This is a genomic window from Proteus genomosp. 6, from assembly GCF_040139785.1.
Taxonomy (GTDB): domain Bacteria; phylum Pseudomonadota; class Gammaproteobacteria; order Enterobacterales; family Enterobacteriaceae; genus Proteus.
In genome coordinates, this window is record NZ_JBEEVJ010000016.1 from 1 (window position 1) to 57,671 (window position 57,671).

Annotated in this window: 49 protein-coding genes and 5 tRNA genes (1 of these 54 running past the window's edge); 41 read left to right on the plus strand and 13 right to left on the minus strand. The window is 39.8% G+C overall.

Features of this window, described 5'->3' with window-relative positions:
- Nucleotides 1-82: 82 nt before the first annotated feature.
- Nucleotides 83-158: transfer RNA gene (locus ABN212_RS16740), tRNA-Trp, on the plus strand.
- 248 nt (nt 159-406) lie between these two features.
- On the opposite strand, the gene hdfR is transcribed toward ABN212_RS16740, so the two are convergent.
- Entirely contained in the window at nt 407-1,228 is an 822-nt protein-coding gene (gene hdfR, locus ABN212_RS16745; RefSeq protein WP_198626380.1) for an HTH-type transcriptional regulator HdfR, read from the minus strand.
- A 115-nt stretch (nt 1,229-1,343) separates the two neighbouring features.
- Here hdfR and ABN212_RS16750 point away from each other — a divergent pair, with 115 nt between their 5' ends.
- Nucleotides 1,344-1,682 carry a DUF413 domain-containing protein gene (locus ABN212_RS16750; RefSeq protein WP_036939631.1) on the plus strand — a complete coding sequence of 113 codons (339 nt, stop codon included), beginning with the start codon at nt 1,344-1,346 and terminating at the stop codon, nt 1,680-1,682.
- A gap of 45 nt (nt 1,683-1,727) precedes the next feature.
- Here ABN212_RS16750 and ABN212_RS16755 read toward each other — a convergent pair whose 3' ends face one another.
- On the minus strand, nt 1,728-3,260 hold the full coding sequence (locus tag ABN212_RS16755) for a YifB family Mg chelatase-like AAA ATPase (RefSeq protein ID WP_198632445.1): 1,533 nt from the start codon (nt 3,258-3,260) through the stop codon (nt 1,728-1,730).
- Nucleotides 3,261-3,711: 451 nt separating this feature from the next.
- Here ABN212_RS16755 and ilvL point away from each other — a divergent pair, with 451 nt between their 5' ends.
- The 6 genes from ilvL to ilvA all read left to right on the plus strand — a co-directional run bounded on the left by ilvL (nt 3,712) and on the right by ilvA (nt 10,303).
- Complete coding sequence (gene ilvL / locus ABN212_RS16760; RefSeq protein WP_071788577.1) at nt 3,712-3,813, plus strand: ilv operon leader peptide; 102 nt, start codon at nt 3,712-3,714, stop codon at nt 3,811-3,813.
- A 130-nt stretch (nt 3,814-3,943) separates the two neighbouring features.
- The gene (ilvG, locus tag ABN212_RS16765) at nt 3,944-5,593 is read left to right on the plus strand and encodes an acetolactate synthase 2 catalytic subunit (protein WP_198626379.1); all 1,650 of its coding nucleotides are present in this window, start codon (nt 3,944-3,946) and stop codon (nt 5,591-5,593) included.
- On the plus strand, nt 5,590-5,865 hold the full coding sequence (ilvM, locus tag ABN212_RS16770; RefSeq protein WP_023583660.1) for an acetolactate synthase 2 small subunit: 276 nt from the start codon (nt 5,590-5,592) through the stop codon (nt 5,863-5,865). The genes ilvG and ilvM overlap by 4 nt, the downstream gene beginning before the upstream one ends.
- Before the next feature lie 10 nt (nt 5,866-5,875).
- Nucleotides 5,876-6,802, plus strand: coding sequence for a branched-chain-amino-acid transaminase (ilvE, locus tag ABN212_RS16775; RefSeq protein WP_069369927.1), 927 nt, complete (start codon nt 5,876-5,878; stop codon nt 6,800-6,802).
- A gap of 72 nt (nt 6,803-6,874) precedes the next feature.
- Nucleotides 6,875-8,725, plus strand: a complete 1,851-nt coding sequence (gene ilvD / locus ABN212_RS16780) for a dihydroxy-acid dehydratase (RefSeq protein ID WP_109372751.1) — start codon at nt 6,875-6,877, stop codon at nt 8,723-8,725.
- 3 nt (nt 8,726-8,728) lie between these two features.
- Complete coding sequence (gene ilvA / locus ABN212_RS16785) at nt 8,729-10,303, plus strand: threonine ammonia-lyase, biosynthetic (protein ID WP_198620256.1); 1,575 nt, start codon at nt 8,729-8,731, stop codon at nt 10,301-10,303.
- Here the strand turns inward: ilvA and ilvY are convergent.
- Nucleotides 10,289-11,176 carry an HTH-type transcriptional activator IlvY gene (gene ilvY, locus ABN212_RS16790; RefSeq protein WP_198626377.1) on the minus strand — a complete coding sequence of 296 codons (888 nt, stop codon included), beginning with the start codon at nt 11,174-11,176 and terminating at the stop codon, nt 10,289-10,291. The two genes, ilvA and ilvY, sit on opposite strands and share 15 nt — an antisense overlap.
- A gap of 170 nt (nt 11,177-11,346) precedes the next feature.
- On the opposite strand from ilvY, the gene ilvC reads away from it, so the two are divergent.
- Together ilvC and rep are read left to right on the plus strand one after the other, a co-directional pair.
- Complete coding sequence (gene ilvC / locus ABN212_RS16795) at nt 11,347-12,822, plus strand: ketol-acid reductoisomerase (protein ID WP_109372748.1); 1,476 nt, start codon at nt 11,347-11,349, stop codon at nt 12,820-12,822.
- 614 nt (nt 12,823-13,436) lie between these two features.
- Complete coding sequence (gene rep, locus ABN212_RS16800; protein ID WP_196534380.1) at nt 13,437-15,461, plus strand: DNA helicase Rep; 2,025 nt, start codon at nt 13,437-13,439, stop codon at nt 15,459-15,461.
- Between the two features lie 77 nt (nt 15,462-15,538).
- Here the strand turns inward: rep and gppA are convergent, their stop codons facing one another.
- Both gppA and rhlB read right to left on the minus strand, forming a co-directional pair.
- Complete coding sequence (gene gppA / locus ABN212_RS16805; RefSeq protein ID WP_349443459.1) at nt 15,539-17,047, minus strand: guanosine-5'-triphosphate,3'-diphosphate diphosphatase; 1,509 nt, start codon at nt 17,045-17,047, stop codon at nt 15,539-15,541.
- A 3-nt stretch (nt 17,048-17,050) separates the two neighbouring features.
- A complete protein-coding gene (gene rhlB / locus ABN212_RS16810) occupies nt 17,051-18,355 on the minus strand; it encodes an ATP-dependent RNA helicase RhlB (RefSeq protein ID WP_160229885.1) in 1,305 nt (434 codons plus the stop codon).
- 119 nt (nt 18,356-18,474) lie between these two features.
- Here rhlB and trxA point away from each other — a divergent pair, with 119 nt between their 5' ends.
- The 19 genes from trxA (at nt 18,475) to ABN212_RS16905 (ending at nt 35,877) form a co-directional block, all read left to right on the plus strand.
- On the plus strand, nt 18,475-18,801 hold the full coding sequence (trxA, locus tag ABN212_RS16815; protein WP_006535838.1) for a thioredoxin TrxA: 327 nt from the start codon (nt 18,475-18,477) through the stop codon (nt 18,799-18,801).
- Nucleotides 18,802-19,368: 567 nt separating this feature from the next.
- Complete coding sequence (gene rho / locus ABN212_RS16820; protein WP_023583649.1) at nt 19,369-20,628, plus strand: transcription termination factor Rho; 1,260 nt, start codon at nt 19,369-19,371, stop codon at nt 20,626-20,628.
- A gap of 409 nt (nt 20,629-21,037) precedes the next feature.
- Nucleotides 21,038-22,126, plus strand: coding sequence for a UDP-N-acetylglucosamine--undecaprenyl-phosphate N-acetylglucosaminephosphotransferase (gene wecA / locus ABN212_RS16825; protein ID WP_198632446.1), 1,089 nt, complete (start codon nt 21,038-21,040; stop codon nt 22,124-22,126).
- A 24-nt stretch (nt 22,127-22,150) separates the two neighbouring features.
- Nucleotides 22,151-23,209: an ECA polysaccharide chain length modulation protein gene (gene wzzE, locus ABN212_RS16830; protein ID WP_109372741.1), complete on the plus strand. Its 1,059-nt coding sequence runs from the start codon at nt 22,151-22,153 to the stop codon at nt 23,207-23,209.
- 127 nt (nt 23,210-23,336) lie between these two features.
- Nucleotides 23,337-24,467: a non-hydrolyzing UDP-N-acetylglucosamine 2-epimerase gene (gene wecB, locus ABN212_RS16835; RefSeq protein WP_349443463.1), complete on the plus strand. Its 1,131-nt coding sequence runs from the start codon at nt 23,337-23,339 to the stop codon at nt 24,465-24,467.
- Nucleotides 24,464-25,726 carry a UDP-N-acetyl-D-mannosamine dehydrogenase gene (gene wecC, locus ABN212_RS16840; RefSeq protein WP_109372740.1) on the plus strand — a complete coding sequence of 421 codons (1,263 nt, stop codon included), beginning with the start codon at nt 24,464-24,466 and terminating at the stop codon, nt 25,724-25,726. Before wecB ends, wecC begins: the two co-directional genes overlap by 4 nt.
- Nucleotides 25,723-26,790, plus strand: coding sequence for a dTDP-glucose 4,6-dehydratase (gene rffG, locus ABN212_RS16845; protein WP_109372763.1), 1,068 nt, complete (start codon nt 25,723-25,725; stop codon nt 26,788-26,790). Before wecC ends, rffG begins: the two co-directional genes overlap by 4 nt.
- A gap of 21 nt (nt 26,791-26,811) precedes the next feature.
- Nucleotides 26,812-27,693, plus strand: a complete 882-nt coding sequence (gene rfbA / locus ABN212_RS16850) for a glucose-1-phosphate thymidylyltransferase RfbA (RefSeq protein WP_198620262.1) — start codon at nt 26,812-26,814, stop codon at nt 27,691-27,693.
- Nucleotides 27,671-28,384, plus strand: coding sequence for a dTDP-4-amino-4,6-dideoxy-D-galactose acyltransferase (gene rffC / locus ABN212_RS16855; protein ID WP_349443460.1), 714 nt, complete (start codon nt 27,671-27,673; stop codon nt 28,382-28,384). The genes rfbA and rffC overlap by 23 nt, the downstream gene beginning before the upstream one ends.
- Nucleotide 28,385: 1 nt before the next feature.
- Entirely contained in the window at nt 28,386-29,516 is a 1,131-nt protein-coding gene (gene rffA, locus ABN212_RS16860; RefSeq protein WP_311747443.1) for a dTDP-4-amino-4,6-dideoxygalactose transaminase, read from the plus strand.
- 2 nt (nt 29,517-29,518) lie between these two features.
- Entirely contained in the window at nt 29,519-30,775 is a 1,257-nt protein-coding gene (wzxE, locus tag ABN212_RS16865; RefSeq protein ID WP_198620251.1) for a lipid III flippase WzxE, read from the plus strand.
- Nucleotides 30,772-31,857, plus strand: a complete 1,086-nt coding sequence (locus ABN212_RS16870; RefSeq protein WP_198620250.1) for a TDP-N-acetylfucosamine:lipid II N-acetylfucosaminyltransferase — start codon at nt 30,772-30,774, stop codon at nt 31,855-31,857. Before wzxE ends, ABN212_RS16870 begins: the two co-directional genes overlap by 4 nt.
- The gene (gene wzyE, locus ABN212_RS16875) at nt 31,854-33,218 is read left to right on the plus strand and encodes an ECA oligosaccharide polymerase (RefSeq protein ID WP_198620249.1); all 1,365 of its coding nucleotides are present in this window, start codon (nt 31,854-31,856) and stop codon (nt 33,216-33,218) included. The genes ABN212_RS16870 and wzyE overlap by 4 nt, the downstream gene beginning before the upstream one ends.
- Nucleotides 33,218-33,955: a lipopolysaccharide N-acetylmannosaminouronosyltransferase gene (gene wecG / locus ABN212_RS16880; protein ID WP_099076342.1), complete on the plus strand. Its 738-nt coding sequence runs from the start codon at nt 33,218-33,220 to the stop codon at nt 33,953-33,955. The genes wzyE and wecG overlap by 1 nt, the downstream gene beginning before the upstream one ends.
- Before the next feature lie 226 nt (nt 33,956-34,181).
- Nucleotides 34,182-34,258 (plus strand) — tRNA-Arg (locus ABN212_RS16885).
- Nucleotides 34,259-34,322: 64 nt separating this feature from the next.
- A tRNA-His gene (locus tag ABN212_RS16890) sits at nt 34,323-34,398 on the plus strand.
- Nucleotides 34,399-34,420: 22 nt separating this feature from the next.
- A tRNA-Leu gene (locus tag ABN212_RS16895) sits at nt 34,421-34,507 on the plus strand.
- 28 nt (nt 34,508-34,535) lie between these two features.
- Nucleotides 34,536-34,612: transfer RNA gene (locus tag ABN212_RS16900), tRNA-Pro, on the plus strand.
- 947 nt (nt 34,613-35,559) lie between these two features.
- Nucleotides 35,560-35,877, plus strand: a complete 318-nt coding sequence (locus tag ABN212_RS16905) for a hypothetical protein (RefSeq protein WP_349443461.1) — start codon at nt 35,560-35,562, stop codon at nt 35,875-35,877.
- 89 nt (nt 35,878-35,966) lie between these two features.
- Here ABN212_RS16905 and hemY read toward each other — a convergent pair whose 3' ends face one another.
- The 4 genes from hemY to hemC are packed head-to-tail and all read right to left on the minus strand — an operon-like array spanning nt 35,967 to nt 40,156.
- Nucleotides 35,967-37,187, minus strand: coding sequence for a protoheme IX biogenesis protein HemY (gene hemY / locus ABN212_RS16910; protein ID WP_196534390.1), 1,221 nt, complete (start codon nt 37,185-37,187; stop codon nt 35,967-35,969).
- Nucleotides 37,188-37,191: 4 nt separating this feature from the next.
- Nucleotides 37,192-38,460: a uroporphyrinogen-III C-methyltransferase gene (gene hemX / locus ABN212_RS16915; RefSeq protein ID WP_198620247.1), complete on the minus strand. Its 1,269-nt coding sequence runs from the start codon at nt 38,458-38,460 to the stop codon at nt 37,192-37,194.
- Between the two features lie 20 nt (nt 38,461-38,480).
- Nucleotides 38,481-39,218, minus strand: a complete 738-nt coding sequence (hemD, locus tag ABN212_RS16920; protein ID WP_196534392.1) for a uroporphyrinogen-III synthase — start codon at nt 39,216-39,218, stop codon at nt 38,481-38,483.
- Nucleotides 39,215-40,156 carry a hydroxymethylbilane synthase gene (gene hemC / locus ABN212_RS16925; RefSeq protein WP_198620246.1) on the minus strand — a complete coding sequence of 314 codons (942 nt, stop codon included), beginning with the start codon at nt 40,154-40,156 and terminating at the stop codon, nt 39,215-39,217. Before hemC ends, hemD begins: the two co-directional genes overlap by 4 nt.
- A 996-nt stretch (nt 40,157-41,152) precedes the next feature.
- Here hemC and ABN212_RS16930 point away from each other — a divergent pair.
- The gene (locus tag ABN212_RS16930; RefSeq protein ID WP_198626372.1) at nt 41,153-43,747 is read left to right on the plus strand and encodes a class I adenylate cyclase; all 2,595 of its coding nucleotides are present in this window, start codon (nt 41,153-41,155) and stop codon (nt 43,745-43,747) included.
- A 68-nt stretch (nt 43,748-43,815) separates the two neighbouring features.
- On the opposite strand, the gene cyaY is transcribed toward ABN212_RS16930, so the two are convergent.
- On the minus strand, nt 43,816-44,133 hold the full coding sequence (gene cyaY, locus ABN212_RS16935; protein ID WP_088494024.1) for an iron donor protein CyaY: 318 nt from the start codon (nt 44,131-44,133) through the stop codon (nt 43,816-43,818).
- A 79-nt stretch (nt 44,134-44,212) separates the two neighbouring features.
- Here cyaY and lptM point away from each other — a divergent pair, with 79 nt between their 5' ends.
- The 7 genes from lptM to ABN212_RS16970 all read left to right on the plus strand — a co-directional run bounded on the left by lptM (nt 44,213) and on the right by ABN212_RS16970 (nt 50,464).
- Nucleotides 44,213-44,380: an LPS translocon maturation chaperone LptM gene (gene lptM, locus ABN212_RS16940; protein WP_151436666.1), complete on the plus strand. Its 168-nt coding sequence runs from the start codon at nt 44,213-44,215 to the stop codon at nt 44,378-44,380.
- 41 nt (nt 44,381-44,421) lie between these two features.
- Complete coding sequence (gene dapF, locus ABN212_RS16945; protein ID WP_099076350.1) at nt 44,422-45,246, plus strand: diaminopimelate epimerase; 825 nt, start codon at nt 44,422-44,424, stop codon at nt 45,244-45,246.
- A 25-nt stretch (nt 45,247-45,271) separates the two neighbouring features.
- Nucleotides 45,272-45,982: a DUF484 domain-containing protein gene (locus tag ABN212_RS16950; protein ID WP_198626371.1), complete on the plus strand. Its 711-nt coding sequence runs from the start codon at nt 45,272-45,274 to the stop codon at nt 45,980-45,982.
- Entirely contained in the window at nt 45,979-46,902 is a 924-nt protein-coding gene (gene xerC / locus ABN212_RS16955) for a tyrosine recombinase XerC (RefSeq protein WP_160229887.1), read from the plus strand. The genes ABN212_RS16950 and xerC overlap by 4 nt, the downstream gene beginning before the upstream one ends.
- Nucleotides 46,902-47,618 (plus strand): 5-amino-6-(5-phospho-D-ribitylamino)uracil phosphatase YigB, encoded by a 717-nt coding sequence (gene yigB, locus ABN212_RS16960; protein ID WP_198620242.1) that lies wholly within the window; start codon nt 46,902-46,904, stop codon nt 47,616-47,618. The genes xerC and yigB overlap by 1 nt, the downstream gene beginning before the upstream one ends.
- Before the next feature lie 145 nt (nt 47,619-47,763).
- Nucleotides 47,764-49,920, plus strand: a complete 2,157-nt coding sequence (gene uvrD, locus ABN212_RS16965) for a DNA helicase II (protein WP_198632452.1) — start codon at nt 47,764-47,766, stop codon at nt 49,918-49,920.
- A gap of 148 nt (nt 49,921-50,068) precedes the next feature.
- Entirely contained in the window at nt 50,069-50,464 is a 396-nt protein-coding gene (locus ABN212_RS16970) for a hypothetical protein (protein WP_198630246.1), read from the plus strand.
- A 7-nt stretch (nt 50,465-50,471) separates the two neighbouring features.
- On the opposite strand, the gene rarD is transcribed toward ABN212_RS16970, so the two are convergent.
- Nucleotides 50,472-51,365, minus strand: a complete 894-nt coding sequence (gene rarD / locus ABN212_RS16975; RefSeq protein ID WP_099076355.1) for an EamA family transporter RarD — start codon at nt 51,363-51,365, stop codon at nt 50,472-50,474.
- Between the two features lie 145 nt (nt 51,366-51,510).
- Complete coding sequence (locus ABN212_RS16980; RefSeq protein ID WP_109372720.1) at nt 51,511-51,978, minus strand: thioesterase family protein; 468 nt, start codon at nt 51,976-51,978, stop codon at nt 51,511-51,513.
- 233 nt (nt 51,979-52,211) lie between these two features.
- Here ABN212_RS16980 and pldA point away from each other — a divergent pair, with 233 nt between their 5' ends.
- From pldA to yigL, 4 genes are all read left to right on the plus strand, one after another.
- Nucleotides 52,212-53,087: a phospholipase A gene (gene pldA, locus ABN212_RS16985; RefSeq protein WP_109372719.1), complete on the plus strand. Its 876-nt coding sequence runs from the start codon at nt 52,212-52,214 to the stop codon at nt 53,085-53,087.
- A 114-nt stretch (nt 53,088-53,201) separates the two neighbouring features.
- On the plus strand, nt 53,202-55,031 hold the full coding sequence (gene recQ, locus ABN212_RS16990; RefSeq protein WP_198620239.1) for an ATP-dependent DNA helicase RecQ: 1,830 nt from the start codon (nt 53,202-53,204) through the stop codon (nt 55,029-55,031).
- An 18-nt stretch (nt 55,032-55,049) separates the two neighbouring features.
- On the plus strand, nt 55,050-56,054 hold the full coding sequence (pldB, locus tag ABN212_RS16995) for a lysophospholipase L2 (protein WP_196533576.1): 1,005 nt from the start codon (nt 55,050-55,052) through the stop codon (nt 56,052-56,054).
- Nucleotides 56,055-56,066: 12 nt separating this feature from the next.
- Nucleotides 56,067-56,867: a sugar/pyridoxal phosphate phosphatase YigL gene (yigL, locus tag ABN212_RS17000; protein ID WP_109372716.1), complete on the plus strand. Its 801-nt coding sequence runs from the start codon at nt 56,067-56,069 to the stop codon at nt 56,865-56,867.
- A gap of 69 nt (nt 56,868-56,936) precedes the next feature.
- Here the strand turns inward: yigL and mscM are convergent, their stop codons facing one another.
- On the minus strand, nt 56,937-57,671 hold the 3' end of the coding sequence (gene mscM / locus ABN212_RS17005; protein ID WP_198620237.1) for a miniconductance mechanosensitive channel MscM. 2,601 nt of this gene lie beyond the right edge of the window; the window shows 735 of its 3,336 coding nt (coding positions 2,602-3,336); its start codon lies off the right edge, out of view; its stop codon occupies nt 56,937-56,939.

The following is a 57,671-nucleotide window of genomic DNA, read 5'->3' on the forward strand; positions in this document are numbered from 1 at the left end:
AGCGGTAGTTCAGTTGGTTAGAATACCTGCCTGTCACGCAGGGGGTCGCGGGTTCGAGTCCCGTCCGTTCCGCCAACTATTTAGGGGCGTAGTTCAATTGGTAGAGCACCGGTCTCCAAAACCGGGTGTTGGGAGTTCGAGCCTCTCCGCCCCTGCCAGTTACCAATTAAGTAATAACAAAATTTATACTTCTTTGTAGCCCAGTTAATTAACTGGGCTTTTTGTTATCTATATATTCTCAATACTTACTGCACTAAATTCCCACCGACTAACCTGCCAATGAGCTTCTTTTACCAATATCTATTAGTAATATTCCCTGTTATATGTAATAAAAATTCTAGAGATGAAGCTTAAACCCAAGAGTGATTCGTTAATATCATGAATAACTATAGCGTGGATTTAAGCTTTATTGATGATTTATTGGCTGTTTTAATAGCTGTTGTATCAATACTTGTTGATCACTCGTATTTAGCCAAACCGCAAATAAAGGTTTTTGAATAATTTCTGTTGAGGCAGGGGCTAGATCTGAATAGAGATCTAGCCAATGCGTAGGTAAAAATGCAACTGCTTGTGTTGTTTTCATTAACTGATAAGCAATCATTGCGGAGTTAGTGGTTAAAATAGGATCAATTTTTTGCACTGCACCATTAGAAAGAAAAGACTGAAAATCAGCACTCCATTCAATTTTGATAAATTGTGCTATCTCTTCGGTTTTATTTGATGCGATTTTCATCAACTGAAAAGTAATATCACCAATAATTTTACTTTCTAATTCATCCATCTTTGGTGCTTCAGTCGTAAAAAGAAGATCGAGCTCTCTTGCATGAAGTTGTTTTACAAGAGATTGCCTTGTAGAGACTCTAGATTCGATTCTGAGCTCTTCTCTTTCTAGATAAGATTCCTGCAACCAAGATGTCAGATATGCTTCCCAGAGTGATGCTGTGGCGCCAATTGATAGCTCTGAATGTTGAGAAGCATGGCTAATCTCTTTTTTAGCGAGAAGCCATGTATTCATTAACGATTCAGCATAAGGGATCAGCCTTTCACCTGCGACAGTTAGACGAATATTATTACGATGGCGAGTAAATAGATTTGTGCCTAATTGTGTTTCCAGTTGTCGTATTCTAAAACTAACCGCAGACTGAGTTAAATAAAGAGATTCAGCGGCTCGCCCAAAGTGTCTAGTCTTACTGACTTCCAAAAAGGTTTTCAGTAATTCGGTATCCACATATATCTCCAAAAAAATTTGTCGTTACGATTTAAATATTTTGTTTTACAGAACCGCATGACTATCTAATACTCCGCGCCATAAGTATGATGATAGAGAATTAGGAGTGTGTCAGATGGCAGAAAGTTTTATCACGACTAATCGTTTTTTTGACAATAAACATTATCCGCGTGGTTTTTCTCGTCATGGCGATTTCACTATCAAGGAATCCCAGATATTGGAACGTCATGGTCAAGCCTTTAACGAGCTTGATTTAGGTAAACGAGAGCCTACAACTGAAGCGGAAAAATTATTTGTTGCCATGTGTCGTGGCGAACGAGAAGCAGCAACGGTTGAAGAAAAAATTTGGAAGAAATATACGAGTCGTATAAGTCGTCCAAAACGTTTTCATACATTATCGGGTGGAAAGCCGCAGCTCGATCCATCTGATGACTATACCGACTCTGATGATTAATATCATTAGTTTTAGTCAAAAGGAGCGTTTTTTCGCTCCTTTTTATTACCCATCTAGTTGTTTTTGTAAATAGATCATTAATCTATCCATTGCACGAAAGCTTAATGCTTCAATTAAATGATTTCTCTGTATTTTCTCTTCATTTGCAAGATCTGCAATAGTCCTCGATACTCTTAAAATTTTATGCCAAGCTCGTATCGATAATCCTAATTTATTAAGCGTATCTTCAAGAAAAGTTGCATCACTGGTATTCAATGAGCAATAGCATTCAATCTCTTTTCCAGTTAAATAAGTATTCACTTTTCCACATCGTGCAAATTGTCTTTCTCTTGCCTTTAGAACACGTTCTCTAATTGTCGTACTATTTTCTGTAGTAAATGTAGGATGAATAAGCGCGCCTTGGGGAAGAAGTGGCATTTCGACAGATAAATCAAACCTATCTAAAAAAGGTCCAGAAACCTTGCTTAAATAGCGTAGGATTTGCTTTATTGGTACTCGGTTGTGATTACCTTGATAATGTCCTGTTGGGCTTGGATTTAATGCACCGACCAATAATACATTGGCAGGGTAGCTTATTTTGGCTTTTGCGCGTGAAATAGTAATTTCCCTAGCATCTAGAGGTTCACGTAATGCATCGAGTACTCGGCGCTCGAATTCTGGTAATTCATCTAAAAATAAAATACCGTGATGTGCTAATGTAATTTCTCCAGGTTTAGGAAGAGAGCCTCCTCCCGTTAAAGCAACAGCAGAGGAAGTATGATGTGGAGCTCTAAATGGTCTTGTAGGCCACTTTCTTTCATCAAATGTCACTCCTCTTAAGCTACTAATGATTAATACATCAAGTGCTTCTTTAGCAGTTAAAGGCGGAAGAAGCGTACTTATTCTTTGCGCTAACATTGTTTTGCCTGTTCCTGGTGGCCCAAGAAATAAAATGTTGTGATTTCCTGCGGCTGTGATTTCTGCTGCCCTTTTTGCATTATTTTGACCAATTATATCGCTCATATCTTTATTATTTTGATTTTCAATTTCATCATTAATAATAAAACTTTCTGTTTCAATTAATGGCGTATTATTTTCTAGATGATGACAAATCTCTAAAAGATGAGAGGCTAATAAAGCCGATTTATTGGGTAATAATGAAACTTCAGTTTGATGTTCTATTGATACAATACATATTCGATGATCTTTTGATGCACTAAGAATTGATGGAATAACCGCATTAACTCGTTGTAATTTTCCAGAAAGTGCAAGTTCTCCAATAAACTCATAACACTCTAATTTATCTGATATTAATTGTTCTGATGCAATGAGTATTGCTAGTGCAATAGGTAAATCATAACGCGCACCTTCTTTGGGTAAATCGGCAGGTGAAAGATTAATCGTTATTCTTTTTGCAGGATAAGTATATCCGCTATTAATTAATGCACTCCTTACTCTATCTTTTGCTTCTTTTACGACAGTTTCAGGTAATCCAACTAATGTTAATCCAGGTAATCCCTGACTAATATGAGCCTCGATAGTAATAAGCGGAGCTGATATTCCTAAAGAGGCACGCGTATATATTATTGCTAATGCCATTTTTTATTCTCCATTATTTTTTTCTTTTTAAATTATTTTTTCTTTTGTGTTAAATGAAGAGTTAAATAAATGCGAGATATCTCGAAAATAATATAACACATTGAAATATAATGATTAATTTTTTAAATAATTAATTTAATAAATTAATATAAATATAATGAAAATTATCATTGTTTTTTAACTTGGAATAATAAAATGCAATAGCAGAAAAAACAAAATAACGCGTTCTTTCTTGGTATTAATAACTGAAAAATAAATATTTTATAGATGAATATTCTAATTGGTGTTTGTGCTATAAAAAAACATATAAAATTCATTATGTTATAATTATTTTTAAAATAAACATTGTCAATTCTAAAATATCATGATAACTCTAAAAGGACAGAGTGAAAGAAAACACAACACAACATTACAAACATACATTTTAAATAAGAAAAGAAGTTATAAAACTATGAATACTATCGTCCTAGTGATTAGCCTAATTATTGTCAGCGTGGTGGTGATTATTAACCCACCGTGCGGGGCTGCACTAGGACGAAGAAAGGCTAACTAAACTAGCCGGATCTCTTAAAAACCCCCGCACCGAAAGGCGCGGGGGTTTTTTTTGAGCCTGAGTTTGAAAAAAAGATTAAATAGAAAATAAATTCAAATTAAACAAGAAGTTAAGATGGCAGGGTGAAAGAATGAATGGAGCACAGTGGTTAGTACAGGCATTACGAAAACATCAAGTCGAAACAGTCTTTGGTTATCCTGGCGGTGCTATCATGCCTGTTTACGATGCCCTTTATGATGGTGGTGTTGAACATGTTTTATGTCGCCATGAACAAGGTGCTGCAATTGCTGCTATTGGTTTTGCTCGCTCTACGGGTACGACAGGTATTTGTATCGCGACATCAGGCCCAGGCGCTACTAATGTCATCACTGGACTTGCTGATGCATTGTTAGATTCTGTGCCTGTTGTTGCTATCACTGGGCAAGTTGCTTCCAATTTAATTGGTACTGATGCATTCCAAGAAATTGACGTTTTAGGTCTTTCATTGGCGTGTACGAAACATAGTTTTTTAGTTTCGACGGTTGATGAATTACCAAGAGTGTTATCAGAGGCATTCTCTATCGCATCTCAAGGTCGCCCTGGCCCTGTTTTAATTGATATTCCTAAAGATGTTCAATTGGCGGATGCTTCTCATTTATCAAGCTATGAATTACCAGAAGAGCAAGAATTTTCTTATCCAACACAAGAGTTAAATCAAGCTAAGCAGATGTTAGCGAAGGCACAAAAACCGATTTTGTATGTAGGTGGTGGTGTTGCCATGAGCAATGCAGTGGAAACGTTAAGAGCATTTGTGAAGCAAACAGAAATGCCCGTTGTTTCCACTTTAAAAGGGTTAGGCTGTGCCGATGCATTAGATGCTAACTATTTAGGCATGTTAGGTATGCATGGCACTAAAGCGGCAAATTATGCTGTTCAGCGTAGTGATTTATTAATCGCTGTTGGTGCTCGTTTTGATGATCGCGTTACTGGGCGATTAAATACTTTTGCACCTAATGCCAAGGTTATCCATATCGATATCGACCATGCAGAATTAAATAAATTGAAACAAGCGCATGTGGCGTTATTAGGTGATGCGAAAGTGTTGTTACCTGCTTTGTCTCAGCCATTATCTATCGCTGCTTGGCAACAAGAAATACAAGAATTAAAAGCCGAACACGCGTGGCGTTACGATCATCCAGGCTCCGCAATTTATGCCCCATTATTATTAAAACAATTATCAGATGCGAAACCTGAAAATACGATTGTGACAACAGATGTAGGCCAACATCAAATGTGGTCGGCACAACATATGACATTTGATGCACCTGAAAACTTTATCACCTCAAGTGGTTTAGGCACCATGGGATTTGGTATCCCAGCAGCAGTGGGCGCTCAAATTGCTAGACCTGATGCATGTGTTATCTGTGTGTCTGGTGATGGCTCTTTTATGATGAATGTACAGGAATTGGGCACAATTAAGCGTAAGCAATTACCTATCAAATTGGTGCTATTAGATAACCAACGTCTTGGTATGGTTCGTCAATGGCAAGAGTTGTTTTTTGAACAACGTTATAGCGAAACGATTTTAACAGATAATCCAGACTTTGTTGCCTTGGCAAAAGCTTTTGATATCCCTGGGCAACGCATCACAGAAAAAGCACAGGTTGCTGATGCAATAAAATGTTTATTAGAGAGCGATGGTCCTTACTTATTACAGGTATCTATCGATGACGCAGAAAATGTCTGGCCTTTAGTCCCGCCGGGCGCAAGTAATGATGAGATGATGGAGAAATCAAAATGAACCAACACAATATCACAATTGAAGCCCGTTTTTGTCCAGAGATCTTAGAACGTATCCTGAGAGTTATTCGTCATCGTGGTTTTCATATATGCTCAATGAATATGAATATCACTGAAAGTAATAATATCAATTTAAGCCTGACGGTGAGTAGTCAGCGGCCATTAGAACTTCTGTGCAGCCAGTTAACAAAATTAGCTGATGTTGCAGGTATTCAAGTATCACATCAACAGAAAGAAAAATTACGATTCATGAATGCACTAAGTGCCATGTAAGGATAAAAGAATGACAAAGCAAGCTGATTATATTTGGTTTAACGGTGAAATGGTTCCTTGGGCTGAGGCAAAGGTTCATGTTATGTCTCATGCATTACATTATGGAACCTCTGTGTTTGAAGGTGTGCGTTGTTATGATTCTCATAAAGGCCCTGTGGTCTTTCGCCATCGTGAACACATGCAACGTTTACATGATTCAGCAAAAATTTATCGTATGCCTGTTGAGCAAAGTGTTGATGAGTTAATGGAAGCCTGTCGTGAGACCTTACGTAAAAATAAATTAGTCAGTGCTTATATTCGCCCATTAGTTTTTATTGGTGATGTCGGTATGGGTGTTAATCCGCCAGCTGGTTATAAAACAGATGTGATCATTGCTGCATTTCCATGGGGAGCTTACCTCGGTGAAGAAGCGTTAGATAAAGGTATTGATGCAATGGTTTCTTCTTGGCATCGTGCTGCACCAAATACTATTCCAACAGCAGCAAAAGCGGGTGGTAACTATTTATCTTCACTATTAGTGGGAAGCGAAGCTCGCCGTCATGGTTATCAAGAAGGGATTGCATTAGATGTGCATGGCTATTTATCAGAAGGTGCAGGTGAAAACCTATTTGAAGTAAAAGACGGTGTTATTTTTACACCTCCATTTACTTCATCAGCACTGCCGGGGATCACGCGTGATGCCATTATCAAATTAGCAAAAGATCTCGGTTATGAAGTGCGTGAACAAGTCCTTTCTCGTGAATCACTTTATCTTGCAGATGAAGTCTTTATGTCAGGTACAGCCGCAGAGATAACCCCAGTACGTAGTGTTGATGGTATTCAAGTCGGTATTGGACGTTGTGGCCCTGTGACCAAAGCAATTCAAAAGGCGTTCTTTGGTCTGTTCACAGGTGAGACAGAAGATAAATACGGCTGGTTAGATCCAATCAATTCATAAACATAATCAAATAAATTTGTTTAGCGGGTAGCTCGTTCCCTACTCGCTTTCTTTATCGCAGGAGTGTGAAAAATGCCTAAATACCGTTCAGCGACAACGACACACGGTCGTAATATGGCGGGAGCCCGTGCCTTATGGCGCGCAACGGGAATGACTGATGCTGATTTTGGTAAACCCATTATCGCTGTTGTGAACTCATTTACGCAATTTGTACCGGGTCATGTGCATCTGCGGGATTTAGGAAAACTGGTTGCTGAGCAAATTGAAGCCGCTGGTGGTGTCGCTAAAGAATTTAATACTATTGCGGTTGATGACGGTATCGCAATGGGGCACGGTGGCATGCTTTATTCTTTGCCATCGCGTGAACTTATCGCAGACTCTGTTGAATATATGGTTAATGCGCACTGTGCTGATGCGATGGTGTGTATCTCAAACTGCGACAAGATCACCCCAGGAATGTTAATGGCGTCTTTACGCTTAAATATTCCTGTTATTTTTGTTTCGGGTGGTCCTATGGAAGCAGGTAAAACGAAGCTTTCAGATCAACTGATCAAATTGGATCTGGTTGATGCCATGATCCAAGGAGCAAATCCCAATGTTAGCGATGCGGATAGTGAGCAAATTGAACGATCTGCTTGTCCGACTTGCGGATCGTGTTCAGGTATGTTTACCGCAAACTCCATGAACTGTTTAACCGAAGCTCTGGGATTATCTCAACCCGGAAATGGCTCATTATTAGCAACACACGCAGATCGTGAAACGCTGTTTATCAACGCAGGTAAGCGAATTGTTGAATTAACCAAGCGTTATTATGAAAAAGATGATGAGTCCGCATTACCGCGCAATATCGCTAAAAAAGAAGCCTTTGAAAATGCGATGATCTTAGATATTGCAATGGGTGGCTCGACAAATACGGTTCTGCATTTATTAGCTGCTGCACAAGAAGGTGAAGTTGACTTCACCATGGAAGATATCGACAGACTTTCTCGCCAAGTCCCTCATTTATGTAAAGTGGCACCAAGTACACAAAAATATCATATGGAAGATGTTCACCGTGCAGGGGGAGTTATGGGTATTTTAGGTGAATTAGACAGAGCCGGATTACTTAACCGTAATGTGGATAATATCTTAGGGCTAAGCTTGCCAGAAACGTTAGCGCAATATGACGTGATGTTAACGCAAGATGAGCAAGTAAAATCGATGTTCCAAGCAGGTCCTGCGGGTATTCGTACCACGAAGGCATTCTCTCAAAATTGCCGTTGGCCAACCTTAGATACCGATCGTGAAAACGGGTGTATCCGCAGTAAAGAACATGCTTATAGCCAAGATGGTGGATTGGCCGTGTTATCAGGTAACTTAGCAGAAGATGGCTGTATTGTTAAAACTGCGGGCGTTGATGAAGATAACTTGATTTTTAGCGGTCCTGCAAAAGTATATGAAAGCCAAGATGATGCTGTTGAGGCCATCTTAGGTGGAAAAGTAGTGGCAGGCGATGTGGTCATTATTCGCTATGAAGGTCCTAAAGGTGGGCCAGGTATGCAAGAGATGCTGTATCCAACCTCATATTTAAAATCCATGGGATTAGGTAAAGCTTGCGCACTTATCACTGACGGACGTTTCTCTGGGGGAACATCTGGCTTATCTATCGGGCATGTTTCACCTGAAGCAGCAAGTGGTGGTGTAATTGGTTTAGTGGAAGAAGGTGATATTGTCTCTATCAATATTCCAACTCGTGAGATCTCATTAAAGGTAGATGATAAAACGTTATCTGCACGTCGTGATGCACAAAATGCTCGTGGTGATAAAGCGTGGACACCACAAGACAGACAGCGCCAAGTCTCTTTTGCCTTACGTGCTTACGCCTCTTTAGCAACCAGTGCTGATAAAGGTGCTGTGCGCGATAAATCTAAATTAGGGGGCTAAGAAATGGCTGCCTTTAGACCTTTAAATTCAGCACCAAGTAGCGCTGAATATTTAAAAGCGGCGCTGAGCGCACCTGTTTATGAAGCGGCAATTGTCACGCCACTTCAAGAGATGACAAAAATCTCTGAACGCTTAGAAAATACGATTTTAGTTAAGCGTGAAGATAGACAACCTGTTCATAGTTTTAAATTACGTGGTGCTTACACCATGATTGCAGGGTTGACTCCTGAGCAAAAAGCGAAAGGCGTTGTAACTGCTTCGGCGGGTAACCACGCTCAAGGCGTTGCGTTGTCAGCGAATCGAATGGGTGTAAAGGCATTAATCGTGATGCCAGTGGCAACAGCGGATATCAAAGTCGATGCGGTTCGCCAATTTGGTGGAGAAGCATTGCTTTATGGTGCCAACTTTGATGAAGCAAAAGCGAAAGCTATCGCACTATCTGAAGAGATGGGATACACCTTTGTTCCGCCTTTTGATCACCCCGCTGTGATTGCAGGGCAGGCAACATTAGCAATGGAATTATTGCAACAAGATGTTCATCTTGATCGTATTTTCGTACCTGTAGGTGGTGGAGGTTTAATTGCTGGAGTGGCTGTATTAATCAAACAGCTTATGCCAGAAATTAAAATTATAGGCGTTGAAGCAGAAGATGCAGCATGTTTAAAAGCAGCATTAAAGGCAGGACACCCTGTTGAATTAGCTCGCGTAGGCTTATTTGCAGAAGGTGTTGCCGTTAAGCGTATTGGTGATGAAACTTTTCGTTTATGCCAGAAGTATGTCGATGATGTGATTACTGTTGATAGTGATGAAATTTGCGCTGCTGTAAAAGATTTATTTGAAGATGTGCGTGCGATTGCTGAGCCTTCGGGCGCATTGGCATTAGCTGGGCTTAAAAAATACGTAGAAGAGCACCAGATCAAAGGTGAGCGTCTAGCGCATATACTTTCTGGTGCAAATGTGAATTTTCATGGCTTACGTTATGTTTCTGAACGCTGTGAACTAGGCGAAAAACGTGAAGCGCTATTCGCTGTGACTATTCCTGAGCAAAAAGGCAGTTTTTTACGTTTTTGCCAAATCCTAGGTCAACGTGTGGTCACTGAATTTAATTATCGTTATAGCGATGCTGATCCTGAAAATGCACGTATTTTCGTGGGCGTACGTTTAAGTCAAGGACTTACAGAGCGTAAAGAAATTTTGCGGGAGCTTACGACTGCAGGTTATCAAGTCGCTGATCTTTCTGACGATGAAATGGCAAAACTGCATGTGCGTTATATGGTCGGTGGTCGTCCTAATAAGCCGCTTAAAGAGCGTCTATTTAGTTTCGAGTTTCCAGAATCACCGGGTGCTTTAATGAAGTTTTTAAAAACGTTAGGCACTTATTGGAATATCACACTATTCCATTATCGCAGTCATGGTACTGATTATGGTCGAGTGCTGGTGGCATTTGAATTGCCCGAAACAGAAGGGCGTTTCGAGCGACATTTAGATGCATTAGGCTATGAATATCATGATGAGACAGGAAATCCTTCTTTTCAGCTATTTCTGTCACCACAAACGACAAGCTTAGTCGTGGAGTAATCGCCAAAAAGCACTGATCACAGGCTCTTGAAGGCGTTTGTGTAATCCGCAAACGCCTAATTCGAAAGGTTCTACCATTGAAATATTATCCAATGAAGAGATGCGATTACGCACAGGCTCTGGACAATTATCAACGACGACCTGTGGAATAAGCGCGATACCACAACCTAACGCAACCATTGAGACAATCGCTTCATGCCCTGAAACAGTCGCATAAATTAAGGGATTATGGATACGGTGGCGCTTAAACCATAATGCAATTCGTTGTCGCGATGGGCCATGTTCAGGAATGATAAATGGAATATTGAGCCAATCGGGTTTCTCTTGTGTTGCAAGATGACGAACATTACAAGGCAGAGCGGGCGCAATCAGTACTAATGGAATTTCGCCTATTTTTTCAAAACAGATATTTTCAGGAAGCTTTTCAGGTTTTCCTGCAATACCTAAATCGGCCTCATCAGATTGCACTTTATCGACTGCATCAGCTGCATCTCCTGTGGTGAGTTTTATTTCAACTAATGGGTGTTCAGCACGAAAGCGATCAAGAATAGAGGGTAAATGGCTGTAAGCCGCTGTTACAGAACAAAATAGGCGTAATTCGCCAGAAAGGCTTGGGCTATTTTGATTTAACGTGTGCTTAAGTTGCTTATATTGCAATAAGGTTTGTTGAGCATAGCGTTTTAACTGCTCGCCAGCATCGGTGAGAGTCACTTGTCTGTTATCACGTAAAAACAGAGGATGACCTAAGCTTTCTTCAAGGCGTTGAATTTGACGAGAGAGCGTTGAAGGGCTGACGTGCATTGCCTGCGCTGTCTTGGTGAAGTGGCAACTTTCAGCTAAATGCAGGAAGAGTTTGAGATCACGAATATCCATTGTCAGCCACCCATTGTGATAAAAAAGTACGTTGCATTTTTTGCAACACTATCTTGTAAATATATCAATTTAAGCAATGGCTTTCATCCCATATAGTAAAGTCATGCAACACCTCACTGAGAGTGAGGATAATAACAGCAAACACATACACAACGATTTTGGAGTCTTCTATGGCAAATTATTTTAATACATTGAATCTGCGTCAGCAGTTGTCGCAATTAGGTAAATGTCGCTTTATGTCACGCGAAGAATTTGCTGATGAAGCAAATTATCTGAAAGGCAAAAAAGTCGTTATCGTTGGTTGTGGCGCTCAAGGTCTTAACCAAGGTTTAAATATGCGTGATTCAGGTTTGAATATTGCGTATGCCTTACGCCAAGAAGCGATTGATGAGAAACGTGCATCATGGCGTCGCGCGACTGAAAACGGCTTTGAAGTTGGCACCTATGAAGCGTTGATCCCTCAGGCAGATTTAGTGGTTAACTTAACGCCAGACAAACAGCACTCTGCTGTTGTTCAAGCTGTTCAACCACTGATGAAATCAGGTGCAGCATTAGGCTATTCTCATGGTTTTAATATCGTTGAAGTTGGCGAAAAAATTCGTGATGACATCACTGTTGTGATGGTTGCACCAAAATGCCCAGGTACAGAAGTTCGCGAAGAATATAAGCGTGGTTTTGGTGTTCCAACACTGATTGCTGTTCACCCTGAAAATGATGCGAAAGGCGAAGGAATGGCTATTGCTAAAGCATGGGCAGCGGCAACAGGTGGTCATCGCGCTGGTGTTTTAGAATCTTCTTTTGTTGCTGAAGTCAAATCTGACTTAATGGGTGAGCAAACCATTCTGTGCGGTATGTTACAAGCAGGCTCATTGTTATGTTATGACAAAATGGTTGCCGATGGTGTTGAACCAGGCTATGCAGGTAAGTTGATTCAGTTTGGTTGGGAAACCATTACAGAAGCACTGAAACAAGGTGGTATCACCTTAATGATGGACAGATTATCTAACCCTGCGAAAATGCGTGCATATGCATTATCAGAGCAACTGAAAGAGATCATGGCTCCACTGTTTGCGAAACATATGGATGATATCATTTCAGGTAAATTCTCTGAAACTATGATGGCAGATTGGGCAAATGATGATAAAAACTTGCTGACATGGCGTGAAGAGACTGGAGCAAGCGCATTTGAAAATTACCCTGAATATGAGGGTAAAATCAGTGAGCAAGAGTACTTTGATCACGGTGTATTAATGGTTGCAATGGTTAAAGCTGGTGTTGAATTAGCGTTTGATACCATGATTGAAGCAGGGATCTTTGCAGAGTCAGCTTATTATGAATCACTGCATGAGTTACCATTAATCGCGAATACCATCGCTCGTAAGCGTTTGTATGAAATGAATGTGGTTATCTCTGATACGGCAGAATATGGCAACTATTTGTTCTCATTTGCGGTTGTGCCGATGTTGAAAGAATTTATGACAACATTGCAAAGTGGCGATTTAGCGAAGAAAGTTCAAGATAATGGAACAGATAATGCGCAATTGCGTGATATCAATGAAGCAATTCGTCAGCACCCAATTGAAGCCGTAGGTAAAACCCTGCGTGGGTATATGACGGATATGAAGAAAATTGCTGTAGGCAACTAATTTTCCGATTTTTCGTCGCTCTTTACGCGATAAGTGCGTTGGCTATGCTCGGTTATCCTAGTCACATACTAATTTTTTGTCGCCCTTTACGCGATAAGTGCGTTGGCTACACTCGGTTACCCAAGTCACATACTCATGTATGCTCCTTGGGATAACCTCCTTTGCCGCCTTCTTCTCTCGCAAATAGCTTAGAAAAATAAGCGTAAGATTCAATTTGTTGAAAACCGTGTTTCTTAATGAAATACGGTTTTTTGTTTTTTGGTCTAAATATCTAAGTTTTTGAATAAATTATTAGCGCCATCAATATGAAAAATATCAATATTTTTATCTGTTTTTATAAAAGTGATTAATGTCTTTGGATTAGGTTCAAACTTATTCTTCTTTATGTATTTATTAATATTTTTTTGTTTTCTGTTCATCTTGTTATGTTCAAATTGATTTATGTCTGCAATATATTCCTATTTCGTTGAAATAGTATACAAAGTTTAAACTATATAAATTTAATTTTCTTATCGAAAATGATCTCCAAATCCTAAAACCGAACCATCTTTCTATGCACTTTCTGCTACAATTATCCCCCGTTATGTTCTTGGTTAATGAAGTTTGGAAAAAGTATGCGATTAAATCCCGGTCAGCAAAAAGCAGTGGAATATGTGTCAGGCCCTTGTTTGGTCTTGGCAGGTGCGGGATCGGGTAAAACACGGGTTATTACCAATAAAATTGCACATCTTATTCGTCAATGCCAATACCCAGCAAAGCAGATTGCGGCGGTTACGTTTACTAATAAAGCCGCGCGTGAAATGAAAGAGCGTGTTGCTCAAACCTTAGGTCGCCAAGAAGCGAAAGGATTAATGATCTCAACGTTCCATACCTTGGGATTAGAAATTATTAAACGTGAATATAAAGCACTAGGTATTAAAGCTAAATTTTCATTGTTTGATGATCAAGACCAATCTGCATTACTTAAAGAATTAACGGCTGATTTATTAGAAGAAGATAAAGATTTGCTGTCTCAGTTAAAGAGCCAAATCTCTAACTGGAAAAATGACATGCTCACGCCAGAGCAAGCAATAGGAATAGCGAGATCGCAACAAGATCATACTTTTGCCGAATGTTTTCGACGTTATGAACAACATCTGCGTAGTTGTAATGTGCTCGATTTTGATGACTTAATTAGTCGACCAACTATGTTATTGCGCACGAATGAAGAAGTGAGAGAGCGCTGGCAAAGACGTATCCGTTATTTGCTGGTGGATGAATATCAAGACACCAATACCAGCCAATATGAATTAGTGAAATGGTTGGTGGGTGAAAGAGCGCGTTTTACCGTTGTGGGCGATGATGACCAATCTATTTATTCATGGCGTGGTGCTCGCCCTCAAAATTTAGTGTTGTTACAAAAAGATTTCCCTCAACTTAATGTCATTAAACTTGAGCAAAATTATCGATCTTCGGGGCGTATTTTAAAATCTGCCAATATCTTGATTGAAAATAATCCCCATGTTTTTGAAAAACGCTTATTTTCAGAGTTAGGTTATGGTGATGAACTTCGTGTTTTAACGGCAAATAATGAAGAGCACGAAGCAGAGCGTGTCGCGGGCGAATTAATTGCGCATCACTTTATTAATAAAACCAATTATAAGGATTACGCGATACTTTATCGTGGTAATCACCAGTCGCGTATTTTTGAAAAATACTTGATGCAAAATCGCATTCCTTATCGTATTTCGGGTGAAACCTCCTTTTTTTCACGAGAAGAGATAAAAGATATCCTTGCCTATTTACGAGTCATTACTAATCCTGATGATGATGCGGCATTTTTACGTATTGTGAATAAGCCTCGTCGTGAAATCGGCCCTATGACAATTCAAAAATTAGGTGAGTGGGCAAAAGTTCGAGATAAAAGCTTATACAATGCCTGTTTTGATTTGGGGCTAAGCCAAACATTAACAGGTCGAGGTTTGAATTCATTACAAGCATTTTCGCAATGGATGTCGCGTATAGTACAAAAATCAGAGCGAGAACCACTGTTAGCTGTACGTGATTTATTGCATGAAATGGATTATGAAAGCTGGTTATATGAAACCTCAAGTAGCGCAAAAGCGGCTGAAATGAGGATGAAAAATATTAATCAGCTATTTTTATGGATGAGTGAAATGCTTGAAGGTGATGAATTGCATGAACCGATGACGCTTTCTCAAGTCGTTAATCGTTTTACCTTGCGCGATATGATGGAGCGAGGAGAAACAGAAGAAGAGTTAGATCAAGTTCAGTTAATGACATTACATGCCTCTAAAGGTCTTGAGTTCCCTCATGTGTTTTTAGTGGGAATGGAAGAGGGCATATTGCCACACCAAAGCAGTATTGATGAAGATAATGTAGACGAAGAAAGACGTCTTGCTTATGTGGGCATTACTCGAGCACAAAAAACACTCACGTTTACGTTATGTAAGGAAAGGCGCCAATACGGTGAATTAATCAAACCTGAACCGAGCCGTTTTCTTTATGAATTACCTCAAGATGATTTGAATTGGGATACCAATAAAAAGAAAGTGTTAAGTGCTGAGGAAAAACAAGAGAAAGGGCAAAAAGGTGTTGCAGGATTAAGAGCTATGTTGGCAAGGCATAAACCTGAATAGCATAGAGAGTTGTCGATAAAACTAACCCCTTGGCATATTGATGTCCAAGGGGTTTTATTTTTGTATAAATAAAAAAGTTAACTTATACGAGAGCTATTTTGTTCTTCAATCATTAAAGACCAATGGACATAACTCTGAAGTTGGATCTCTTCTTGGAGATTTTCAGCACGTAACGGATGCTCATTAAGCCATTGATATGGCAGTGTAATAATGAGCTTCTCATCTTCAGTGCGTAATCGTAATGCAGGAAGCGTATCATCACGGCGACGGCTAGCAAAAATGATGGCTAATCGCAGTAAACGCACCAGTCGATTGGCTTGAGTTATCGGTAGGGCATTTTGATGATTAAGAGGTGCAAGATCGATGATCCCTGTTTGGTTTTTTAGCAAAGAAGCTAATAAACGTCGTTGCGCCGGTGTATATCCTGGTAAATCAAGATGAGAGATCAGATAGCTTGCATGTGAAGGTGCTTGGCGGAAATCAACACTTAGGCCAATTTCATGTAATGCACTAGCGCTATTAAGCAACTCGCGGCAACGATTATCTAACTGCCAACTCTTGCTGACTTGGATAAAAAAGTGTTCTGCAAGTTGTTGAACTCGGTGTGCTTGCTCAATATCAATCTGAAACCGACGCTGGACATTACGAAGAGTACGTTGGCGAATATCTTGCTCAATAGGAAGATGCAACATTCCATAGACTAAGCCTTCTCGTAATGCACCACCTGCTAAGATCATATTGTCGATATGCAGTGTTTCAAATATGGCGATTAAGATAGCAAGCCCACTCGGAAACACTAAGGCTCGTTCAAAAGTAAGCCCTTCAATTTCCAATTCTTCCAGTTTTCCACATTCAATGGCTTTGTGTTTGAGCCGCTCAAGCTTAGGTAAGGTGATTAATTCATCCATACCTTGAGCAATCATGATCTCTTGCAACGCCTGTACAGTACCAGAGGCGCCCACACACACTTGCCAGCCTTGCTTAATTAATTTATCCGCCACTGGGGCGAGTATCGCTTTGGCTGCGTCTTGCGCTTTAGCAAAATTTTCTTGAGTTAAAGAGCGATCAGTAAAATAGCGCTCTAACCAAGTTACACAGCCCATACTTAAGCTCATTAATTGTGTCGTTTTAGCACCAGTACCTGTAACCAGCTCTGTGCTGCCACCACCAATATCGACAACTAAACGTTGCTCTGCACCACCAGTGGTATGTGCAACGCCACGATAGATAAGGCGTGCTTCTTCCTCACCACTAATAACATGAACAGTATTGCCCAATATTTCAGACGCTTTTGCGACAAAAATATCTGCATTTTTAGCAATACGTAATGTGGCTGTTGCTACGACTCTGATTTGTTCAGTCGGAATATCACGTAGATATTCAGAAAAAAGTCGTAAACATTGCCAACCGCGTTCCATTGCCTGCTCTGACAATTCATTTTCACTGTTTAGGCCAGCAGCGAGTCGAACTTTACGTTTCACGCGGGAAAGAACTTGTATAGAGCCCGCGATTTCTCGAACGACTAACATATGAAAACTGTTAGAACCTAAATCAATAGCAGCATAAAGTGATGAGGATTTCAGCATAATTTATGGATGACTCGGGCGTTTATTTCGGTTGTTACGTTGAGTATTATTTCCTCTATTATTTCGCACCGGCGCATTATTGCGACGAGGCTGACCTTGGCGAGGACGGTGACGGCGTTTAGGCTCTGGAAGATCAGCTAATAACGCATCACTATTATATTTACTCACAGGAATAGCATGTTGAATATAAGTCTCAATTGCAGGTAAATTCAGTGCATATTCTTCACATGCAAGACTGATTGAGTTACCACTATTTCCAGCACGCCCTGTTCTACCAATACGGTGAACATAATCTTCACAATCATCAGGTAAATCATAGTTAAAAACATGCGTTACTGATGGAATATGAAGACCTCTAGCAGCAACGTCAGTGGCAACCAGAATATCAATATTACCTTGGGTAAAATCTTCTAAAATGCGTAGACGTTTTTTCTGAGGAACATCACCTGTTAATAAACCAACGCGGTGTCCATCTGCGGCAAGGTGCGCCCAAATGTCATCACAACGATGTTTTGTATTGGCGAAAATGATACAGCGATCTGGCCATTCTTCTTCAATTAATGTTTGAAGAAGACGCATTTTCTCTTCATTTGAAGGATAAAAGAGTTCTTCTTTTATGCTAAAACCTGTTTTTTGTTCAGGTTCAACTTCAACATATTCAGGGTTATTCATCTGCTCAAAAGCCAGTTCTCTGACGCGGTAAGAAAGCGTTGCAGAAAACAGCATATTCATACGCTCAGCTGCAACTGGCATACGACGGAAAATCCAACGAATATCTTTAATAAAGCCGAGATCGTACATTCTGTCAGCTTCATCAAGTACCACAACTTGGATTGCGCTAAGGTTAATATGGCCTTGTTTAACGTAATCAATTAAACGACCTGTTGTGCCAATAACAATATCGACACCATTACTTAATACTTTGAGTTGTTCGTCATAGCCATCGCCACCATAGGCGAGACCCATTTTTATCCCTGTATTTTGCGCAAGCTCTTTAGCATCAGAATAAATCTGCACGGCTAATTCGCGTGTTGGCGCCATAATAAGTGCACGAGGTTGATTGGTTTCATGCCCTTCTTTAGCAGGGTGTGTTAAAAGATAATGAAACGTTGAGGTTAAAAACGCCAACGTTTTGCCTGTTCCTGTTTGGGCTTGCCCGGCAATGTCTTGACCTTTCACAGTGATAGGTAACGTCAATGCCTGAATTTGTGTACAATTAGAGAACCCTTTTTTCTCAAGGGCTTCTATCACTTTTGGATGCAAGGCGAAGTCGGAAAACTTCTTTTCTGTCAAATATGTTTTGCTCATAATGTAATAGAATATCAGTTATGGGTTGCATTACAAAAGTTTATCCGCTGAAATGCAGACAGACTTTTGTTATTTAATGTTACACTGGTACGGTCAATATTATTCTTTGGAGTAGAACAATGAGCGATAAAATCCTTCACTTATCTGACAGCAAATTCGATGCTGATGTATTAAATGCAACCGGCCCTGTGCTCGTTGATTTCTGGGCTGAATGGTGTGGCCCATGTAAAATGATTGCTCCTATTCTAGATGAAGTTGCAACAGAATACGCTGGTAAATTAACAGTTGCTAAGCTAAACATCGATCAAAACCCGCTGACAGCACCAAAATACGGTATTCGCGGTATTCCTACACTGATTTTATTCAAAAACGGTGCAGTTGCTGCGACTAAAGTAGGCGCATTGTCAAAAACTCAACTGAAAGAGTTTTTAGACGAAAATATCTAATTTGATTTAGATATCAAAAATAAAAGTAGGACGTTTAGACCTTGTCAGTATTTCTGTTATTGACAGCTAGACGTCCGCTTCGAAGCATGATAAGTTAGCGCCACTTACTTACATAATATATCGGATCTACTTGTCAATATGATTAGACACGATTAAATAAGTCTGAGATATTGAATATCAAGCGTGCAAAGTAATAGAATTGAATAACATGATATGATATTTAATCTAATATGATATTTAATATAAGTAATCTGAATTCATCTAACCAGTCAAGTTGCCTTAGAATAATCTATAGTATTCAGGGAATATAAATTTTTCCAAAGTATGTTCCTAACCCATAAGTTGAAAGTACACTCATACATCGCGAAAATGAATGTCACTTTTCTGGGATAAAGCAGACTGGTCTAATAGTATTAACACTCTCTAACATTATCATTTTAGTTATACCCTTATGTTAGAAAGTTATAATCTGTAATTTTACACATGACGAAACTGACAGCGATTCGCTGTTATACTATTCACGTTCATAGTTCGAGAGTTACCCCGAGTTATTAAGAACCCACCATTATGAATCTTACCGAATTAAAAAATACGCCGGTATCAGAACTGATAGCACTTGGCGAAAATATGGGGCTAGAGAATCTGGCTCGAATGAGAAAGCAAGACATTATTTTCTCTATCTTGAAGCAACACGCGAAAAGTGGAGAAGATATTTTCGGTGACGGTGTGCTGGAAATATTGCAGGATGGCTTCGGCTTCCTACGTTCCGCAGACAGTTCCTACCTTGCTGGTCCCGATGATATCTACGTTTCTCCAAGTCAAATTCGCCGTTTTAACCTTCGCACTGGTGACACCATCGCAGGGAAAATTCGTCCTCCTAAAGAAGGTGAACGCTATTTTGCCCTCCTAAAAGTTAATGAAGTTAACTTTGATAAGCCAGAAAATGCCCGCAGTAAAATCCTCTTTGAAAACTTAACACCTTTACATGCTAATAATCGTTTACGCATGGAACGTGGTAATGGTTCAACAGAAGACTTAACCGCGCGTGTTCTTGACTTAGCGGCACCAATTGGCCGTGGTCAACGTGGTCTTATCGTTGCTCCACCAAAAGCGGGTAAAACCATGTTGCTGCAAAACATTGCAGCAAATATTGCTCATAACTACCCAGATTGCGTATTAATGGTACTTCTGATTGATGAACGTCCAGAAGAAGTGACAGAAATGCAACGCTTAGTAAAAGGGGAAGTTATTGCTTCAACCTTTGACGAGCCAGCTTCTCGCCACGTACAAGTTGCAGAAATGGTGATTGAAAAAGCGAAGCGTTTAGTTGAGCATAAAAAAGACGTTATCATCCTGTTAGACTCCATCACACGTTTAGCGCGTGCTTATAACACAGTTGTTCCTTCATCAGGTAAAGTGTTAACAGGTGGTGTGGATGCAAACGCATTACATCGTCCTAAACGTTTCTTCGGTGCGGCTCGTAATGTTGAAGAAGGTGGTAGCTTGACTATCATTGCAACAGCATTAGTCGATACGGGTTCTAAGATGGACGAAGTTATCTACGAAGAATTTAAGGGTACAGGTAATATGGAATTACACCTGTCTCGTAAAATTGCTGAGAAACGTGTTTTCCCTGCGATTGATTACAATCGTTCTGGTACACGTAAAGAAGAGTTACTGACGTCTCAAGATGAGCTACAAAAAATGTGGATCCTGCGTAAAATTATTCATCCAATGGGTGAAATTGACGCAATGGAATTCCTCATTAACAAGTTAGCAATGACTAAGACAAATGAAGAATTCTTCGACTTTATGAAACGTTCATAAAGGGTATTAGCAAAGTGATTGAGCTGAGAATAGGATATAAAATATTAAAATAGTGTGCTCTGTTACAGAATAAGTAATATCACCTCAATTTATATGCTGTTAAGCTCATTTACTTTGTAAGAATGACGATATGATGAAAACGCCACAATAGTTGTGGCGTTTTTTTGTTTTTTATGGATGTAATTCAATTTTAGATTGCAATATTTTAGCGAGATGTTGGTATATATATTGCATGTTTTGGTAATTGATAAAAATAGCGATGGCATCAATAAAAATAGTTAAGGAAAACTTATAATTGATGAAGGGTGGTGGGTTTTGAATGAACTCGTCGTGGTGAGGCTGGAAAAAAGAATAAAAACACATGGAAGCGTAAAATAACCAGCTATATTTATTATAGAGAACAAGTACTGTGGATATACTAAAAATGAGCACAAGCATTTTTTATGTGTTCTTATTTTCTTTCGCTTTTTTATTTTTGGCTCGTAAAATTGCAAAGAAAATTGGACTCGTGGATAAACCGAATTATCGTAAAAAACATCATGGATTGATCCCCTTAGTTGGCGGAATATCAGTCTATTTTGGTATTGTTTTCGCATTTTATATTGCAGATATCTATATTCCTCATAAGGAACTGTATCTGGCTTGTGCGGGACTTCTTGTTTTTATCGGTGCTTTAGATGATCGCTTTGATATTAGTGTCAAAATTAGAGCTACAATTCAGGCTTTTGTTGGGATCGTAATGATGGTGGGTGCAGGGTTAAAACTTGACACTCTGGGTCATGCTTTTGGTCCTTGGGAAATGCATTTAGGGCCTTTCGGCTATATTGTTACACTTTTCGCTGTTTGGGCAGCAATCAATGCCTTTAATATGGTTGATGGTATTGATGGGTTATTAGGTGGTCTTTCTTGTGTCTCTTTTGGCGCGCTTGGTATTTTATTATATCAAAGTGGCAATTCAGCTCTTGCATTCTGGTGCTTCTCATTTATCGCGGCAATTCTACCTTATATCCTTTTAAACTTAGGGTTATGCGGTAAAAAATTCAAAGTCTTTATGGGAGATGCGGGAAGCACACTGATTGGATTTACCATTATTTGGTTATTGGTCGCATCAACACAAACTCAACCTCGCCCTGTTAAAGCGGTAACCGCATTATGGATAATTGCTATCCCTCTTATGGATATGGTGGCAATTATGTACCGTCGTTTACGCAAAGGGATGAGCCCTTTCTCACCAGACCGTCAACATATCCACCACTTGATTATGCGTGCAGGGTTTACCTCTCGCCAAGCCTTTATTTTAATTACGTTGGCGGCAGCTTTATTAGCCGCAATTGGTATTATCGGTCAAAACCTACCATTTGTACCTGAATGGTTTATGTTGGCATTATTCTTGCTTGCATTTGTTATGTATGGTTATTGTATTAAACGCGCGTGGCGAGTCGCTCGTTTTATTAAACGACATAAGCGTCGCTTACGTAGAGCAACACAACAGCATTAATATAAGCAGAGGTTTTTTAACGTGATGAACTCGGAAAATAACGCCTCCCGACAGGGTGAACAGCCAGATAATGAACTCGATATTCGAGGTCTTTTTTGTGCACTTTGGTCAGGAAAAAGCTGGATTATAGGGTTCGCTCTGCTTTTTGCAGTGATTGCACTCGGTGCATCTTATTTGATGCAACCTAAATGGAGTGCAATTGCAATGACAGAGAAACCAACGATTAATAACTTAGGCAGTTATTATTCGCAATCTCAGTTTTTGCGCAATCTTGATACACAGATTAATCCTGCTGCACAAACCTCAGCTTTAACTATTTCAGATGAAGCTTATCAAGAGTTTATTACTCAAATCGCGGCGTTTGATACACGTCGTGAATTTTGGTTGCAAACGGATTATTTTAAACAGCGCAAAGAGAGTGATGAACAGGCTAATGCTGCGTTATTGGATGAGTTAATTAACAATATTCAATTTACGCCTGCCGATGAGAAAAAATTAGTTAATGATCAACTAAAACTTATTGCGGAAACATCAAAAGAAGCGAGCCAATTATTAAATGAGTATATTGCTTTTGCTAATAAGAGAGCAGCTACCCATCTTAATGATGAAGTGATAACAGCTTGGGCAACTAGAACTCAATCAATGAAAGCGCTAGTTAAACGTCAAGAAATGGCGGCTCAATCTGCGTATCAACGCCAAATTAACTTATTAGAGCAATCAATCAAAGTGGCTGAGAAACAAGGTATTTCTCAAAAACAAACCTCGATTGCGATTGATGAGTTACCAGATTCTAAACTGTTTTTGTTAGGTGTCCCGCTGTTGCAATCACAGCTAGAAACTTTAGTTGCAACAGGTGCTGATTTTGATAGTGATTATGATCAAAATACGGCAATGTTAGCGACCCTTGCTGTGGGCGCCAAATTACAAGACAGCTTCCAAACTTACCGTTTTCTACGTACCCCTGAAGATCCTGTGAAACGTGATAGTCCTCGCCGTGCCTTTATGATGGTACTTTGGGGCGCTATTGGTATTTTAGCGGGTGCAGGTGTTGCATTAGTAAGACGCAGTTCATTAAAAAAATAATAATTAAATTTTGTCATTGATGACAATAACGAGACATCAGGTGTTTCGGCACTTGATGTATTGAGAATAAGGGCATATTGCTTTCCCAAAAATAAGCGATATAACAATGAAAAAAAAGAGAGCCACTGTGAAAGTGTTGACTGTTTTTGGCACACGCCCTGAAGCGATAAAAATGGCACCTTTAGTGCACGCTTTAGCAAATGATGATTCGTTTGAAGCGAAGGTATGTGTTACGGCCCAACATCGAGAAATGCTTGATCAGGTATTAAATCTTTTTGAGATCAAACCAGATTACGATCTCAATATTATGAAACCAGGACAAGATTTAACGGATATTACCTGTCGTATTTTAGAAGGGTTAAAACCGGTATTAGCGTCATTTCAACCTGATGTTGTTTTGGTACATGGTGATACAACAACGACCATGGCAGCAAGTTTAGCCGCATTTTATCAACGAATTCCCGTTGGTCATGTGGAGGCTGGGCTACGTACTGGCAATCTTTACTCCCCTTGGCCTGAAGAGGCAAACCGTACTATTGCAGGTCATCTTGCAATGTATCATTTCGCACCAACAGAAACTGCAAAATTAAATTTGGTACGAGAAGCGGTTGCGGATAAAAATATTTTTGTCACGGGGAATACGGTAATTGATGCGTTGTTTTGGGTAAGTGACAGAGTGATGGGCAATCAAACACTCTTAAATGAGCTTGCTGTAAACTATCCATTTATTCAGCCTGATAAGAAAATGATCTTGGTAACAGGACATCGTCGAGAAAGCTTTGGTGGTGGTTTTGAACGTATCTGCCAAGCTTTAGCTGAAATTGCATTAGCACACCCTGATGTAGAAGTTGTTTATCCTGTTCACTTAAATCCTAATGTGAGTGAGCCTGTTCAACGGATCCTTCATAGTATTGATAATATTAAGCTGATCCAGCCACAAGATTATCTCCCATTCGTTTACTTAATGAACCATGCTTACCTTATTTTGACCGACTCTGGTGGAATTCAAGAAGAAGCTCCTTCATTAGGTAAGCCTGTTCTTGTAATGCGAGACACAACAGAACGCCCAGAAGCTGTTGAGGCGGGCTCTGTTCGTTTAGTCGGAACAGATACTAAACGTATTGTTAGCGAAGTAACTTCTTTATTGACAGACGAAAACGCGTATCACCAAATGAGTAAGGCGACAAACCCTTACGGTGATGGTCATGCCTGCCAACGTATTCTTGAAGCATTGAAAAAAAATCAGGTGACATTATGAGTTTTGAAACTATTTCTGTTATCGGCCTCGGCTACATTGGTTTACCTACAGCGGCAGCTTTTGCCTCTCGTAAAAAAAGCGTCATCGGTGTTGATGTTAATCAGCATGCAGTTGATACGATTAATAAAGGTCAAATTCACATTGTTGAGCCTGATCTTGATAAAGTCGTTAAACAAGCGGTTGAAGAAGGTCATTTAAAAGCCTATACCACGCCACAACCAGCAGATGCTTACCTTATTGCTGTACCTACACCATTTAAAGGTGAGCATGAGCCTGATTTGGCTTATGTTGAAGCAGCTGCCCGCTCTATCGCACCTGTACTGAAGAAAGGTGATCTTATTATTCTAGAATCAACCTCACCAGTTGGTTCTACTGAAAAAATGGCAGAGTGGTTAGCAGAAGCTCGCCCAGATTTAACTTTCCCTCATCAACAAGGTGAAGATGCTGATATCGATGTTGCTTACTGCCCTGAGCGTGTATTACCGGGTCAAGTGATGATTGAACTTATCCGCAATGACCGTGTTGTCGGTGGGATGAACCGTAAATCTTCAGAACGTGCGAGTGAGTTGTACAAAATTTTCCTTGAAGGTGAATGTGTTATCACCAATGCACGTACCGCAGAAATGTGTAAGCTGACTGAAAATAGCTTCCGTGATGTTAATATTGCGTTTGCTAATGAATTATCACTGATCTGCGCTGACCAAGATATTAATGTGTGGGAGCTAATTAGCTTGGCGAACCGCCATCCTCGCGTCAATATTTTACAACCAGGTCCAGGCGTTGGCGGACACTGTATCGCTGTTGACCCTTGGTTTATCGTGTCACAAAATCCAAAACAATCTCGTTTAATTCACACTGCGCGTTTAGTCAATGATGGCAAACCAGTGTGGGTTATCGATCAAGTTAAAGCCGCTGTTGCAGATTGCCTTACTGAAACAGGTAAACGTGCAAACGAAATTAAAATTGCCTGCTTTGGTTTAGCCTTTAAGCCTAATATCGATGACTTACGTGAAAGCCCAGCAATGAATATCACTAAACAAGTTGCTGATTGGCACAGTGGTACTACGTTGGCGGTTGAACCTAATATTCATGAATTACCAACAAAACTGAAAGGGATCACAGAGTTAGTATCAACAGAACAAGCTCTGAAAGACGCTGATATTGTCTTAATGTTAGTTGATCACCAACAATTTAAAGCGATCCCTGGTAGTAAAATCACTCAAAAATGGATTGTAGATACTAAAGGAGTATGGCGTTGAAACGCATTCTAGTGACAGGCGGAGCCGGTTTTATCGGCTCTGCTGTTGTTCGACATATTATTGAAAACACCAATGACAGCGTTGTTGTGGTGGATAAACTAACTTATGCCGGTAATTTAGAGTCATTAGCAACTGTAGCCGACAGTGAACGTTATGCTTTTGAGCAAGTCGATATCTGTGATAGAGCCGAGCTTGACCGCTTATTTGCTCAATATCAGCCAGATGTTGTGATGCACTTAGCGGCAGAAAGCCATGTTGACCGCTCTATTGATGGTCCTGCTGCGTTTATTGAAACCAATATTGTTGGCACTTACACCTTATTGGAAGCAGCTCGCCACTTTTGGCAAGTGTTACCACAAGAAAAGAAAACGGCATTTCGGTTCCACCATATCTCAACAGATGAAGTGTATGGCGATTTAGAAGGTACAGACGACTTCTTCACTGAAACAACGCCTTATGCACCAAGTAGCCCATATTCTGCTTCTAAGGCCTCAAGTGACCACTTAGTGCGTGCTTGGTTACGGACTTATGGCTTACCAACTGTAATTACCAATTGCTCAAATAACTATGGTCCTTACCATTTTCCTGAAAAATTAATCCCATTAATTATCTTAAATGCGATTTCAGGAAAACCATTACCTGTTTATGGTAAAGGTGAACAGATCCGTGATTGGCTCTATGTTGAAGATCATGCTCGTGCGCTTTATTTAGTCGCAACAACGGCAACACCGGGTAAAACCTACAATATTGGCGGTCATAATGAGCGTCGTAATATTGATGTTGTGAAAACAATTTGTGCATTACTTGAAGAGCTATATCCGAACAAACCCGCAGGCGTTGCTCAATATGTTGATTTAATCACGTATGTGAAAGACAGACCGGGTCATGATCTACGTTACGCCATTGATGCAGCGAAAATTGAAGCTGAATTAGGTTGGAAACCAGAAGAGACATTTGAATCAGGCATTCGTAAAACCGTGTTGTGGTATTTAAATAACGAAACTTGGTGGAAACGTGTGCTTGATGGCTCTTATGCAGGTGAACGTCTAGGGCTTGGGAACTGATTAAGTAAAGAAGGATAAATGATGAAAGGTATTATTTTAGCGGGTGGTTCTGGTACACGATTGCATCCGATAACCAAAGGGGTATCGAAGCAGTTATTGCCTATCTATGATAAGCCCATGATCTATTATCCGCTTTCAGTTCTGATGCTTGCTGGCATTCGAGATATTTTGATCATCACAACACCAGATGATATGACCTCATTTCAGCGCTTATTGGGTGATGGTTCTGCATTTGGTGTTCGTCTTCAATATAAAATTCAGCCATCTCCTGATGGCTTAGCCCAAGCCTTTATTTTGGGCGAGGAATTTATTGATGATGACCATTGCTGTTTAGTTTTAGGCGATAATATCTATTTTGGTCAAGGGTTTAGTCCAAAACTGAAACAAGTTGCACAACGTGAACGTGGCGCAACCGTGTTTGGTTATCAAGTGATGGATCCTGAGCGATTTGGTGTCGTTGAATTTGACGATGATTTCAAAGTGTTATCCATTGAAGAGAAACCAGAACAGCCTAAGTCTAATTGGGCGGTGACAGGGCTTTATTTCTACGATAACCGTGTGGTTGATTTTGCCAAACGAGTCAAACCTTCGATTCGTGGTGAATTAGAAATTACGTCGATTAATCAGATGTATCTTGAATGTGGTGAACTTAACGTTGAACTACTGGGACGTGGTTTTGCGTGGTTAGATACCGGAACTCACGATAGTTTAATTGAAGCTAGTACCTTTGTTCAAACCGTTGAAAAACGCCAAGGATTTAAAGTGGCGTGTCTTGAAGAGATTGCTTGGCGCAATGGTTGGCTCAGTGATGACCAAGTAAGAGAAAGTGCAAAATCACTGTCTAAAACAGGTTATGGCCGCTATCTATTGGATTTATTACATGTCCGTCCTCGCCAATATTAATTATCTTGAGTGGGAAAGTGAGTATTTCTCCCTCAAAACAGGGCGCCTTGAGTTTGATACACAAGCGTCCGTGTTAACAGACGAACAACTTGACGCTTTTGCTGTGGTTCAAGCTAAAGTCGCATCTCATGAGCTTTCTCTCATCGATAAACTCAGCCAATTAGGTTTTCAATTTGCGGAAGGTGAAATTGATTTTAAACTTTCAATTGGCACAGAAAATGCTTGTAAGAAAGCGACGGAATATTGTTTTAGAAAAGCCAATGAAGATGATATCGATTTATTGATGGCAACGGCTTCAGAAGCTTTTGTACAAAGTCGTTTTAGAACACCTTGGTATCAAGAAGGCGATAGCAGTCGTTTTTATGCATTATGGGTTAAAAAAGCAGTGTTAGGTACGTTCGATGATATCTGTTTACTGACTTGTGATGCTGAAAATAACGTGAGTGGTTTTGTCACTTTACGTCAAATATCTGAAAGTGAAGCAAGAGTGGGATTACTCGCAGTAATGCCCAACAGAATAGGACAAGGCATTGGTAAACAACTGATGTCGGTCGCGAAGTTTTGGTGTCAACAACAAAGTATTTCAACCTTATATGTTGCAACACAGATCAGCAATATTGCAGCTTCGCGTTTATACACACACAGTGGGGGCTTAATAGAGAGCACCACTTATTGGTTATACAGGGGATAATATGATTCCGTTTAATAAACCACCCGTTGTCGGCACAGAATTAGAATATATGAAACAGGCTATGGAAAGTGGCAAGCTCTGTGGTGATGGCAATTTCACAAAGAAATGTGAAAAGTGGTTAGAAGAACAATTTCATTGTCATAAAACGCTGTTAACGCCTTCTTGTACAGCATCGCTTGAAATGGCTGCCATCTTATTAGATATCAAGCCTGGCGATGAAGTCATCATGCCAAGTTTTACCTTTGTTTCGACCTCTAATGCGTTTGTATTACGTGGCGCAACGATTGTTTTCGTTGATATTCGTCCAGATACTATGAATATGGATGAAACAAAAATTGAAGCAGCAATCACAAATAAAACGCGCGCGATAGTGCCTGTTCATTACGCAGGTGTTGCGTGTGAAATGGATACCATTATGGCGATTGCGAAAAGACATAATCTATTCGTGATTGAAGATGCTGCACAAGGTGTCATGTCAACTTACAAGGGCAAAGCGCTTGGCACGATTGGTCATATTGGTTGTTATAGCTTCCATGAGACTAAAAACTACTCATCAGGTGGTGAGGGTGGTGCAACGTTAATTAACGATCCTGATTTAATCAATCGCGCAGAAGTTATCCGTGAAAAAGGCACTAACCGCAGCCAATTTTTCCGTGGTCAGGTAGATAAATATACTTGGCGAGATATTGGTTCTAGCTATTTAATGTCAGACTTACAAGCAGCTTATCTGTGGGCTCAACTTGAAGAAGCTGAAAAAATTAATGAGCGTCGTTTAGCATTTTGGCAGATTTACTATGATGCATTGACACCATTAGCAGAAAAAGGCTTATTGGCGCTTCCAATCGTTCCTGAAGGGTTAGAACACAATGCACATATGTTCTATATCAAACTGAAAGATATCGAGCAACGTACCGCGTTTAATGACTACATGAAAGAGCATGGTGTCTTAACGGTATTCCACTATGTGTCATTACATACCAGCCCAGCAGGTATGAAGTTTGGTCGCTTTGACGGTGAAGATATTTTCACAACGCGAGAAAGTGAGCGTTTAGTGCGTTTACCTATGTTCTACAACATGACAGAAGAAGAGCAACAGACTGTTATTGGTCATATTCGCGACTTTTTTGCTTAATTATGTCATTAGCCAAAGCATCAATTTGGACAGCCGGATCAACCCTGATAAAAATCGGGGCTGGTCTGCTTGTCGTTAAGTTACTTGCTGTCTCTTTTGGTCCAACAGGAGTCGGATTAGCGGGTAACTTTCGTCAATTAATCACCGTACTAGGCGTCTTGTCTGGTGCGGGTATTTTTAATGGTGTGACGAAATTAATCGCACAATATCAAGATGATGATATTCAACGCAAAAAAGTGTTGGGTACTTCATCATCCATGATTTTGCTGTTTTCCACACTATTAGCTATTTTATTTCTTCTTTTTTCTGCCCTCATTAGCCAAGTGTTATTTGGTGATGATTATCATCAATATCAGGATATTGTAAGAGCTGTTGCTTTTATTCAAATGGGAATTGCATATAGCAATTATTTTCTTGCCATATTAAAAGGTTATCGTGATGCGGCAGGTAATGCCTTATCAGTGATTGCAGGTAGCATTATTGGTGTTGTTGCTTATTATTTATGCTATTTATTTGCGGGTTATCACGGTGCATTAATTGGACTAGCATTAGTGCCTGCACTTATTTTATTTCCTGCTACATTTTTAGTAGTAAAGCGTAAACGCTTCGCGTTGAGTGAGCTGAAACCCCACTGGGATAAAGCGATTGCCAGCCATCTTGGCAAATTTACTATTATGGCTATTTTGACCTCTATTACGCTCCCAGTCGCTTATATCATGATGCGTAATCTATTGGCTAAACATTATAGCTGGGATGAGGTTGGGATTTGGCAAGGCGTGAGTAGCATTTCAGATGCTTACTTACAATTTATTACGGCATCTTTCTCTGTTTATTTACTGCCAACCCTCTCTCGATTAACACAAAAGAGTGATATCACTAAAGAGATAGTAAAGTCGCTGAAGTTTGTATTACCTGCGGTTGCTGTTGCCAGCTTTATGGTGTGGTTATTACGTGATTTTGCGATTTGGTTACTGTTTTCAGATAAATTTGTCGCTATGCGTGATTTATTTGCATGGCAACTTGTCGGTGATGTTTTAAAAGTAGGCGCCTATGTCTTTGGCTATCTTGTCATTGCAAAAGCGGCACTACGTTTTTATATCCTTACAGAAGTAAGCCAGTTTGCCTTATTAACGCTATTTTCGCGTTGGCTTATTCCTGAGCATGGCGCACTGGGTGCAGCTCAAGCCTATATGGCAACGTATATTATTTACTTCCTTCTCTGTAGTTCTGTTTTCGTGATTTATTGCAGGCGCAAATGACAACTTTGATTTACGTACTAGGTTCAGACATTGTGCATCATAACAACACAATGTTACGGTTTTTTAACGACCACCTCGTGACTGAGGCGGGGTTAACGTATAAACCTCGTTTTATCGTTGCCAGTAAAAATACTTCACTGCAAGAAAGCTATCCAGCTTTAGATATTGAGTGTTTAGCTGATAAAAAGCAGGTTGCACAGAGAGTGGTTACATTGGCAAAAGCCGATACTCACCAACGATTCCTTTTTTTAGGTCAGTTTAATGCGCCTATTTGGCTGGCATTATTGACTGGCAAGATTAAACGTCATCAATTTTGGTGGCATATTTGGGGTGCTGATTTATATCAGGATTCTAAACAGCTAAAATTTAGACTCTTTTATCTTCTTCGTAAACTTGCTCAAAAGCGTGTGGGGCGAGTATTTGGTACACGAGGTGATCTAAATTACTTCGCGCAATTTAACGTTAATATTCCAGCCAGTTTGCTCTATTTTCCAACAAGAATGGATCCTGCGCTGACGGTAACAGAAAAAGCGCCTATTGATGAAAAACAAATCACCATTATTGTGGGTAATTCAGGGGATAGATCGAATCGTCATATTGAAGCTTTACAGGCGATTGCAGAGCAATATGGAACACGCGCAAAAGTGATTATTCCAATGGGATATCCTGAAAATAATCACGTTTATATTGATGAAGTAACCCAAGCAGCTGGCCAGTTGCTTCCATATAATCAGGTTGAAATATTACGTGATAAATTGGCATTTGATGATTATCTTACGTTATTGAAAACATGTGATTTAGGCTATTTTATTTTCCATCGTCAACAAGGTATCGGCACGCTTTGTCTGCTTATTCAATTTGCGATCCCTTTTGTTATTAGTCGTCAAAACCCATTTTGGCAGGATTTAACTGAGCAAAATGTTCCTGTTTTTTTCTCGGGTGATAAATTAGATGTTGCGCTAATTGAAGAGGCTAAACGTCAATTACTGATGCTTGATCGCCAAAATATTGCCTTCTTTGCGCCTAATTTTACGGACGGATGGAAAGAGCTAATTGAGATGAGTACAGGAGAGCCGCAATGACATTGGCGGAACTGGGTGGCTTAGCACTTGTTTATTTTATCTCTTTAAGTTTTATTTTATTGCTGACTTATCAAGAATTTCGTCGAGTTCGCTTTAATTTTAATGTTTTTTTCTCAATGCTCTATCTGCTGACCTTTTATTTTGGTTTTCCACTGACTTGTATGTTGGTATTCCAATTTGATGTCGCAGTTGTACCGGTTGATTCATTATTATACGCGCTATTAGCTTCTACCTGCTTCTATGCCATTTATTATGTCACTTATAAGGTAAGGTTGAGAAAACCGGTTAGCGGCCCTTCTAGGTCGTTATTTACCATGAATAGAGTAGAAACCAACCTCACTTGGATTTTATTGGCATTAATCGCATTTGTAACCGTCGGAATTTTCTTTCTGCAAAATGGCTTTTTACTCTTTAAGCTCAAAACGTATAGCCAAATTTTTTCAAGCCAAGTGTCAGGTGTCGCGCTTAAGCGCTTTTTCTATTTCTTTATTCCCGCAATGCTGGTGGTTTATTTCTTAAAACCAACGCAACAACGCTGGATTTTCTTCCTTTGTGCGACGGTAGGTTTTGGGATCTTAACTTACATTATCGTGGGTGGAACGCGCGCCAATATCATCATCGCTTTTGCGCTGTTTTTGTTTATCGGTATTGTTCGTGGCTGGATAACCTTGTGGATGCTGGTTGCAGCGGGGGTTATGAGTATCGTTGGAATGTTCTGGTTGGCATTAAAACGCTATGGTCTTGATGTGAGTGGTGCCGAGGCATTCTATACTTTCTTGTACCTTACTCGTGATACGTTCTCTCCTTGGGAAAACTTAGCGTTGTTACTTGATAACTATGACAAGATTGAGTTCCAAGGACTTGCTCCGATAATTCGTGATTTTTATGTTTTTATTCCTTCTTGGGTTTGGCCTGAACGCCCAGATGTTGTACTGAACTCTGCAAATTACTTTACGTGGGAAGTGCTTAATTACCATGCGGGTCTTGCTATTTCGCCAACCTTAATTGGCTCGTTGGTTGTGATGGGGGGCGTTGTCTTTATCCCATTAGGTGCCATCGTAGTCGGGTTGATTATTAAATGGTTTGATTGGCTATACCAGCAAGGGTTGAGTGAGAGCAATCGCTATAAGTCCGCTATCTTACAAGCTTTTTGCTTTGGGGCGATTTTTAATATGATTGTTTTAGCACGAGAAGGGGTCGATTCGTTCGTCTCTCGTGTTGTGTTCTTCTGTTTAGTTTTTGGTTTATGTTTAGTGGTCGCAAAACTGCTTTATTGGTTATTTGAAAGCGCGGGATTGGTACGCAATTACGTGACTCGTCAACTACAAAGTGAACCTCGTTTAGAGAAAAAGGAAAAGTAATGGGATCCAATTCAATTCCGAAGTATTCAATCCGTGGACATAATATCTGGGGATTTCGCGATATGGCTCATTTTCTGGATTATCTCTATGAAGGAGCACAAATAAAAAGTGGCTCTCTGATTGCCATTAACGCAGAAAAAATTCTCACAGCAGAAACAGACTCAGCACTCAATGAGCTACTCAATGAAGCTGATTATCTTTATGCAGATGGTATCAGTGTTGTGCGAGGTATTCGTCGTAAATATCCTGATGCAAATGTTTCTCGTATTGCTGGTGCGGATTTATGGGAAGCGTTAATGGAAAGAGCAGGTAAAGAGGGAACACCTGTCTTTCTTGTCGGTGGTAAACCTGAAATTCTTTCGCAAACCGAAGATAAGCTTAAAGCACAGTGGAACGTAAACATTGTGGGTAGCCAGAACGGTTACTTCACACCACAAGATAGAGAGGCGTTATTTGAGCGTATAAAGGCCTCTGGTGCGAAGATAGTGACTATAGCCATGGGATCACCTAAGCAAGAGTTGTTTATTCGTGCATGTCGTGAAATTTATCCTGATGCATTATATATGGGTGTCGGTGGGACTTATGATGTGTTTACGGGTCATGTTAAGAGAGCACCAAAAGCATGGCAAAATCTTGGATTAGAGTGGTTATATCGTTTGTTATCACAACCAAGTCGAATTAAGCGTCAATTTAAGCTGTTAAAATTCGTTGGGTATTATTATTCCAATAAATTGTAATAGTAATAGCGTCTTTTTTGTTAGGTGGGGCTGATTAAATGATTTATTCATGCTTTTATCTAGCATCTTACTTGTTTAATTATTATACTGATGGGGCGTTTAGCGTGTAAAAACGCTCCATTTATCGACGAAATGCACAAACTATCGTCAAACAAACTTTTTTTTTCAAAAAGCACTAGACAGACAGAGCGTAAATCCGTACTATCCTCTCCCGCAACGGCGTGAAGCGCCCGTAGCTCAGCTGGATAGAGCGCTGCCCTCCGGAGGCAGAGGTCTCAGGTTCGAATCCTGTCGGGCGCGCCATTAAAGCGTGCTAAGAGTTACGGTGAAGAGCGTTGTTGTAAGAAGTAATAAGATAGCTGTTATGGTGGCTATAGCTCAGTTGGTAGAGCCCTGGATTGTGATTCCAGTTGTCGTGGGTTCGAGTCCCATTAGCCACCCCATCTTATCTTAGTTATTGTTTATGCGAGGGTGGCGGAATTGGTAGACGCGCTAGCTTCAGGTGTTAGTGTTCTAACGGACGTGGGGGTTCAAGTCCCCCCCTTCGCACCAATAAACAAGATAAGAGCAGTGATGCAGACGGCGAGTAGCGCAGCCTGGTAGCGCAACTGGTTTGGGACCAGTGGGTCGGAGGTTCGAATCCTCTCTCGCCGACCAATAAGAAAAAGCCTCGATTATATCGAGGCTTTTTCGTATCTACGATTTACTTTTTAAAAACCGCTATACCATATCTACTTCTACTTCTACTTCTACTTCTACTTCTACTTCTACTTCTACTTCTACTTCTACTTCTATAAGTCGTTACTCTTATCCATATTTTTTATTTCTTGTTATGTGTTCCAGATAAGAAAACCAAAATGATGTTTTTAACGGAAATGTCATCCTTGTCACTTAAGGGTTATTAATAATTTAATTTATTACCGAATTTTAATCTTCATAAAAAGATGAGTTAAATACGTAAAATGATTGATTTTAACTATATGAAATATAAGTCTTTTGTTTTATTTGTCGGTAAATGCCAACACTCGCTATTTTTGATGTCTCCAATAGGAGACATTTAACATATTGATTTTAAATAATTAAATAATCAGTGTGTTTTTCTTGTCGTGAAAAAGAGACGTATATCAGACCCTATATTTTCTTTTCTATTTAGCAATAGCATGGTGAAAGCACAAACCATAGCATCTTTATCATTGAAAATGAGTAAAGCCAGAAAGGAAAACCAAAATTCAATAAGTTATCTTATACTTTTTAGCGATAGGGGATATTTTTAATAAAAAATGAAAAATTGGCACGCTAAATGCAATACGTATATTGTAGATGCTCATTCCACTCCTTATGACAGCATATGGCTTCATAAACCTAGGAATGATGCAGAGCCGATTATTCGGTGCCTACGTCCACGTTAACGATGAACATCATTCATCATCAACAGGACGAAACGTTGAGTGAGGCACCATCCGTCTGTAGACCTGATTGTATATTTATACGCCTGTATAGTTTTATACAGGCGTTTTTTTATATATCAACCACTCATCCATTTTGTATTCACCGCATTATCACGCTATTATCCAGCGCAAGGGTAGATTGGAGATAGCATCAATATGATAAATAAACAAAAAGCATATCTTGCACAAGAAAAACTCTTTCTTATAGAGAAGTTTGGCCCATTATTGTTCTTTTTGATCCCTCTTATCATGCTTATTATTGGTGGAAAATCATGGGCTAAATATGTGGCTTTTCTTGGTCAGGGGATCGCACTGATTTATATCGTCGTGTTTTATCAAGCGAGAAAACATTATCTGTCATTTAAGCAAGAAAATGAGAAGGGAATACCCACTCGCTTTTATCGTATTGCTTGGGTGTATGTGTTTTTGACTTTATGTGTGGAAGTGGTGTTGTTATTTCAACGTGTCTTTTAAATCACATAAAAAAACCCTCAATAATTAATAAAGAGGGTTTTTAGATCAGGTGATTAAACGATTTATGATCACGTTCTTATCGAATAAGCTTATTTACTTTTTTTAGGCTCTTCAAAAATGACAGAATCCTTTTTCAGTGTCATTAATAAAGCATCTTTACGCACTTTCGCCGACTCTTCAGATTTTTTCTGTTTATCTAATGCATCAGCAAGCCACGCAAAGTCATGAACATCAGGGCGTTGCTTTAATGCATTACGAAAAGCCTCTTCAGCTTGAGCCCATTTCCCTTGTTGCATCGCTATCTGACCTAATGTGCTATTGAGTAATGGCGTTGGCCCATGTTGTTTAATTAATGTATTAAGCACTTTCATAATAACATTAGCATCTGTATTTTTTAAACGAGGCAATAGTAAGATCAAGCGTTCATCATATTGGCGTTTAATACCGTCTAAGATGATCGTTTGAGCGGTATCAGGATCGTTACACTCAATAAGGTGTTCAGCCAAAACGACACGCAATGCATTATCATGATGTACTTTACGCGGTTGTGCTTTCCACCAATTTTTCAGTCCATCACAGCCATTTTCGGACATCTTCTGTCCCATAATACCGATATAGGCTTTTTGGCGTAATTGCTCTAGTTCATCATCTGTGTGTAATGCAATTTTTTGCATGGAAGGAATGATATCAAGCAGTGCTTGCCAAGCTGCTGTTCGTGTATAAGCGACTTCTGCAAGACGTAACACTTCTGGGTGACGTGGTACTTGATTTAATAACTCATCAACCCCAGTACGCGCAGCGTGATTTTCGTTTTGTGCTAATAAAATACGCACTCGAGTGATATCAACAGGAAGCTGATTGGTATCGGCAAGCTCAGCTGCACGTTCGAGGTGTTGTTGAACTCGGAATTCATCACCACGTTGTTGTGCGGCTTCAGCGGCTAACAGGTAGTTTACAACAGGCTGCTCTGCATAATCTGCATTACGGCTCATTAGTTTTTCAACTTCTTTAAAATCACCTTCCGCTAATTTCATTAATGCCATGCTGGTTTGTTTGCGTGCGCGATTACGTTTACGGAAAGAAAACCAACTATATGCTTTTGAGCCTGTACCAATGAAACGGCGATAACTCCAACCAATCAGTAACAATGCTAATTGTAGTAAAACAAACATAATGACAAGGCTGGTTACACTGGTTTCAATATCCCAATCATCAGTTTGTATAAGTACATAACCTTGATGGCCTGCCAATAGTGGGCCAAAAATGATGCCCGCAATAAGCACCACAAAAAGGAGAAGTATTTTTAACATAAGCTTATTCTCCTTGTTGTGTTACTGGTGCATCAACAGTTGTACTATCAGCTGCAGCATCTTGTACGCTTTCTGATGCATTATGTTCAGCTTCTACGGCTTGGGCATCTTGGGCTTCAACAGCTTGTGCTCCAGCAACTTGTGGTTCTGCATACTCATTTTGTGCCAGTAAATTGCGAATTTGTTTTTCTACACGTTTTTCTAGCAATGTCGGGCTCTTCAATTCTGATGGCATTGCAAGCGTAATAGGCTGTTTCTCTAATTCAGAAACCGTATCTAAAAATGCAGTTGTACTTGGATCAGAGGTATCAAAATAAGCACGTACCCAAGTGGATACCGCTTCCAGTGATTGCTGATAAGTTTCAGTTTGGTGACGAGGCACGGCTTGAGAAGCAATTAATAAACGTGAACGGATATTCTCACGTAAATAGACATCTTGATTCGGTGCTAATAAAGGAACGGCTGCGGTATCACGGCGACGAATGGTAATAAAATCATCCATAAAGCTTTTCCAGCTTTTGCTTAGATTCTGTTTCCAATCAGAAAGTGAACCTGAAATGGTTTCATCGTTTTTATCCATTGGGGAGCCATTACGCTCAAGATCAGCTAAACGGAGATTATCAACCTGATTCGCTAACTGGTTTAATTGTAAGATGATGCCATCATTATCAATTTTGGTGAGAGCAGCTAAACTGCTGATATCTTCATTAATAGCACGACGGATCTCAAGTAAACTCGGATCGTTCATTTCCGCTAAGCTACTATCAGCACCTTTTAGTAAACTCACGGCGGTCACAACATCTTGATCATTCCATAACTTACGACCAGCCATTTTCACCATAAAATCGGCTTGTGCTAATAGCCAACTTTTGACATCTGCACTAGAAATAGCGGCAAAGCGTGTTTGTAGATCTTGAATTTGGCGCTCTGTTGTTTGGCGTTCGTTTTGTAATTTATCGATAGTCTGTTTTTGTGAGTCAAACATACTATCAATATTGTCAAAGCGTTGTTGATACGTATTTTGGAGTTGTTGTAATTGGGTAAGCTCAGATTTGAGTGATTGATTTTCTACACTCAGCTTTGATGCTTGTTGATTGGTGTAATAGTAAAGGCTACCACCGATTGCCAAAATAACAAGGATAGCAACAGCACTTCCAATTAGACCTGAGCGCTTGTTATTAACAGGTTTGACTTCCTGATAGCGGACATTCTCATCAGCTTTAGCTGCATCTTTTGGCAAGTCATTATCATTTGTATTTTTCTGTTCCGTCATATCGGCGTCTCATTTAGGTTCTATATTAATGCATGAAATAAAGCATCATTATTGGCACTTTCAGCAACGGTGACAGTTTCCCACCCTAATGTTTTTGCTATTGTTGCTAATCGTTCACTGACCACAAGTAAATGGCAGTTTAACAGCCATGCTTTTTTAGATTCAGCGACCAGATCAAAGAGTTGTTGTAACATTTCACCGCTAGTGACAACAAGCGTATCAACCTGTGCTTTTTCCCATTGAAGCGCAAAGTCTTCAGGGGAATAATGAATAAATAGGCGTTGGTAACATTCGCATTCATCAACGATTGCGCCTCGTTGGCTCAATGTTGTTGCGAGTAAGTCACGACCACCGTTACCTCTAAGCAGTAATATTTGCTTGTTTTTCACCTGATTAAGCTCAGGAAGGTCAAGAAGATCTTCGCTGGTTTCTCCTTGCTCAGGGTAGCAAATTGGAAGACTGCTTAAATGTTGGAAATCTTTCGCTGTGCTTTGACCTATTCCATAATAGGATAGCGTATCTGGCCATGATTGTTGTAATTGATTTAGCTGCCAGTTTGCGTATGACACCGCATTTTTAGAAAGTAAAAATACACAATCACCCGCCCTTAATCCTTTTAGTTTAGCATCTAATAAAGGGAGCTCACGACCTGCGGTGATCTCTATTAAAGGTGCTTGAAAGGCTGTTTTTCCCGCATCAATTAAACGCTGGGTTAATGCCTTTCCTGCTGGGTTGGGGCGAGTAACTAAAATACTCATGCAGGTGTGCTGCCTTGATACACTGCCGTTAAAATGGCTCGTGCACCTTTATCTAAAAGCTCTTCAGCCAATGAGATACCCGCAGTTTCAGCGTCTTCTGGAGACACTAAGCGCTCACCACGCAAAATAGTTTCGCCATCAGGAGAACCGACTAAAGCACGTAACCAAATTTTGTCATTTTGCCAAATGGCATAGCTTCCAATCGGAACTTGGCAACCGCCTTCAAGACGAGTATTCATTGCACGCTCTGCTTTAACGCAAATTGCAGTGCGAGAATGGTTTAGTGCATCTAATAACTGACGAGTTTCATTATCATCTAAGCGACACTCAATTCCCACTGCACCTTGCCCAACCGCAGGTAAAGATTGCTCAGCAGATAATGGTGTACGAACACGTTCGTTAAGACCTAGGCGTTTTAAGCCAGCAACGGCAAGAATAATGGCATCATAATCACCATTATCTAGTTTCCCTAAACGAGTACCGACATTACCACGTAAATCACGAATAATCAGGTCAGGGCGCTGTGCTTTTAATTGGCATTGGCGACGTAAACTGGATGTGCCTACAATACTACCCGCAGGAAGTTGTTCTAAAGAATCATAATGATTAGAGACAAAGGCATCACGAGGATCTTCGCGTTCACAAATAGTCACTAACCCTAAGCCTTCTGGGAAATCAATAGGAACATCTTTCATAGAGTGAACGGCAATATCTGCGCGTGATTCAAGTAGGGCAAGTTCTAACTCTTTTACAAATAGCCCTTTGCCACCTACTTTAGCTAAAGGTGTATCTAAAATGATGTCACCTTTAGTGACCATCGGTATTAATTCGACGACTAAACCTGGATGAGCAAGTTGTAGTTGTTCTTTCACATAGAGCGCCTGCCACATAGCAAGAGGGCTTTGGCGGGTAGCAATACGGATGGTACTTTTTGACATAATAGTATTATCTCTTCCGAGCGATTAGCGATATTTTTGTTTAGAAATAAGGCATTGTTTTAACACTTTAAAGCTCAATTTTCCAGTTAAGGCGCTTTGAGTCGTAATAACAATGAAAGAAATGAGGCCATCTTCGAAAAAGAAAAAAAGAAAGAGGAAATAAAAAATAAATAAATTATTAATGGATACTATCGGGTTTAGTTATTTTTAGAATTTTATTCTTTTTATATCTATATAAAAAGTGTGGTTATTTACAAAATCAAAACATTGAGTTAATTTTGTTAACATTTAGTGGGTGAGAAGTGAGACAAATATTATGTTTAATCTGAACACATTGATAAAACAACTATTATTTTAAATTTACTTATTTTTCTTATTATTTTTCAATATATAAAAATACTATAAATTTTAACAAAATTATTATTAAATAAAAGAAAGAGAAATAATAAGAATAGAGAAAAGAATTTATTCTTAAATTAAATAATTAATTAATAAAAATTAAATATTATTTTAAATATTATTATCGCAACATTAAAAATAGAATTCTTATTTTAAGTGTAAAAATAAAAAATAATCAAAAATTAAAAATAATTCATGATTATCAATCGGTTGCTTTTATTTTTACTTTTTTATCTATTTTTTACGTTTTGTCAAAATTTATTTTCAGTTTCATCATTAAGTAAACAGGGGTTTTTGTGGGGTAAAGGGAGGATTGAGATATTTTTTTATCATTTTTTCTATAAATAAAACAATTTATCTTCATGATTATAAAGATATTTATTTGATGGCTTTACACGATTAAGCGCTTAAATATCACTTTTAGATCTTGGTGCTATATTTTGAGTTCCTCTTTACGCCTTGCGCTCAAGGTGTTAAATTGATCACGTTTCCGAGATTTTGTTAGTAAAGTTTTATCTATTAATATTCCCTAACTCAACCTTGGTCACTTATAAACTCAGATTCTACTATCTTCTTAGTATTGTTCAGGCGAAACTCTTGTATCTTTATATTGAAACACTGAAGCAACGGCTGGATGCGATTAATCAACTCAGACTGGAACGAGCATTTGCATCGATGTGTGATGTTTTTAAACAGGTCTATGGTTTAATTCCTGTTTTATTGCATTACCACCATCCTGAGTTGCCCGGCTACATACAAGGAAATGTTCCTCACGGCACATGTTTCTTTGAACCCGATGACATGCAACGTCAATGGGCGAATAAGCTGGTTAACGCATTATGTGATGATCCGATGGATGGATACGCCAATGGAGAGTTGCCAATTACTGGCATCTATTCAATGGGGAGTACCTCTTCTATTGGTCAAAGTCACTGCTCCGATATTGATATTTGGGTCTGCCATCAATCATGGCTGGATCAAGATGAACGTGCACTTTTACAACGCAAATGCCAATTGATTGAACAATGGGCTGGCGAACTAGGTATTGATGTTACGTTTTTCTTAATTGATGAAAATAGATTTCGTCACCATGCAAGTGGTAGCTTAGGTGGAGAAGATTGCGGCTCTACCCAACATATTCTTTTACTTGATGAATTTTATCGCACCGCAGTACGCCTAGCAGGTAAACGCTTGCTATGGGCGATGGTGCCTATTGAAGAAGAACATCATTATGATGAATATGTTAACTCCCTTTATGCTCAAGGTGTATTAACACCAAATGAGTGGTTAGATCTCGGGGGATTAGGTGAACTTTCTGCTGAAGAGTACTTTGGCGCAAGTTTATGGCAACTCTATAAAAGTGTCGATTCACCTTATAAAGCTGTACTAAAAAGTATTTTATTAGAAGCCTATTCAGCAGACTATCCTAATGGGAAGTTGCTGGCATTAGAAATGAAACAACATCTACACCGTGGCGAAATCGTTAATTACGGTTTAGATGCTTATTGTATGATGCTTGAGCGTGTCACTCGCTATTTGGTTTCTATTAATGATTTAACTCGCCTTGATCTTATCCGTCGCTGTTTCTACCTGAAAGTGTGTGAAAAATTATCTAACGAAAAAACACAAAACGAACCTGAAGGTTGGAGACGACAAGTCTTATCGCAATTGGTCACTCAATGGCAATGGGATAATGAGCGCTTAACAGTACTCGATACACGTGATAGCTGGAAAATCGAGCGTGTGCGTGATGCACACAATGAGTTATTAGATACGATGATGCAAAGCTATCGTAATCTTATTCGTTTTGCGCGTCGTAATAATTTAAGTGTCAGTGCAAGCCCACAAGATATCGGTGTCTTAACACGTAAGCTTTACGCTGCGTTTGAAGCATTACCGGGTAAAATCACACTGGTTAATCCACAAATATCACCTGATTTATCAGAGTCACATCTAACCTTTATTTATGTACCACAAGGTCGAGCAAATCGTAGCGGATGGTATTTATATAATCGTGCCCCTGATTTTGAAAATATCGTTGGACACCAACCATTAGAATATAACCGCTATTTAAATAAATTAGTGGCATGGTCTTATTTTAATGGGCTGTTAACAAAAGAGTCTCGAGTTTATATTCATCAAGGAGAATCTTCTTGTGATGAAATTAAACTGCATGAATTAGTCAGGGATATGTCGAGCCATTTCCCAATTCGTTTACCTGCACCAACACCGAAAGCACTGTATAGCCCTTGTGAAATTAGACATCTCGCGATTATTGTCAATTTAGAAACTGATCCAACAGAAAGTTTTTCTGATCACGTGGTTCACTTTGATTTTAGAAAACTCGATGTGTTTAGTTTCGGTGAAAAAGAGCAGTGTCTTATTGGTAGCATTGATTTGCTGTACCGTAACTCTTGGAATGAAGTTAGAACCCTTCATTTCAGTGGCACACAATCTATGTTGGAATCGTTAAAAACGATATTGGGTAAAATGCACCAAGATGCGGCTCCACCTGCCTCTGTGGAAGTATTTTGTTATAGCCAACATTTGCGTGGTTTAATCCGCACTCGTGTTCAGCAGTTAGTCTCAGAATGTATTGAATTGCGATTATCAACGAATCGTTTAGAGCCAGGTCGTTTTAAAGCTTTACGCATTGCTGGGCAAACGTGGGGATTGTTCTTTGAACGCCTCAATGTGTCGGTACAAAAATTAGAAAATGCTATCGAGTTTTATGGCGCAATTTCGTATAACAAGCTTCATGGGTTGCCAGTTAAATTAGATAAGGACGCCCGCTATTTACCTGCGGTGATTGATGGTTTTGCTTGTGAAGGGATTATTCAATTCTTCTTCGAAACCACAGAAGATAGTAATGTCTTTAATATCTATATATTAGATGAAGCAAATCGCGTTGAAATCTATTCCCATTGTGAAGGAAGTAAAGAAGAGTTAGTGAAAGATGTTAGTCGTTTCTACTCTTCATCTCATGATCGATTCACATACGGATCAAGCTTTATTAATTTTAATCTGCCGCAGTTTTATCAAATTGTGAAAGTGGAAGGATCAACTCAAGTGTTACCTTTTGCTGGTGGATCCTTTGGTAAATTATCCGATCTGGGTAGTAAAGAAACGCAACCTGAAATGAATGTTGTTGCCCACGGATTTACAGATTATAAAGCGGTACAGCATTCTTAATTAAGTACAAGCCAATAAACACAAATGAGAGCTTTGATAGCTCCCATTATTGTTGTTAATTGCGCTTATTAGAAAGAAAACGCTTCCCCACTTTGTTCTGTTATTGCTTGTGCCAGCATGGTTAAAAATTCACCACCACTTCTATCACAAATCCATTGTTCGTCTTTCCAATCAAAGTGATAGCCACCAGAGCGTGTCGCTAACCAAACTTGATGAAACGCTTCTTGGCGATTAATAATAATTTTACTATTATTTTCAAAGGTTAATGTCATTACACCGCCATTGATTTCACAATCAATATCTGCGTCACCTTCATAATTATCAATAGTTTGTTCTATTTCTGACAAGAGTTCATCAGCTAATTGGTGAAATTCACTGTCGTTCATCTTCATTTCCTATTTGCTTTTCGAGATCTAACTGCGATTATAGAGGATATTAACCAAATAAATGACAGGCAGATTTCGAATGAAAACGTATTTACGTTGCACTCTTGCTATAATAACACTGATTTCTCTTTCTGGTTGTGGCTTGAAAGGCCCTCTTTATTTCCCTCCTGAAGATACTCAGGCAAAAATGACACAGTCATCCCAGCCAACCCAGCAAGTTGAGAGCGACTCAACTCAGACCAATTAGTCAATCTTAGAAACGGTAATTTCGTTTCAGGCAGGGGCAAGATGCAATTTTCAAAAATGCATGGTCTTGGCAACGACTTTATGGTGGTCGATGCTGTGACTCAAAATGTTTATTTTTCACCAGAGTTAATATGTCGATTAGCGAATCGCCATACTGGTGTTGGGTTTGATCAATTATTGGTAGTTGAAGCACCTTATGATCCTGAACTCGATTTCCATTATCGCATTTTTAATGCTGATGGAAGTGAGGTTGCACAGTGTGGTAATGGTGCTCGTTGCTTTGCTCGATTTGTGAGATTAAAAGGACTTACAAACAAAAGAGAGATAAAAGTCAGTACGCAGTCTGGCAGAATGACCTTGCATGTTATGGACAATGATGATGTGTGCGTCAATATGGGCGAGCCTGAATTTGAACCTCAAAAAGTCCCTTTCCGTGCACAAAAGGCAGAAAAGACCTATATTATCAGGGCAATGGAACGCACTGTGTTATGCGGTGTAGTTTCAATGGGAAATCCTCATTGCGTTATTCAGGTTGAAGACATTAAAACAGCAGAAGTTGAGTTGTTAGGGCCTGTGTTAGAGCAACATGAACGTTTTCCTGAACGTGCTAATATTGGTTTTATGCAAATCGTAGACAGAAGTAATCTTCATTTGCGGGTATTTGAACGTGGTGCAGGTGAAACAAATGCCTGTGGTAGCGGGGCTTGTGCAGCTGTCGCAATTGGTATTTCACAAGGCTTATTAGATAAACGTGTGAAAGTCACCTTACCGGGTGGATCATTGCTAATTGAATGGAAAGGAGAGGGTAACTCTCTTTATATGACTGGGCCTGCGACACATATTTATGATGGGATCATTCAGCTATAATATTATTTTTTGAGAGGCTATCTGTATGACGGATAAAAATGAGCAGTTCTGTTGCCCTGAAACCAACGAACTTAATGATCAACAAGTGATCCGTTATCTCAGGGAACATCCTGGTTTTTTTATCCGTAATGCAAGCTATATTGAGCAAATGCAAGTTCCTCATCCCGTCAGAGGAACCGTTTCTTTAGTCGAATGGATAATGTCACGCCAACGTAACCGCATCCATTATCTTGAAGAAGATATGCGTTTGTTGATAGAACAAGCCTCTGAAAATGAAGCACTGTTTAGCCAACTATTATTATTAATTTCTGAACTATCCAACAGTGCTTCTCTTCACGAAATGCTAGAACGATTAAACCTTTGGGCTAAGGAATTAGGGCTTTATTCAGTTCAATTACGTCTATTTACCGATCGCTGGCAATTACAGCCACCTTTAGATGCACAAGATCTCCCATTATCTCGCCAAGCATTTGAACATTTTCGCATTCAACGTATGGGTGATGATAACCACTATTTAGGTCCATTAAATGGGCAAGAGATAATGCTATTGATGCCTAATGTACGACGCTCTGGTTCCGTTGCGCTTTCATTGTTAGGGCATTATGGGGATTTGGGCGTGATTATTTTTAATAGCCGAGATAACCAACATTTTCAGGAAGGGATGGGAACAGTCATGCTGGATAAGCTTGCCCATATTTTACCAGAATTGTTACTTCGTTGGATTGCAAGGCAATGAATCAACCAATAGATATTCCAGAAACACTCTCTACCGCTATTGAACAATTCCTGCGTTATATCCAAGTTGAACGCCGATTAAGCCCTGTCACAGTAGAAAATTATCATCGCCAACTGACTGCATTAGCGCAAATGATGGTGGCAATGAATATCTGCGAATGGAAATCACTGGAAAGCCAACATGTGCGCATGTTATTGGCGAAAAGTCACCGTAGTGGATTACAACCCACCAGCCTTGCTTTGCGCTTTTCGGCGTTACGTAGCTTTCTTGATTGGCAAGTGGCACAAGGAATGTTAGACGTTAATCCAGCAAAAGGCATTCGCACACCTAAATCCGGTCGTCACCTTCCTAAAAATATGGATGTCGATGAAGTTAGCCAATTAATGAATATTGACTTAAAAGATCCTCTTTCTGTTAGAGATAGAACCATGCTGGAAGTGATGTATGGTGCAGGATTACGTCTATCAGAATTGACTAACTTAAATATTAGCGATATTGACATGAATGAAGGTGAAGTTCGTGTATTAGGTAAAGGAAGTAAAGAGCGAAAAGTTCCGCTAGGAAGAAAAGCGCTAGAGTGGTTACAAAATTGGTTTCCGATGCGAGAGCTCTATGCCCCTGAGGATAAAGCTGTCTTTATCTCAACCCAAAGTGGTAAGCGTTTATCGGTACGTAGCGTGCAAAAACGTTTTGAACTTTGGGGTATTAAACAAGGACTAAGTAGCCATGTGAATCCTCATAAATTACGCCACTCGTTTGCCACTCATTTATTGGAATCCAGTGGTGATTTACGTGCTGTACAAGAGTTATTAGGGCACGCTAATTTATCGACCACACAAGTTTATACCCACTTAGATTTTCAGCATTTAGCGAAAGTCTATGATGCTGCTCATCCGAGAGCTAAGAGAGAAAAATCATAATGCGCTTTTATAGAACTCTGACGCCAATTGCAGCGATGACTTTTGATTTAGATGACACGCTGTATGACAATGTGCCAGTAATGGATAAAACTGAAAAAGAGACGCTGGCCTTTATTCGTCAATATGATGAGCGTTTTAACCAATTCACAGAAAAAGATGTGAATGCCTATAAAAAGCCACTTCTAGAGAACAATCCTGATATTTTTCATGATATTACAAAATGGCGTTGGCTTGCGGCTAGAAACATGTTGTTAGATTATGGTTACAATGAAGCCAAAGCACAGCAAGGTGCTGATGAAATTATGGCGCACTTTGCTTATTGGCGTAGCCACATTAATGTGCCTAAAAATACTCATCAAGTTCTCACCGAATTGGCACAGAAAATCCCATTAATTGCGATCACAAATGGTAATGCAAACCCATTAAGTTGTGGTTTGGGACAGTATTTCTCACATATTTTAAAAGCCGGTCCCGATGGTCGCTCTAAGCCTTATCCTGATATGTTTGATAAAGCCTCCTCACTGTTAAATCTTCCACATGAGAAAATCCTACATGTGGGTGATCACCTTGTAACAGATGTTGAGGGTGCCGTTAATAGTGGATTACAAGCGTGCTGGATTAACCTTGATAACCGTAGCTTGTTTGAAGAAGGTGAAACCAGAGTAATGCCACATATTGAAATTACAGATTTAAGCAAACTGATAGAATTGGTTTAATGTGATGTTCGGTAAGAATGGCACAGATAAACGAGGCTAAAAAAGGCTTTATTTTGCATAGTGCGTAAATTCCTGTTAGTTTGTTGCTTACTCTCTATTTCTGTATATATCCACAGTATTTTTCTTCACTAAATGATTGGTAATTATGGACGTCTCATATCTGCTAGAAGGCCTTAACGATAAACAGCGCGAAGCTGTAGCCGCACCTCGTATTAATATGCTGGTGTTAGCTGGCGCAGGCAGCGGTAAAACACGGGTACTGGTACATCGTATCGCTTGGTTATTATCTGTTGAACAAGCTTCACCTTTTTCGATTATGGCAGTGACGTTTACCAATAAAGCCGCCGCAGAGATGCGCCATCGTATTGAAGACTTAATTGGTACAAGCCAAGGTGGCATGTGGATTGGTACTTTCCATAGCCTGGCTCATCGTTTATTGCGAGCGCATTATCTTGATGCGAATTTGCCACAAGACTTCCAAATTATTGACAGTGATGATCAATATCGCCTTATTCGTCGTATTGTTAAGTCAATGAATCTTGATGATAAACAGTGGCCTGCGCGTCAAGGTATGTGGTATATCAACGGTAAAAAAGATGAAGGTTTACGTCCTCAACATATTCAAACCTATGGCAATCCTGTTGAAACCACTTGGCTGAAAGTATACCAAGCTTATCAAGAAGCGTGCGATCGCGCAGGGCTTGTGGACTTTGCAGAGCTTTTATTACGTGCTCATGAACTTTGGTTAAACAAACCGCAAATTTTGGAGCACTACCAAAACCGTTTTACCAATATTTTAGTGGATGAGTTTCAAGATACTAACCGCATTCAATATGCGTGGATAAGAATGTTGGCAGGTCAATCTGGTAAAGTCATGATTGTGGGTGATGATGATCAATCCATCTATGGTTGGCGCGGTGCGCAAGTTGAGAATATTCAAAATTTCTTAAATGAATTTCCTGGTGCAGAAACCATTCGATTAGAGCAAAACTATCGTTCGACAAGCAATATTTTAAAAGCGGCGAATGCGTTAATTGCAAATAACAGTGACAGATTAGGTAAAAATCTGTGGACTGAGGGCGCCGAAGGTGAGCCTATCTCGCTTTATTGCGCCTTTAATGATTTGGATGAAGCTCGCTATGTGGTTGGGCGGATCAAGCGTTGGCAAGAAGAAGGCGGCGCGCTAACAGATTGTGCCATTCTTTATCGTAGTAATGCGCAATCTCGTGTGATGGAAGAGGCGTTATTACAAGCCGCAATGCCATACCGTATTTATGGTGGTCAACGATTCTTTGAACGCCAAGAAATCAAAGATGCACTTTCTTATATGCGATTAACAGCTAATCGCCATGATGATGCTTCTTTTGAGCGTGTTGTGAATACACCAACCCGAGGCATTGGTGATAGAACCTTAGATATTGTTCGTCAAGTGGCAAGAGATAACCAGATTACCTTATGGGAAAGTGCATTGCAGGTTATCGAGCATAAAATGCTGGCAGGGCGTGCAACCGCGGCCATTCAGCGGTTCTTAGAATTAATTGAGACGTTAGCTTCTGAAACGGCTGATATGCCACTACATGTGCAAACAGACCGAATTATTCGTGATTCAGGCTTAAAAGCGATGTATGAGCAAGAAAAAGGTGAAAAAGCTCAAGCTCGTATTGAAAACTTGGAAGAGTTGGTTACGGCAACTCGCCAATTTAGTTATCAAGATGAAGACGAAGATTTAATGCCACTGCAAGCGTTTCTTTCACATGTCGCATTAGAATCAGGCGAAAGCCAAGCTGATGCATATCAAGATGCCGTACAGTTAATGACACTTCACTCCGCTAAAGGGCTCGAGTTTTCACAAGTCTTTATTGTGGGTGTAGAAGAGGGTATGTTCCCAAGTCAAATGTCGTTGGATGAAGGTGGTCGCTTGGAAGAAGAGCGTCGCTTGGCGTATGTTGGCGTTACCCGAGCAATGAAAAAGTTAACGCTCACTTACGCTGAAAACCGCCGTTTATATGGAAAAGAAGTCAGTCATCGTCCTTCTCGTTTTATTGGTGAGTTACCGAAAGAGTGTGTCGAAGAAGTCCGTTTACGCGCAACAGTTTCACGCCCTGTTAATCATAGTCGTTTAGGGACTCCGATTATCAGCAATGATACTGGCTATTCACTTGGACAACGAGTGAAGCACCCTAAATTTGGTGACGGTACTATCATTAATATCGAAGGCAGTGGTGAACATTGCCGATTACAAATTGCCTTTAATGGTGAAGGTATTAAATGGCTGGTGGCAGCATTTGCTCGACTGGAATAAACCTCAATTAGAGTGAATTAGCATTACCTCAATATAAAAAAACACCCTTACTTATTTAATAGATTAAGCTGGGGTGTTTTTTTTAAGGGAAGTTCAAGTTGGTTACTTAATAATCTCGTTATCTATTCTTACTTAACGGGATTAATTGATGAAAATCTCTAGCGTATTTTTTCATGCCTACTCTTTTGTCGCACCTTGCACGCGAACGTCTTCTGTCTCTTTTTCTAGTAATGAATTGTTGATCGAAAATACTGAGGAAGTCCTTTGTGATACCTATTATCCCAGCGAACCTATCAATGAATTTGAAGAAGATCTCTATTGTAAATTGCTGAGGCATCAGCGTGATTTTGTTCCTCGAATCAATCTCTATCCTTGGATTGTGATTAACCGTATTCAAGTGATTAATAACTCAATATCAGCACTGTTTAGGCGCTCGTGTCGGTATGTGGAAGAGATAGCGAAGAATGCACATCTATTAAAGAAAAATCAGAAGAGAAAATGCTCTTCCGCTTTTACTCAAATTGGTAATTTAGCGGAAGAGTGAGTATGTACTAACTACGTCTTAAACGACGTTGAGTATAGAGCGCATCAAGTGTAAAGAGGATCAGCGCAACCCAAATAAAGCCAAAGGTCACTAATCGTTCTGCATCAATTTGTTCGCCATATACCATTGTGGCAAGAATAAACATCAAGGTTGGACCAATATATTGGAAAAAGCCCAAGGTTGATAAACGCAGATGATGCGCCGCTTCTGTAAATAGCAATAATGGTACGGTTGTAATGATACCAGCTGCGATTAACAGGGTATTTAACGACCAACTGTTTTCAAGCATATTGCTCGTCGGTGAATGTGTGAAAAATAAGATATAAACTAATGCAACAGGGAATAGCCATAATGTTTCTACCAACATACCTGTTTGTGCATCGACACCCAATTTTTTGCGCAGTAAGCCATAAAGACCAAAAGTCACGGCGAGGCTTAATCCAATCACGGGGACTGAACCAAAGTGCCAGAGTTGAATAAATACACCCGTAAATGCTAACCCTACCGCGACCCATTGCATACGGCGGAAGCGCTCGCTCAAGAAAAGCATGCCAAACAGTACATTAACCAGTGGGTTAATAAAGTAACCAAGGCTGGCTTCTAGCATATAGCCGTGGTTAACCGCCCATATATAGGTAAGCCAGTTAGTTGCGATAATGACGGCAGTCAGTGCTAAAAGAAGAATTTTTTTAGGTTGACGTATTAATTGGCGCAAATAAGGCCAATGACGGCTGATAGTCATTAAAATCAACATAAAAAAGAACGACCATAAAATGCGGTGCGTTAAGATCTCTTCTGCGGGCACTTCTTGAATGCTTTTAAAATAGACAGGGGCAATACCCCAGATCAAATAGGCGCCTAAGGCACATAAAACGCCTTTCATCGTGTTTTTCTGGCTCATGCTATCTCTGGAATTGATGGAAAGGAAAAGTGTGACGGGGTTATCATACCCAATGACATTATCTAATGTGTCATTAGGCATGTATTTTTACAAGTAATTAATATCAATCTAAGCATCATAGAGCGCAATGAATCTTAACAAAGGCTTAACCTACGATATAGGTTGCTGTCCCGCTCGCAATATGAACTTGTTTTTCATTATGTAATTCAACACGAGCAACAGACACTTTATTACCACTGCGTAAAATATGGCTACTTGCAGTAAAACATTCTCCACGTCCTGGTCTTAAATAATCAACACGTAAATCAATTGTGCCCATGTTAGCAAGTTTCTGTTCGAGTTGCTCTTGGGATATTGGTGCTAAACGTGTTAATGCGTTACCGACACAAACTAATCCCGCACTAACATCAAGTACAGAAGCAATAAGTCCGCCATGTAAGATACGTTGAGCAATATTACCAACAAGTTTATCTTGATACCGAAATTGAATTTCAGCGTAGTCTTGTTCAAAGCGAACTAGCTCTAAGCCGATTAATTGATTAAAGGGCATCTTATAAACAAAAACATGACCAATAAGTGCTTGAGCCTCTTCTAATGTTAACTGTTTTTCCATTTTTAGAACCCCTGACATCACGTTATTAAGTTAATACTATGTTAATAATACATGACAAAATCGTAATTGCACATTTGTGCTATAAATATAATGGTATAAAAATATACGAGATTTAATGGCGATTACGTGTAAAATATGGGCGCTAAAGTGTAATAAAGCACATATATAAGAACTAATTCTAAAGTAAGTACTAACTTTTTATATTATTCAATAATGAGACAGGATAATTAACTATGCGTTACATCCGTTCTTTACTCGCGGTGGCTTTATTCTATCCAGCATGGGGATTTGCATCCGAAATACCAGCATCATCATCTCCTGCACCGCTTGTTCAGGGCAGTATTATTTCTGGTTTATTACAAGAATACGATTCACCTTTTGTTCTTTATCCTTATGAATCCAATTATATTATTTATACGAAAACCTCTGATATGAATAAAGAGGCTATTCAAAGTTATGATTGGGGGAATAAGGCTAAAAAAGATGAGGTGAAATTTCAACTCAGTCTTGCCTTCCCTTTATGGCGCGGTATTGCAGGTGAAAACTCTGTTTTAGCAGCATCTTATACCCAACGCTCTTGGTGGCAATTAAGCAATAAGAAAGAATCTGCCCCTTTCCGTGAGACAAACTATGAACCTCAACTCTTTTTAGGTTGGGCAACAGACTATAAATTTGCGGGTTGGACACTACGTGAAATAGAAACGGGTTTTAACCACGAATCGAATGGGCGCTCTGATCCCACATCTCGTAGTTGGAACCGTGCTTATGCACGTTTTATGGCGCAAAAAGGCAATTTGCAGCTGGATTTAAAACCTTGGTATCGCTTTAGTGAAAGTGCTCAACGTGATGATAATCCAGAAATTAATCGCTATATGGGCTATTACCGTTTAAAAGCAGGCTATCGCTTAGGCGATAGTGTGATCACTGCGACAGGGCGTTATAACTGGAACAGTGGCTATGGGGCGGCTGAATTAGGCTGGAGCTACCCAATTACTAAGCATGTACGCTTTTATACCCAAGTATTTAGTGGTTATGGCGAATCAATGATTGATTATAATTTTCGCCAGACGCGGGTCGGTGTTGGCGTGATGCTTAATGATATGCTGTAATTTTCCCTGTTCTGGGTTAGCATAGCGCTATAAATGATGATGGCACCTTCACATTGGTGCCTTTTCTTTTACTCCTCATCATAGTTTTTATCAGCAGCTTTTCAGAGGAACGGCGTGTCCACAGCAGAAGTTCTTAATTCAATGCCATCAGCACAGGCTATTTTGCGAGAAACCTTTGGTTATCAGCAATTTCGCCCTGGTCAGCAAGAAATCATCCATACCATTACAACTGGGAGAGATTGTCTAGTTGTGATGCCGACAGGGGGTGGTAAATCCCTTTGTTATCAAATTCCCGCATTATTGCTTGATGGGCTGACTGTGGTTGTTTCGCCACTCATCTCACTGATGAAAGATCAGGTTGATCAACTTTGCCTTCATGGTATTGAAGCGGCTTATTTAAATTCAACCCAAACGCGTGAAGAGCAGTTTGATGTTCAAATACGTTGTCAAAAGGGGGAAATAAAACTGCTGTATATTGCCCCTGAACGTTTAATGATGGAGAGTTTTCTTCATCAATTAGTGCAATGGAAACCTGCATTATTAGCGGTTGATGAAGCGCATTGTATTTCACAATGGGGTCATGATTTTCGTCCTGAATATCGCGGTATAGGATTATTAAGACAATATCTTCCTGATGTGCCGATTATTGCACTGACGGCAACGGCGGATAATACAACACGTTTCGATATTATTAATCAGCTAGTGTTACGTGACCCTCTGATTCATATCAGCAGTTTCGATAGACCGAATATCCGCTACACTTTAGTAGAGAAATACAAACCGCTTGATCAACTTTGGCTATTTATTCGCGGTCAGAAAGGAAAATCTGGCATTATTTACTGTAACAGTCGCAGTAAAGTCGAAGAAACCGCCGAGCGCCTGAGTAAACGAGGATTAAGCATTGCGGGTTATCATGCAGGAATGGAAATAGCACAGCGTGCTAAAGTACAAGAAGCTTTCCAGCGAGATGATTTGCAAATTGTGGTTGCCACTGTTGCATTTGGTATGGGTATCAATAAACCCAATGTACGTTTTGTGGTTCACTTTGATATTCCTCGTAATATTGAATCCTATTACCAAGAAACAGGGCGTGCAGGGCGAGATGGATTGCCTGCTGAAGCGGTATTATTTTATGATCCTGCCGATATGGCGTGGTTGCGTCGTTGTTTAGATGAAAAGCCAGAAAGTGACCAAAAAGCGATTGAAATGCATAAGCTTAATGCGATGGGTGCATTCGCAGAAGCACAAACGTGCCGACGCTTAGTGTTACTTAATTACTTCGATGAACATCGACAAAATGCCTGCGGTAACTGTGATATTTGTCTTGATCCCCCTAAACAATATGATGGTTTAGTGGATGCCCAAAAAGCCTTATCCTGTATTTATCGCACAGGTCAGCACTTTGGTATCGGTTATATTGTTGAAATATTAAGAGGCGCGAATAATCAGCGTATTCGTGATTCTGGACACGATACATTACCTGTTTATGGTATTGGTAAAGCGCAAAGCCATGAACATTGGGTGAGTGTGATCCGCCAGCTTATTCATTTAGGTATGGTGACACAAAATATTGTCCATCGCTCTGCATTACAACTGACAGAGATGGCTAGACCAATCTTGCGTGGTGAAGTGCCATTACAATTAGCCGTACCTAGATTATTAAGCCCGACAAAAAGCCGTAATCAACAAACAAAAAATACCCATAGACAGTACGATAGAAAATTGTTTGCGAAACTACGTAAATTACGTAAGTCTATTGCTGATGAAGAAAACATTCCGCCATTTGTCGTTTTTAATGATGTCACATTGATAGAAATGGCAGAGCAGTGCCCCGTTTACCCTGATGAATTGTTATTAATAAACGGTGTTGGGCAACGAAAATTAGAACGATTTGGACCCGCGTTTATGACACTCATTCGTGACCATATTGAGGGCTTTGAATAACGCCAATAAGGAGAGCCAATGACAACCACCCTATTTAAATATTCGTGGTTATCTCGCGAAAAGCAGTTTTCTGCTTTTACGAACGGCGTCTTATTGGATTTTTGGAGCCAACGTGAAGAAGGTGAGTTTATTGGTGTTGATGGTGCCAAAATTCGTTATGTTCATTGGCGCTCACCATCGCACAATAAAGCACTGGTTATTGCTTCAGGTCGGAGTGAAAGCTATGTAAAGTATCCTGAAGTTGCGTTTGATTTCTTTCACTCAGGCTATGATGTTTTTCTTCTCGATCATCGAGGTCAAGGGCTTTCTGACCGACTTCTGGATGATACTCAAAAAGGGCATGTCGAAAAATTTAGTGATTATATTGATGATTTCTCAACTTTCGTTGATACGATTGTTTTGCCTTATCAATATAAACATTATTTTGCTTTAGCCCATTCAATGGGTGGCGCAATTTTAGCAGGCTATCTACTTCGACAGCCTGATGTGTTTAAAGCAGCAGCGCTATGTGCGCCGATGTTTGGCATTAAATTACCTATACCTCGCTGGGTGGCTAATTTTTTAGTTAACCGAGCAGAACAAAGTCAATCTGAAAGAAATAACTATGCGGTATCAACAGGTAAATGGTTTCCACTGCCATTTATCCTTAATGTGTTAACACATAGCCATGAGCGATATCGCCGGTATTTACGTTATTATGCTGATTTTCCAGAACTGCGATTAGGCGGACCGACTTATCATTGGATGGGAGAAAGTCTAAAAATGGGAGATTGGTTAATTGAACATGCGGGAGAGATTAATACCCCTCTATTAGTGCTCGAAGCAGAGCATGATAAGGTGGTAGATAATCAAGAGCTAAGGGCTTTCTGTGAACGTTATAGTCAGTCCAGAACAAGAGAAGAAAAGCAAAAATTGCCACTGGTGATTGAGGGTGCGCATCATGAAATCTTGTTCGAAATAGATAAGCTACGCTCACAAGCATTAAATGAAATCTGTGAGTTTTATGATAAGCATTTATTTTAATCAGGAATGTGTATGTATTCGATAGTCGCTTCAGATCTTGATGGCACACTGTTATCACCTAATCATGTATTAACTCCCTATACGCAAGAAACCCTGCATCTACTTATTAATAAAGGCGTGCATTTTGTATTCGCAACAGGTCGTCATCATGTTGATGTTGCTCAAATTCGTGATGGATTAGGCATTAACGCTTATATGATAACCTCTAATGGTGCACGAGTGCATAACACTCATGGCGACCTTATTTTTAGCCAAGATCTTGAGCCTGAAATTGCTTATGACTTGTCTTTGTGTGTTTTTGATCACCCTGAAATTGAAACTAATATTTACGCTGGCGACTATTGGTATGTTAATAAAGAAATGCCAGGAGCTTGTGAGTTCTTTCGAGAATCGGATTTTAATTATGAGCTGTTTTGTAAAACAGGGTTTCCGACCACCAATGTCTGTAAGGTCTTCTTCACCTCTGATGATCATGAACTGTTGCTGACACTGGAAAGTGAAATTAATCAGCGCTGGGGTGATAAGGTCAATGTGAGTTTCTCACTGCGTAATTGCTTAGAGGTGATGGCGGGTGGTGTATCTAAAGGTGAAGCTCTCGAGAAAGTGGCTAAATTGATGCAACACACTGCCAAAGATGCAGTTGCGTTTGGTGATGGTATGAATGACAAAGAGATGCTACAGATAGCTGGTAAAGGTTGCATTATGGAAAATGCGCATCAGACATTAAAAGATTTACTCCCAAATATGGAAGTGATCGGAACTAATGCTGATGAAGCTGTGCCTCATTATTTACGTAAATTATACCAAGTGTGATCCTCCCTAAAAGAAAAGGCGAACAACGTGATATTGTTCGCCTTTTTATATTCCAATGGAATAGATTAATTACAATCCACCGACTTCTCTTGGTGTTGCACGCATAGAGCTGCGGATTGTATTGCCCATCATATCCACTCTGGCTTGGAATGGTGGGAACGGTAATGGGATGCCATGCTCTGCAAAGGCTAAGAGAATATTTTGATGAATTTCATGTCTTGCTGGCATTCTGTGTCCCATCTCTGCGGCATAAACACGTAATTCAAAAATCTGAATACCTTGCTGTAAATCGACCAGATAAACCTCTGGTGCTGGGTTTTCTAAAATCATTGTAGAGCGTTTTGAGGCTTCTAATAACACATTTGTTACTTGCTCACTGTTACAGTCTGCTGGAGCAGGGATGGTCATTACGATACGAGTGACTGAATCTGAGAGTGACCAGTTAATAAATTGTTCTGTAATAAAAGCTTTGTTCGGTACGATAATTTCTTTTCTATCCCAGTCGGTTAAGGTAGTTGCCCGAGTGTTGATCTTAGAAATATTTCCAGTCAAATTCCGAATAGTGACGGTATCGCCAATACGGATTGGTTTTTCAAATAAGATCATCAAACCTGAAATGATGTTGGCAAAAATTTCTTGTAAGCCAAAACCTAATCCAACACCCATTGCCGCCACTAGCCACTGTAATTTTGACCACTCAATCCCTAATAAAGAGAAACCCACAATACTCCCAATTAAGGTGATGGTGTATTTGGTCATCGTGGTAATGGCGTAACCTGTACCCGGTGTTAAATCAAGATGCTG

Bases quoted from the DNA above. Each gene is read 5' to 3' on its own strand.
- ABN212_RS16750 (WP_036939631.1), top strand. From the start codon at position 1,344: ATGGCAGAAAGTTTTATCACGACTAATCGTTTTTTTGACAATAAACAT.
- ABN212_RS16755 (WP_198632445.1), bottom strand. From the start codon at position 3,260: ATGGCATTAGCAATAATATATACGCGTGCCTCTTTAGGAATATCAGCT.
- ilvL (WP_071788577.1), top strand. From the start codon at position 3,712: ATGAATACTATCGTCCTAGTGATTAGCCTAATTATTGTCAGCGTGGTG.
- ilvG (WP_198626379.1), top strand. From the start codon at position 3,944: ATGAATGGAGCACAGTGGTTAGTACAGGCATTACGAAAACATCAAGTC.
- ilvM (WP_023583660.1), top strand. From the start codon at position 5,590: ATGAACCAACACAATATCACAATTGAAGCCCGTTTTTGTCCAGAGATC.
- ilvE (WP_069369927.1), top strand. From the start codon at position 5,876: ATGACAAAGCAAGCTGATTATATTTGGTTTAACGGTGAAATGGTTCCT.
- ilvD (WP_109372751.1), top strand. From the start codon at position 6,875: ATGCCTAAATACCGTTCAGCGACAACGACACACGGTCGTAATATGGCG.
- ilvA (WP_198620256.1), top strand. From the start codon at position 8,729: ATGGCTGCCTTTAGACCTTTAAATTCAGCACCAAGTAGCGCTGAATAT.
- ilvY (WP_198626377.1), bottom strand. From the start codon at position 11,176: ATGGATATTCGTGATCTCAAACTCTTCCTGCATTTAGCTGAAAGTTGC.
- ilvC (WP_109372748.1), top strand. From the start codon at position 11,347: ATGGCAAATTATTTTAATACATTGAATCTGCGTCAGCAGTTGTCGCAA.
- rep (WP_196534380.1), top strand. From the start codon at position 13,437: ATGCGATTAAATCCCGGTCAGCAAAAAGCAGTGGAATATGTGTCAGGC.
- gppA (WP_349443459.1), bottom strand. From the start codon at position 17,047: ATGCTGAAATCCTCATCACTTTATGCTGCTATTGATTTAGGTTCTAAC.
- rhlB (WP_160229885.1), bottom strand. From the start codon at position 18,355: ATGAGCAAAACATATTTGACAGAAAAGAAGTTTTCCGACTTCGCCTTG.
- trxA (WP_006535838.1), top strand. From the start codon at position 18,475: ATGAGCGATAAAATCCTTCACTTATCTGACAGCAAATTCGATGCTGAT.
- rho (WP_023583649.1), top strand. From the start codon at position 19,369: ATGAATCTTACCGAATTAAAAAATACGCCGGTATCAGAACTGATAGCA.
- wzzE (WP_109372741.1), top strand. From the start codon at position 22,151: ATGAACTCGGAAAATAACGCCTCCCGACAGGGTGAACAGCCAGATAAT.
- wecC (WP_109372740.1), top strand. From the start codon at position 24,464: ATGAGTTTTGAAACTATTTCTGTTATCGGCCTCGGCTACATTGGTTTA.
- rfbA (WP_198620262.1), top strand. From the start codon at position 26,812: ATGAAAGGTATTATTTTAGCGGGTGGTTCTGGTACACGATTGCATCCG.
- rffC (WP_349443460.1), top strand. From the start codon at position 27,671: ATGTCCGTCCTCGCCAATATTAATTATCTTGAGTGGGAAAGTGAGTAT.
- rffA (WP_311747443.1), top strand. From the start codon at position 28,386: ATGATTCCGTTTAATAAACCACCCGTTGTCGGCACAGAATTAGAATAT.
- wzxE (WP_198620251.1), top strand. From the start codon at position 29,519: ATGTCATTAGCCAAAGCATCAATTTGGACAGCCGGATCAACCCTGATA.
- ABN212_RS16870 (WP_198620250.1), top strand. From the start codon at position 30,772: ATGACAACTTTGATTTACGTACTAGGTTCAGACATTGTGCATCATAAC.
- wzyE (WP_198620249.1), top strand. From the start codon at position 31,854: ATGACATTGGCGGAACTGGGTGGCTTAGCACTTGTTTATTTTATCTCT.
- wecG (WP_099076342.1), top strand. From the start codon at position 33,218: ATGGGATCCAATTCAATTCCGAAGTATTCAATCCGTGGACATAATATC.
- ABN212_RS16905 (WP_349443461.1), top strand. From the start codon at position 35,560: ATGATAAATAAACAAAAAGCATATCTTGCACAAGAAAAACTCTTTCTT.
- hemY (WP_196534390.1), bottom strand. From the start codon at position 37,187: ATGTTAAAAATACTTCTCCTTTTTGTGGTGCTTATTGCGGGCATCATT.
- hemX (WP_198620247.1), bottom strand. From the start codon at position 38,460: ATGACGGAACAGAAAAATACAAATGATAATGACTTGCCAAAAGATGCA.
- hemD (WP_196534392.1), bottom strand. From the start codon at position 39,218: ATGAGTATTTTAGTTACTCGCCCCAACCCAGCAGGAAAGGCATTAACC.
- hemC (WP_198620246.1), bottom strand. From the start codon at position 40,156: ATGTCAAAAAGTACCATCCGTATTGCTACCCGCCAAAGCCCTCTTGCT.
- cyaY (WP_088494024.1), bottom strand. From the start codon at position 44,133: ATGAACGACAGTGAATTTCACCAATTAGCTGATGAACTCTTGTCAGAA.
- lptM (WP_151436666.1), top strand. From the start codon at position 44,213: ATGAAAACGTATTTACGTTGCACTCTTGCTATAATAACACTGATTTCT.
- dapF (WP_099076350.1), top strand. From the start codon at position 44,422: ATGCAATTTTCAAAAATGCATGGTCTTGGCAACGACTTTATGGTGGTC.
- ABN212_RS16950 (WP_198626371.1), top strand. From the start codon at position 45,272: ATGACGGATAAAAATGAGCAGTTCTGTTGCCCTGAAACCAACGAACTT.
- xerC (WP_160229887.1), top strand. From the start codon at position 45,979: ATGAATCAACCAATAGATATTCCAGAAACACTCTCTACCGCTATTGAA.
- yigB (WP_198620242.1), top strand. From the start codon at position 46,902: ATGCGCTTTTATAGAACTCTGACGCCAATTGCAGCGATGACTTTTGAT.
- uvrD (WP_198632452.1), top strand. From the start codon at position 47,764: ATGGACGTCTCATATCTGCTAGAAGGCCTTAACGATAAACAGCGCGAA.
- ABN212_RS16970 (WP_198630246.1), top strand. From the start codon at position 50,069: ATGAAAATCTCTAGCGTATTTTTTCATGCCTACTCTTTTGTCGCACCT.
- rarD (WP_099076355.1), bottom strand. From the start codon at position 51,365: ATGAGCCAGAAAAACACGATGAAAGGCGTTTTATGTGCCTTAGGCGCC.
- ABN212_RS16980 (WP_109372720.1), bottom strand. From the start codon at position 51,978: ATGGAAAAACAGTTAACATTAGAAGAGGCTCAAGCACTTATTGGTCAT.
- pldA (WP_109372719.1), top strand. From the start codon at position 52,212: ATGCGTTACATCCGTTCTTTACTCGCGGTGGCTTTATTCTATCCAGCA.
- pldB (WP_196533576.1), top strand. From the start codon at position 55,050: ATGACAACCACCCTATTTAAATATTCGTGGTTATCTCGCGAAAAGCAG.
- yigL (WP_109372716.1), top strand. From the start codon at position 56,067: ATGTATTCGATAGTCGCTTCAGATCTTGATGGCACACTGTTATCACCT.